Here is a 57,671-nt window from a genome sequence, read left to right on the forward strand (position 1 = left end):
AACACGCGTAATTCGTTGCTGGAATAACGGCCGACCAGATCGCCCCACGTCAGCATGCGCGTCACGTACGCCATCGGATTGTCTTCGCGGAATTCAAACAGCCGGATGCCACGGAACCGCGATTTCGGGCCGTAGCATTCAAAACCACAGGTCGGCGCGTACCCCAAATCGATGTCGTGCACATGCCCGACGAACGAATTCTTGTGGTCGTGCCCGCAGAACAGTGCGAAATAGCCGCCCGCCTCACGCAACGCGTCCACTTCGCCCACGTTCACGTCGGCGCAGCCAATCGCCTCGCCCAGCCGCGAACCGGGTCGGCACACATCGCGGTCGAGCACATAGCAATGTCCTGCGAATTCGCGCGCGCCCTCCACGGCGTTCGGCGTGTAGGCGGGCACTTCGCGCAGGCAATCGTAGAATTCCTGCGGCGGAATGTGCTGGAAGGCAATCGCCGGCACCGCCTGCCCGTCGCCATTGCGCCTGCCCAACTCGCGTTGTACGCGCTTCAGCCATTCGACGGCTTCCGGCGAGGGGGTGCCGTAGCCGTCGGAGTCGGCCAAATCCCAGCCGCGCGAATTCGCCGCGTATTTCGCGTATTCGGTGACCGACTGCCGTCCGTTGCCGTCACCCGCGTCTGCCGTGTCGGCGTAATCGCCCGAATTGACCATCATCACGCTCATTGTGATACGCCCCGAACCGTCGGACGCTTCGATCGGCAACGCGAACGTGCCCGGTTCGAGCGCCAACGGCGACGAGCCGGCGACGGGATTCATACAGCCGGCAAACTCGCGGTAAAGATCGTCCTGTTCGTCGGCGAGGATACCGCATTGGAAATCATGGTTGCCGTACGTCGCTGCGAAGGGGATATGCGATTCCAACGCCGGCCCCAAAAACGCGGCGAACGTGTCGCGCACTTTCTGCCGTGTCTCGTCGAGCAGCGACGCCGCGGTGACGCGATTGATGGCTTCCGCCCACGATTCCAGCTTGCTGGCAGAACCGTTGCGACCTGCGCTTTTCACCAGTTTCGGCGAATCGGTGCCGATGCCGTCGATCATCCACCGTTCGTCGGAGGGCTGCGATTTGGTCAGTGTTTTGGCGATCGGATGACGTTTGATGCCGCGGATTTTCGCTTCGATTTCGGTGACCGCGCGCACGTGCGTACCGGGCTGTTCGCCACGGCGGCGTAGAAACGTATCGATATATGCCGGATCGTAGCCGCGGATCTGATCGCCGGTGAGCACGATGAGGTCGGGATGTGCCTTCCTGATAGCGGCTTCGATCAGCCGAATCGTGTCTTCGCGCACGTCCGGACCATCCTGAATATCAGCCATTTGCAGCACCCGGAACGTACCGTCGCTGTTGAATCGCAAGCTCATGATGCCCACTGTACTGCGGCAAATCTGGATATGGGGTGAAATAAGGGCGCGAAAATCGCAAACCATGCCGTCATATCGCGGAATACCGGCAAAATATGGGATTGGTTGTCGCTAGTATGGGCGGCAGTGCAGGTAGGTAACATGCACGTAACAATGTGGATTGGCAGAAGGCCGATCCGACTTTACAGATAAGGAGGAGTGATGGGTCAGGATCAATCGTCAGTGTTTGATCTCGCGGCAGTCGCCGCGGCGTCCAACGGAGGGAACAACGACCCGCTGCTGCCTCCGGCGCGTTACATTGGAGCTCCGCAAAAGCCCAGCAAGATGCCGTACAACAAGTACGTCGCATACGATAAGCAGGTGCCGTTTGATTTCCCGGAGCGTACGTGGCCGGGCAAGCGACTGCAGCGTGCGCCGCGTTGGTGCTCCGTCGATCTGCGCGACGGCAACCAGGCTCTCGTCAACCCGATGGATTCCGAGCGCAAGCTGCGTTTCTGGAACCTGCTCGTGTCGATGGGCTTCAAGGAGATCGAGGTCGGCTTCCCGTCGGCTTCCGAAACCGATTACGACTTCATCCGCATGCTGATCGAGCGCGAGCTCATTCCGGATGACGTCACCATCGTCGTGCTCACCCAGGCCCGTGAGCACCTGATCCGCAAGACCTACGAGTGCCTGAAGGGCGCCAAGCGCGCCGTCGTGCACTTCTACAATTCCGTGTCCGTGCTGCAGCGCGAGGTCGTGTTCCGCAAGGACAAGGCCGGCATCAAGAAGCTCGCCACCGACGCGGCCACCCTGTGCAAGGAGCTCGAGGGCGAAGCCAAGGGCATCGACCTGTACTACGAGTATTCTCCGGAATCCTTCACCGGCACCGAGCCGGAGTACGCAGTCGAGGTGTGCAACGCGGTGATCGACGTCATCAAGCCGACGCCGGAACATCCGATGATCATCAACCTGCCGGCAACCGTGGAAATGACCACGCCGAACGTCTTCGCCGACGAGGTCGAGTATGTGTCCAACCACCTCGTGCCGCGTGACGCCGTGGTGCTCTCCCTGCATCCGCACAACGATGAGGGCATGGGCGTTGCCGCCACCGAGCTGGCGGTGCTGGCCGGTGCCGACCGCGTGGAAGGCTGCCTGCTGGGCAACGGCGAGCGTACCGGCAACGTCGACCTGGTCACCCTTGGTCTGAACTTCCTGACCCAGGGCATCGATCCGCAGATCGACTACTCCAACGTTCCGGAAATCCGCAAGACCGTCGAATACTGCAACCAGATCAAGATCTCCGAGCGCCATCCGTATGCGGGCAACTTCGTGTTCACCGCGTTCTCCGGCTCCCACCAGGACGCCATCAAGAAGGGTCTTGAGGCCCGTCAGGTGGCCGCCGACCGTGCTGGCGCCGATCTGGACAGCTTCGTGTGGCTCGTGCCGTACCTGCCGATCGACCCGAAGGACATCGGCCGTTCCTACGAGGCCATCATCCGCGTGAACTCCCAGTCTGGCAAGGGCGGCATGGCCTACCTGCTGAAGACCAACCACAACCTTGATCTGCCGAAGCGTCTGCAGGTCGAGTTCGAGAAGGTCGTGCAGAACTACGCCGATGAGACCAAGAAGGAAGTCAAGGACGAGGACATCTGGCGTCTGTTCAAGGACGAGTACCTGCCGGTCGAGGAATCCGGCGCCACCGCGGCCGGTGTCGTGGTCGGCGACAGCAAGGACGAGACCCTGAAGCAGTGGGGCCGTCTGAAACTGCTGAAGGTGTCCGTCTCCTCCGGCGAGGATGGTTCCGACACCGTGCTCAAGGCCAGGATTCTCGACCGCGGCGTGAACGTTGGTATCGACGAGCCGGTGGAGCGTGAGGTCTCCGGCATCGGCAACGGTCCGATCGCCGCCTTCCTCAACGCCGTGAGCAACTTTGGCATCGAGGCTTCGGTGATGGATTACGTGGAGCACACCATGTCCGTCGGCACCGATGCCATGGCCGCTTCCTATGTGGAATGCCAGATCGGCGAGGAAGACAACACGAGCATCGTGTGGGGCGTCGGCATCGATACCTCCATCGTCACCAGCTCGCTGAAGGCCATCATCTCGGCCATCAACCGTTCCGAGCGCTGATTGCGCTGATTGCACGGACGCGTTGAGCAAACGCGCCGGATATGATTCGAGGGGCTTTCTGGGTAACCGGGAAGCCCCTCGTCGTTGTCATGTGCCATGCGATGCGCCCGCTCACAAGTATGACGAGCGCGTTCCGTGACGCTTCCCCCTCCGCGGATGAAGGGTGTCACAAGGCCGCCACACCAAGTTGTACAACGATGTAAAACACGGTATAGTACATCGTTATAAAACCTGTATCTGCTTACTGAAGGATCTTCCATGTCGGCCAATTATTCCCTGCTGTGTTATACACGCGAAGCCACCGGACGCGAAGAGGCGAACAACGAGGACATCGCCTACAGCATGCATTTGGCGCTACGTTCCGGCGATGACGCCGAGTGGCAGCCGCTGAACGAAAACTATGGCATCTTCTTCGCGGCCGGTGTGCCGATCGCCGCCGCGACCGCGGAGTCCCGCCGTGCGTGCACGGCCGCGGCGCGCTTCGCCGCCGACCCGTTCGACGCGCCTCGCCCCGCCACCGACGCCGTCGCCCATGGCGTGGTCATGCCCGGTATGGATATCACGCTGAAATCGCTGAAGAATCCGTTCCTGTTCCGCCTTGCGGACGGACGATTCGCCATCGCCGCGACCCGTACCGCCCGCGGCGGTGAGCCGGATGGTTCCGAACGGTCGGCATTCCTGCTCGCCATCAGCGATGATCTGACGGCGTTCGACCAGCGGGGGCTGGTGCTGTTGCGCACCGCCGGTGGGGTCAATCGCCCGTCCGTCTCTTTCGACGCCGCGGACGCGTGCTACGTCGTCTCCTGGACCGGTGACGATGGCAAGGCACGCACCGCGCGGACGGCCGATATCGTAGCCGCCGCCGGTTCGGGCAGGCCGCTTGATGTCGTGGAATCGGCGTCGTCGCAGCCGTTGCGTCAGACCGGGGATTGCGGCATTCCGAACGCCGTCGTCGGCAACAGCATCGCCATCAGTGAGCCGGAGGCCGAGCGCCTGATCGAGCGCTTCGGCCGCATCCGCAATACCGGAACGTCCGTGCCCGCCCAGCGAATCGATGCGGGCCTGCATGGTGAGGATGCCCGGAATGCGGTTCTGGCCTTGGCCGCAACCCGTGCGGAGCTGGCCTACAGCGACGGCTCGCAGGCCGCACGCGCGGTGGATTGGAACATGGCCCAGCTTGAGGCCATCGCCCAGGAGACCTCCGAGGGAACGCTCAAGGCCGGCCAGACCCGTACCGTCGAAGGTGTGATCCGCCAGAGCGTCTATCCGGTGCCGTTCGCGGTGGAGCGTGCCGACCCGTCGGTGTTCGCGTGGGATTTCAATGGCAAGCCGATGTTCATGTTCATCGCCACCGATGACACCGACGGCAATTGCGTGGATCCGAACGACGGTAGAACCCATATGCCGCTGCGCATCGCCGACTCCATCGAAGCGCTTTCCGACGCCGCGGGTGGACGGGCCAAGGAGATCGATCTGCTCGCATGCGGCGATCTCAATAGCGAAGATCGTCCGATGACCGGCTGCTTCTGGGCGCCGGAACTGCATGTGATCGGCGGCAAGCTGTCGGTCCTGTTCATGCCTTGCTTCGACGGTCCGCGCGTCAATCCCGACGGCACCCCCAACGATCGTGCCGGCAAACCGGACATGTGGACCGGCAGCTGCCACATCATGCAGCTCAAGCAGCATTCCGACGGCACGGATTTTGATCCGCGCGAGCCGGAGAACTGGACGGTGCCCGAGCCTATCCTCGACCCGGATGGCGAGACGCTCAATCCGATCCAGCGCATTTCGCTTGACATGACCGTGTTGTGCGATTCGGGCCGCTGGTACTACGCATGGCAGCAGGTCGGCAGCATCTGGATCGCCAGCTTTGACCCGGCTCGTCCGGCGAGGCTCACCAGCAAGCCGAAGCAGATCGTCGTGCCGGAATTCGCATGGGACAACATGATCGCCGAAGGACCGAACGCCATCGTGCATGACGGAACGATTTTCCTGATCTACTCGGGCTCGCTGGTCGGCATCGACTACACGACCGGCCTGGTCACCGCCCCGGCCGGACAGGGGGCCGATCTCACCGACGCCAGCGTATGGACGAAGCTCGATTATCCGCTGCAGAAGTCCGGCATGTACAACGGGCGTTGGCAGCTCGGCACCGGCCACGGCATGTGGTCGCATGACGAGGACGGCAACCTCATCTACGTGTTCCACAACGCCGAATACGAGCACGGCCGCTATGGTGGCCGCGACGCCCAGGTGCGCCGCGTGCACTGGTCCAAGGAGGGCATGCCCATCCTGGATATGCAAACGGCGGAGGAACTCGACCCCGACTATGCTGGTGTAACGATGGAGGTTGGTTTCTTCGATGCCGACTGAGTCCGCTGAATGACAAAAGGGGTATATATGCCGAAGCGAACGGGGGGAAACGGCGAGCATGTCGTGACCATGCGTGAGGTGGCCAAGGCGGCCGGAGTGTCGATCAAAACCGTCTCCAACGTGGTCAACGACTACGAATTCGTCTCGCAGGCCACGCGCGACAAGGTCAACAAAGCCATCGTGGAACTGGGATACACGGTGAACGTATCGGCGCGCAACCTGCGCCGAGGGCAGACCGGCATCATCGGCTTGGCCATTCCCGATCTGCAGATGCCGTATTTCGCGCAGCTGTCATCGCTGGTCATCGAAGAAGCGAAGAAAGTCGGTCTGCGCGTGATCGTGGAGCCGACGCAATATTCGCGCGATGGCGAGTTGGAAGCGCTGCACGGGTCCCAGCAGACGATGATCGACGGCCTGATCTACAGCCCATTGGAGCTTGGACAGGATGACGTCGAGCGGCTGAAGGTCGATTATCCGCTTGTGCTGGTTGGCGAACGCATCTTCACCGACCAGGTGGATCACATCGCCACCGAGAACGTGGAAGGCGCGAAGCGGGCCACGCAGTATCTGCTGACGACCGGTTGCCGCCGCGTGGCCGTGGTCGGCGTTCATCCGGGGGAGAAAGTCGGTTCCGCCGCGCTGCGCTACCAAGGGTATCTTGAGGCACTGGAGGAGGCCGGCGTCGAATTCGACGATCGGCTGGTCGTCGAATCGGGCATGTGGCATCGTAGTGACGGCGTGAGGGCCATGAACGCGTTGTTGGATTCCGGCGTCAAAGTCGATGGCGTCGTCGCGCTGAACGACATGCTGGCTTCCGGCGTGATGCACGCGATTCAGATGCACGGCTTGCACATTCCCGACGACATCTCCGTGGTTGGTTTCGACAATTCCGACGATTCACAGTACCTGTCGCCGGCGCTGACGTCGATCGCGCCGGGACTTGAAGCGGTAGCCCGTCTGTCGGTGAAAGTGCTCAAGGAGCGTATCGACGGCCGTGACCCGAATGCCGACAAACCGGGGGAGAAGGTCTTCCGCAAGGTCACATCATCGCTGGTCGTGCGCCAATCCACCAAACTCCCCGCCGATTCCCTCGTTCTCTAAGCGTTCGTCTGCCTGCGGCAAATTTCCTGGCGTACCGGGATACTTTCCGTCCGGCCCTCGTTGCCGTACCCATCGGTTGGCTCTTCCCCAAAGGTGCCGCCGCCGGGCATGGGCGCTCGACCGTAAGCTTGGCCGAACGGCCTTGAGCGTGTCGAGCACCCATGACCGACGGCGGCACCGACATTGGCATGAATGGCGCAAACGATGGACGCCCATGCCCAGCGGCAGCACCGCATCCAAGCATCTTCCGACAATGACGCGCCCAAGTTGTTACAACGATGTAAGAATGATATATTCAACGTTGTAAATACTGGAACAACGGATTGAGAAGGACTAAACATGGTTGTTTACAACAATCCGATCGTGCTTCAGCGCGCAGACCCCTGGGTGCTCAAGGTTGACGGCGAGTATTATTTCACCGCCTCCGATCCGGAATACAACTGCATCGCCATCCGGCACGCGTCGAGCATCAACGATCTGCAGAAGGCTCCGGAGACGGTGGTGTGGCGCAAGCACGAATCCGGCCCGGCAAGCATCTACATCTGGGCCCCCGAACTACACCGCATCAATGGCGCATGGTATATCTACTTCGCAGGCGCCGCAACGGATTTCGAAGCATCCGGCCTGCCGACGCACCGCATGTTCGTGCTGGAGAACACCGACGACGATCCAACTTCCGACAACTGGGTGGAGAAGGGCCAGATCATCACCCCGATCGACTCCTTCGCACTTGACGCCACCACCGAGGTGATCGATGGCGTGCAGTACTTGGTATGGGCGCAGAAGGATCCCGCCATCGAAGGCAACTCCAATCTGTATATCGCCAAGATGGCCAATCCGTGGACGCTGGGCAGCGAGCCCGTCATGCTGACCAAGCCGGAATACGACTGGGAATGCATCGACTTCCTGGTCAACGAAGGACCGGCCTTCCTGTTCCATGAGAACAAGATCTACATCACGTATTCCGCCTCCGGCACCGGAGTTCCGTACGCCGTGGGGCTGTTGACCGCCGAGCGCGGCAGCGATCTGCTGGACAAGGCCTCCTGGACTAAGAGCCCGGTGCCGGTGTTCAAGACCTGCGCCGAGAACGGTCAGTATGGTCCGGGCCACAATTCATTCACCAAGTCCGAGGACGGCACCGAGGACCTGATGATCTACCACTGCCGCAACTACACGGAAATCAAGGGCGATCCGCTGTTCGACCCGAATCGCCACGCGCGCGTCGGTGTGGTCAAGTGGACCGCCGACGGTCCGGATTTCGGCGTGCCGGAACTTGATAATCTGTGGACCCCCACTACCACGGACGTGTTGCCCGCTGATGGTGGCCCGCTTGCGGGAACTCCGGCCGTAGGCCACTGAGGGGCGTGGCCGGAGGGGGCACCCCGTCTATAACCCCATCCATAAAGCTGGCTGTTGTCGTCGGCGTGTTACCGTTTGTACAACGATGAAAATAGCTGTATAATCAAAATTACAACGTTGCAAATGAGCAGGGAGGCTCAATCGAAAAGGATTCTTCCCATTCGGATTGCAACGAGGAGCGGTCCGGCGATGGTCCGTTGAGGAATAAGGAAGGAAACAATGTCTACATCCAGGCATCTTACCGGGTTGCGGCGCTTTGCCAAGGCTGCCGTAGCCGTGTGTGCGTCACTTGGACTTGTGCTTGCCGCCGGAGGCTGTGGTGCCTCTTCGGGTGAAAGCAAGACCATTTACTTCTGGAACAATCTGGTGGGCGATGACGGTCCTGCAATGCAGCGCATCGTCAAGGAATACAACGCCCAGAGCGATTACAAGGTCGTTTTCCAGCCGATGAACGGCGGCGATCTGACCACGAAGATCTATTCCGTGATGCAGACCGGCAAGAACATCCCCGACATCATCATCGGCGACCAGTTCCAGACCGCCGTTCTGCAGTCCCAAGGTCTGCTCGACACCATGGACGATTGGCAGAAGGTCGCCCCGGACCTCAAGGAAAGCAGCTTCCTGCCCGCCACTTGGAAGGGCGTCACCGTCAATGGCAAGGCCTACGGCATTCCGCTGTATCTGTACCAGATGGCCATCTACTACAACAAGGACCTGGTCAAGAAGTACAACCTGCAGTACATCCTCGACGACGGATTCGTCACCATCGACGAGATCAAGGACCTCAAGGGCAAGCTGCCCAAGGGCACCTACGCGCTGACTTACGGCAATCTGCCGTGGGCCTTCATGTCCCTGCTGTACGGCGCGGGCGGCACGCTTGAGAACGATATGGACGACCTGACCAAGGACGTGTGGCGCAAGCCCATGGAGAAGCTCAAGGAGGCGTACGACGCCGGTGTGATCGCCCCGATGGACGTCGACGGCGAGCAGGCGTTCGGTTCCGGCAAGGCCGTGTTCGCGCAGCTTGGCACGTGGGCGCAGGGCAATATGTCCAACACCTTGGGCGCCGACAAGATCGCGGAAGCTAACACCCTGCAGTACAGCGCCGACAATCCGGTGAACTTCTTCTACCAGTGCAACTGGATGCAGTTGAAGGATCCGCACCGCTCCGCGGCGAAATCCGCAGCCGCCGCCGACTTTGTCAAGTACGTGTACGAGCACTGGATGGATTGGTCTGAGGTCGGTTCCATCTCGCCGGCATACCGCGATCTGAACAACCCGAAGTACCAGAAGCTGATCCAGGCGTCCTTCACCAACAGCAAGAAGGAACGCGACTACATCAAGACCTCCAACTACCTCTACGGAGGCTATGCGACCGCTGGTTGGGGCACATACAACGACATCGTCTACGGCAATGTTGGTCTTGAAGAAGGTCTGAAGACCCTCGACCTCATGGCCCAGGGCCAAATCGAGATTCAGGAGGAATCGTGATGAGCAAGGCATCTACGATCGGATCCGCAAAATCATCCATGAAGCGCAAGAACTCCATCTGGCACGCGCTGCCGTACATCGCTCCGCACTTCATCATCTTCGCCGTCTTCGGCATCATCCCGATTATCTTCGGCATTGGACTGGCGTTCACCCGTTGGAACATGGTCGGTGCGCCGAAGTTCGTCGGCCTGCAGAACTTCGCGAAGATCTTCGACCCCAGCACCTATTTCTACTCGATCTTCTGGCGTGACCTCGGCCACACTCTGCTCTTCGTGCTGGTCAGCGTGCCGCTGACCATCATCGTGCCGCTGCTGCTCGCCGTGGCGCTCAGCAAGAAGGGACTCAAGGGCGCCGGTCTGTTCCAGGCGATCTTCTACATCCCCGGCCTGATCTCCATCGCCGCCGGCGCACTGGTCTGGCGCATGGTCTTCAACTCCCAGTTCGGCCTGTTGAACACCACCTTCCACACCGACATCAACTGGCTCGGCAAGAACCCGTACGCATGGATCACCATCTTCGTGCTCGTGCTGTGGGCCGGCATCGGCGGAAACCTCGTCATCTACCGTTCCGCGCTCTCCGGCGTGGACGAGAGCCTCTACGAAGCCGCGAAGGTCGACGGAGCCGGTCCGGTCAGGATCTTCTTCTCCATCACTCTGCCGGAAATCAAGCTGCCGCTGTTCTACACCACCATCATGACCACCACGGGCGCCTTCAACGTGTGGGGCCAGCCGGTCATGCTGACCAACGGCGGGCCGAACTACCAGACCCAGGTGCTGCTGATGGATATCAGGAACCTCGCGTTCCCCGCCGGCCCTGCGGCCGCCGGCATGGCTTCCGCAATGGCATTGCTGCTGGGCATCATCCTGATGGCCATCGCCGCGATCCAGCTGATCTTCATGAATAAGGAGGACTGAAGATGTCCGCTGCAACCACAGTCAATGTCGCAAGCGCGGCAATTCCTGAAAACAAAACCAAAAAGGTCTCTCCGTCGCTGATCGCCGTCTATGTGGTGCTCGTCGTGCTGGCAGTCGTCTGGCTGCTTCCGGTGATCTACACCGTGACGACTTCGTTCAAGTCGGTGGCCGAATTCACCTCCAACGCGTTCAACTTCCTGCCCGCGAAGTGGGTGCTTGACAACTACATGACGCTGATCGAGGCATCCGCCAGCTACCCGGTCCTGAACTGGCTGGGCAACTCGCTGATCATCTCGACCGTGTTCGCAGTGCTGTCCGTGTGCATCGTCGCGCTCGCAGGCTTCGGCTATTCCCGTCTGAACTTCAAGTACCGCGATACGCTGTTCTTCGTCCTGCTGCTCATCTCGATGTTCCCTGCCGTGGTCAACATGATTCCGCAGTACCGCATCATCGCCTCCCTCGGCTGGGTCAACACCTACTGGGCCTGCATCATCCCTGGCCTGGGCAACGTGGCGAACATCTTCCTGGTGCGCAACTTCATGAAGGGCATCCCGAAGGAACTGGACGAGGCGGCCGAAATCGACGGCGCCACTGATTTCCAGATCTTCACCCGCATCATGCTGCCGGCCATCCGCCCGATTCTGATCGTCATCTTCCTGTTCAGCTTCACCGGCGCTTGGAACGACTTCCTGTGGCCGACCTTGGTGTTCAACGACATCAACAAGATGCCGGTCACCGCTGGTCTGCAGCTGCTGAGCAACCAGATGGGCCAGTACAACCAGATGGGCTCCCTGATGGCGGCCACCTGCATGGCCATCATCCCGACCCTGCTGCTGTTCCTGTTCGCGCAGAAGTACTTCCTGCAGTCCCTGAACATCACCTCCGGCCTCAAGGGCTGATACCGGCCGAGTGAGATAATGCACAGGTCCGTCCCCAAACGGACGGGCCTGTGATTTTATCTTTCCCGAGCTGCGCATCGCACATCGGATGAGGCCACACCACGGAAAGGACCGATATGAATCCGCAAGGCAACACCATGCAGCCGCCGGCACCATTGGCTCGCAAGGCGGAACGAGTGCTGATGACCATCGCCGCCGCCTACAACGTGATCATGGCGTCCATCACACTGTTCATGTTCACCAGCTGGTTCAAAGGCCAAGCCTACGATCTGCTGGAACATAACGGTTTGCTGAAAACGGACTATTCCGCGGTGGACAACGCCTCGACGGTGGTGGGCATCTACGCGCTGCTGGTGCTGATTATCGGCATCGTCAGCTTCATCATGTCCATGCGGTGTCTCGCTCCCGGCACCACCAGCCGGTGGGTGATCATCTGGCTGGCAATCGTGGTGGTCTTCTCCCTGGGCACGATGGACCTCATCGGCCTTGCACTGTATTCCATCACCCTGGTCATCTATCTGGCCCGCAACAAGGCCATCGCGGCGCAGCAGGATGCGATCCGCACATGGGCCCGCACGCATCAGGGCTAATCCTCCTTCCCGAAGAAAGCTGTCGCTCTCGTGGCGGCGGCTTTTTTCGTATCCGCGCATGTTGACGCGGTACGTTATCGAACACGCAATTCACTTATCCAATTCATTCATTCACAACCACAAGGTGGGACCATGACCGACACAACCGACGACTACGGCTATCTGCTCGTCCACTTCATCGAGGATCCGGACGGCTACGCCGAGAAGATTTACATGGATATATCCGACGGTGACAATCCGCACCGTTGGGTGCCGCTCAACGATGGAAAGCCTGTGCTGGCTTCGCATCTCGGTACCACAGGCGTGCGCGATCCGCATATCATCCGCAATCCCGACACCGGCACGTGGTATATCATCGCCACCGATCTGCGTGTGTTCGGAGGCGACGGCGGCGGCTGGTACGAGTGGAGCCACCACGCCAGCACGAATCTCATCATCTGGGAATCCGACGATCTGCTCCATTGGAGCGAGCCGCGCATGCTCGACGTGTCCCGCAAGCCGGACGGCTCCCATCTGGAGCTCGGCATGGCCTGGGCCTGCGAATGCCTTTGGGTGCCGGACTACTATCCGCAAGGCCATCACGGTGGGCGCGGCGCATTCGTCATGTATTGGTCCAGCACCGTGTTCAATGATGCGGACAAGGCTCACGACGACAAGAACGTCTACTGCACCGTGCTGTGGGGCGCCACCACCGATTTCACGCAGGACACGTTCGAATATGGTGGCGTGTTCATCGACAACCACGGTGACGCCATCGACACCACGATGATCCAACGTCCGCTGCCTGATGGTGGTGTGCGCACGTACCGCATCACCAAAGACAATGCGCATGGCACCGGCATCTGGATGGACCGCACCGACGCGAAGCGCTGGTGGGAGCCGGGAACGACCTGGACCAAGGTGCAGGACCGGATTGGCGCAGGCTACGTGCCGGACGGCAACCCCGGCGGCGTGGAAGGTCCTGCGGTGTTCGCCAACCACCACAACAACGGTGGACCGGACGACGAATGGTACTTGTTCGTGGACGTGATTCCGTCGATCGGATACCGTCCGATGGTCAGCCGCGATCTCGATCAGGGCTGGATGCCGTTGCAGGCGGACGATTACTTCCTCACCGCGCATACGAAGCACGGTGGCGTCGCCTCGCTGACGCGCGCCGAATACGACCGTCTCGCCCGGTATGTGCATGCATTCTGACGAACGACGCTGACGACCGTGCGCCCGCGTGTGCACGCGGCAAAACCAAGGGGGCTTCCCGGAATAACCGGGAAGCCCCCTTTGCGTGTTCGCTGACCGCGACGGCAATCGCAGTCAGCGACTGCTATTGCTGCGATGTATCGCTATTGGCGCCGTTATTACCGGAATTATCGCCACTGGTTCCTCCGCCATTGCCACCGTTGGTGTCGTTACCGTCGCCGTTAGCGGGGATACCGCCACTATTACCGCCGTCGCCACCGCCCTGACCGGTATTCTGCGTTTCCTCGGTCTGATTCGGCGTGGTCTGTTGGGTGTTCTCCTCGGTGCGCGGAGTCACGGTGGTCTGCTGCTTTCTAGTCCAGGTCTTCTGCGCGCCGGTGCCCCACGTACCGTCCGGTCCGCCGACCTTGCCGTTATCGGTGGCGTCGGGGAACGTTTCGTTCGGCGTATCGGCCAGTGCCTGCTTCATGTATTCGGTGAAGAGATGCACGGGGTAATCGCTGCCGCCGGTCCAGCTGCCGAATGCGGGAATCTCCTGCGGGTTGCCGTTGTCGTCCGGATACCACATCGCCACAGAAGTCAGCATGGACGGCGTGTAGCCGATGAAGCTCGCTGCGTTGGAATCGTTTGCGGTGCCTGACTTGCCGGCAATGGTGTGCCCAGTGGCACGCGCCTCGGTGGCGGTGCCTCGCTGGACCACGCCGGTAAGCGCCTTCGTCACGAGATTCGCGTTGTTCGCTTCGAACGTCTGCTCCGCCGAGGTCGGCGCGTTGTACAGGTCGGTGCCGTTCGCCGTCTGCACTTGGGCAACGATATGCAGCGTCGGCTTGTTGCCTTGGTTGGCCAGTGTGGCGTATCCCTGCGTCATGTCCTTGAGGGTCAGGCCGTTGTTGCCGAGCACGGTGAACGGGTTGGAACCATCCAAAGACGAATCGTCAACGCCGGCCTGCCGTGCGGTTTCGGCGATTTTCTGCGCGCCGAGCTTGGTTTGCAGATCCATGTACACGGTGTTCGAGGATTGTTCCGTCGCCGTGTACAGGTTCACGTATCCCAGATTCTCGCCGCCGTAGTTGCTCACCGTTTCGGTGATGCCCGGGAACGTCCGGTACGAGTTGCCGTTGAAGTACGTGTTGAGGCTGACGCCTTCGTTGACGGCGGCCAGCAATGCGAACGGCTTCATGGTGGAGCCGACTTCGTACGTTGCCTGGGTGACGTTGTTGAGCTGCTTGGTCAGGTAGTCGTCTCCTGCGTACAGCGAGATGATGGAACCGTCCTTGGGGTTCACCGACAGCGCGCCGAACTGCATGCCGTCGGGCACGATGCCTTGCATGCCGTTTTGGGAGGGACTGATGGTGGAGAACATCAGGTCCTGCTTCGATTTGTCAATGGTGGTGACGATTTTGTAGCCGCCGGTTTCCAGGTCCTGCTTGCTGAACGCCTTGGTGTTGACGAGTTCGTTCTGCACCATCGTCAACAGGTATCCGTTCGGTCCGGACATCTGGTTGTTCTGTTGGATTTCGATGGTTTGCGGGAATTTCGCGGCTTTCTTCTCGTCCGGCGTGATGTAGCCGTCTTCGTCCATGATGTTCAGCACGCGCTTGTAACGTTTTTCAGCTTGCTTGGGATTCACGTCGGGGGTCCATACGCTCGGCGCGGGAATGATGCCGGCAAGCATGGCCGCTTCGGAGAGCGTCAGATCCTTCGCGTCCTTGCCGAAGTACGCTTTGGCCGCTGCCTGGATGCCGTATGCGCCACGGCCGAGATAGATGGTGTTCATGTAGTTGCACAACACCTGGCTCTTGTCCTGTGCTTGGGCGATTTTGACCGCCAGGAACGCCTCACGCAGTTTGCCCACGTACGAGGTGGTTTCGCCCAGATAATAGCGTTCCGCATACTGCTGGGTGATGGTGGAACCGCCCTGCCTGCTACCGGTGGTCAGGTTGTTGTAGAACGCGCGTGCGATGCCGATCGGATCGATGCCCTTATTGGTATAGAAGGAGCGGTCTTCCGAAGCCACAATCGCGTTGCCGACGTAGTCGGGCAGGTCTGCGCAGCTGATGATTTCGCGATTCTGCTCCGCATAGCTGCCGATCGGCGTGGTGCCGTCGTTGTAATACACGGTCGTCTTTTCAGCCAGCGCGAACTTTTCCGGCTGCGGGATTTCCGTGGTGATGTACATGTAGGCGAACAGGCCGATACCTGCCGCGATGAGCGCCGCGAAGATGCCGAGCACCCATTTGAGCACGAGATGCTTGTGTTTTCTGGTCTTTTTGGGTGCGCGATGCGAAGTGTGCTTCGGCCCCTGGGGCGGCTTGCTCAGCACTTCTCCATGGACCCCGTAGGTGGTGCCCACCCGTGGCGTCGTGGACGTTGCGCTGCCGCTGCGGGCGCTTTTTGAGCGTGAGCTGACACTTCGTGTTCGTGAAACCATGGTTTCCACCGTAGCCGAACGACCTGAAAAACAAGGGTGTAGATGGTGCTGTCCGACTGGAAAAACATGTTTTTGCGCAGCTTTTTTACAAATCGACAATCTGTTGACGACTGCCGTAATATGGCCGTTTTTCAGTGATTTTTCAGTTTACAATGCGGTTGTGGGTATGCTTGGGGATTGGTATACCTGCGAAATGCATAACAGAGGAGTCGTTTTCAGATGAGCATTCGAGTGGCTATCGCCGGCGTGGGCAATTGCGCCTCGTCGCTGGTGCAGGGCGTTGAGTATTACAAGGACACCAAGGACGAGGATAAGATTCCCGGCCTGATGCACAACAATTTCGGTGGCTACCGCGTGCGTGACATCGAATTCGTCACCGCGTTCGACGTCGATGCGCTGAAGGTGGGCAAGGACCTGTCCGAGGCGATCGGAGCCTCCCAGAACAACACCATCAAGTTCGCGGACGTGCCGAATCTGGGTGTGGAGGTGCTGCGTGGCCCGACCAACGACGGTTTGGGCGAGTACTACCGTCAGATGATTACGGAGTCGGACGCCGAGCCGGTGGATGTGGCGCAGGTGCTGCGTGACAAGAAGGTCGACGTGCTGGTTTCCTACCTGCCGGTTGGTTCCGAGAAGGCGGACAAGGCTTACGCTCAGGCCGCTATGGACGCTGGCTGTGCGTTCGTGAACTGCCTGCCGGTGTTCATCGCCTCCGATCCGGAGTGGGCGCAGAAGTTCCGTGACGCTGGTGTGCCGATCGTCGGCGACGATATCAAGTCGCAGGTCGGCGCCACCATCACGCACCGCGTGCTGGCCCGTCTGTTCGAGGATCGCGGCGTGCGTCTGGATCGTACGTACCAGCTTAACGTCGGCGGCAACATGGACTTCATGAACATGCTGCAGCGTTCCCGTCTGGAGTCCAAGAAGATCTCCAAGACCCGCGCCGTCACTTCCGTGGTGCCGCACGACATGGATCCGCACAACGTGCATATCGGCCCGTCCGATTACGTGGCTTGGCTTGACGACCGCAAGTTCGCGTTCGTGCGTTTGGAAGGCACCACGTTCGGCGATGTGCCGCTGAACCTCGAATACAAGCTCGAGGTGTGGGATTCCCCGAATTCCGCCGGTATTGTGATCGACGCCGTGCGCGCGGCCAAGATTGCGCTCGACCGCCACCTGGCCGGTCCGGTGCTGGCTCCGAGCTCCTACTTCATGAAGTCCCCGGCCGTGCAGCATGAGGATGGCGAGGCTCGCCGCTTGGTGGAGGAATTCATCAAGGGCGATGTCGAAGGCACCGAAGAGCAGCTTGACGCCGATGTGGCGGCCGCGAAGGCCGCCGGCAAGGATGTGTGGCGCGCATAGCGTGCGTTGCTGACGGCAGACTTGCGATGGCAATGACAACCCATCTCGTAGGCCTCGACCCACTCGCCTGATTCGTAGGCAGAATCAGCATATAATGAAAATCCCTATGGCCTGGGGTAATGCCATAGGGATTTTTGTTGTCCCGGAACGCTGCGGCGGTGGTGGCCAATGGTCGTACACCGCAGCAGCACGAACGGGGAATCATATGTTGCGCAATGTATATCGCGTCACTTTTTGAGGAGTGGTTCGACCTGCTGCTCGTACGCGGTCAACGCGGTGTCGATCACATTGTGCATGTCGTAGTACTTGTACGTGCCCAGACGGCCGCCGAACACCGTGAGCGGCTCGGCCTTCGCGAGCTCCTCGTACCTCGCGTACAACGCCTTGTCGGCCTCCGTGTTGATCGGATAATACGGCTCGTCGCCACGCTCGGCGAAACGGCTGTACTCCTCCCACACCACGGTCCTGTCCGGGTTCTGCGAAGCCCTGCGCTCCGGGTTGAAGTTCTTGAACTCGATCGCGCGCGTGTACGGCACGTCCGCGTCGGAGAAGTTCATCACCGGGCATCCGAAATGGTCGCCCTCGTCGTAACGCACCTCCCTGAAGTCCACCGTGCGCCACTTCAGCTCGCCGAGCGAGTAGTCGAAGTAGCGGTCCACCGGACCCGTGTACACCACCGGCACGCCCGCCGCGGCCAAGGCCTTCCTGTTGTACGGCTGGGACTCGTCGAAGAAGTCGGTCCTGAGGGTCACGTGGATGCGCGGATCGTCGATCATGCGCTCCATCCACGCGGTGTAGCCGTCCGTGGGCAGGCCCTCCCACGTGTCCCTGAAATACCGGTTGTCGTAGTTGAACCGCACCGGCAGACGGTTGATGATGCCCGCGGGCAGGTCCTTCGGATCGGTCTGCCACTGCTTGCCCGTGTAGTTCTTGATGAACGCCTCGTACAGCGGACGGCCGATCAGCGAAATGCCCTTGTCGTTGAGGTTCTTCGGGTCCGTGCCCGCCAATTCGCCGGCCTGCCCGTCGACCAGGGCCTTCGCCTCGGCCGGCGTGTAGTGCGCGTGGAAGAACTGGTTGATGGTGCCCAGGTTGATCGGCAGGGGATACACCTCGCCGTCGTGCGTGGCGTACACGCGGTGCACGTAGTCCGTGAAGCTTGTGAAACGGTTCACATAGTCCCAGACCCTCTTGTTGGACGTGTGGAACAGGTGCGCGCCGTACTTGTGGATCTCCGCGCCGGTCTCCTCGTCCATGTAGCTGTACGCGTTGCCGCCGATATGGTCGCGCACGTCGATGATCTCGACCCCCACGCCCAGATGCTCGACGGCCTGCTGGGCCACGGTCAGGCCGAACAGGCCCGCGCCCACGACCACCAGATCGGGATACTCCACCGCATCAGTCATAAGAAAACAACCTTCCAAACGTTATCGATGCTTATCGCAGCCACGCAAACGCACAGGGGTGGCGTGCGATTCCTTCTCAAGTGTACCCGTGCGTCTAGTCGGTGCGGCGAGGTCCGGGCATGGTGTAATATGGCAAGAGCCTCCGCGTGGCGGTATGTCACCCAACTCCCCCAGGGCAGGAATGCAGCAAGGGTAAGTGGCCTCTTCCGGGTGCGTGGAGGTTTTTCTATATCTTCTCCGATTCGTTCCCACAGTAGGGGCGATGCCGTATTCTCGGTGACTATGACCAACGAATTCAAGCCACTTGTCCGAGATCCACAGCAGCCTGTGAACATGCTTCAGCAGCCCACGGCAGCAACGCCTGCGGAACCGTTGGAATCGTTGTCGTTCCCTGATATGCGCGAAGTCGAGGCGGTGCTTTCTCCGCAGGATGTCAACAAAGGCTTGGCTCAGGCGGATCCGCTGACCCGCCATCCGCGCGTGTCCAGCATCGTGCTGTGCGTGGTGTTCGGTCTGCTGATGCTTGCCGCTTCCGCCGGCGTCTGGTGGCTTGGCGTGCGTACCATGGACGGCCAAAGCTATGAGGATATCGTCTGGTCGAAACTCGATACCGCGTTGCCGGGTTGGCTGGCGCCGGTCGTGCACGTCTTCGCCATTTCCGCAGTGGTCATCACCACCAGCGTCATCATGGGGGCAATCGCGTTTGCCGTGCTGATCGTGCGCAAACGGTGGCTGTCGATCGCGCAGCTCGCTGTATTCGGAGGCCTGTGTTTCGCCGCGGCCGAACTGTTGAAGCCGCTGCTGCCACGCCCGTATCTTATTAATTTGGAATCGAATCCTAATAATTCCGCGCCTTCCGGGCATGTCATCCTTGCCGCTGCGGCAAGCGTGATGCTGCTGTGCGCCGTGCCGCGCGTGCTGCGTGCGCTGGTGGCGGTGATTGGTTGGGCGTATACGGTGCTGGTCGGATTGTCGGTGATCGCGGCGCAATGGCATCGTCCGACCGACGTGATTATGGCGCTGCTGATCGTCGGCGGACTGGCGTTGCTGGCGCTTGCCACCACGTTCGCCAGCAGCATGGATGAGCCGGGCACGCGCGTCTCGTCGGCAAGCGTGCAGATCGTCGGCAGTGTGATGCTGACGATTGGCGTATTGGGCATCCTGTACGGCGCGTATATCATCTGGCAGATTCAGCCGGGACTCGCCATGAGCGCCGAATGGACGAATGCCGGCGCGTGCGCCTCCACGGCGCTGCTGACGGCCGCCGATTCCGCGCTGGTGCTTGGCATAACGCTCGCCATGCGTCAGCTGACCGCCTCGCCGTTGACGAAACTGGGTTTGGTGGGAGCGCCGCCCGCGCCGCCGAAGCGCTGAAAACAGCCGGTTCCGGGCATGCTGCCGTCCATGCGCCACACGGGCGGTTTGCCATTTCTCCGTATTCAGTGAGTATTATTGCGTTGCAAACACTAGTAATAAGGAGTGGCTATGGCTACCGGCAGCAAGCTCGTTATTGTGGAGTCTCCTACCAAGGCGAAGAAGATTGGCGGATACTTGGGCTCCGGATACACGGTCATGGCATCGGTCGGCCATATCCGCGACCTTGCTCAGCCCAGCCAGGTGCCGGCGGCCGAGAAAGCCAAGTACGGCAAGTTCGGCGTGGATATCGAAGACGGATTCAAGCCGTATTACATCGTGGACGGCAACAAGAAGAAAACCGTTGCCGACCTGAAAAGCGCGCTGAAGAAGGCAGACACCCTCTACCTCGCCACTGATGAGGATCGCGAAGGTGAGGCGATCGCATGGCATCTTGTGCAGACGCTGAAGCCGAAGGTGCCCGTCAAGCGCATGGTGTTCCACGAGATCACGCCGGAAGCGATCAAGGCGTCGCTGAACAACACGCGTGATGTGGACGCCGCCATGGTGGACGCCCAGGAAACCCGTCGTATTCTGGACCGTCTGTACGGCTATGAGCTGTCCCCGGTGCTGTGGCGCAAAGTCGGTCCGGGCCTGTCAGCGGGCCGCGTGCAGTCCGTGGCCACCCGTCTGATCGTGGAACGTGAGCGTGAGCGCATGGCGTTCGTGCGTGCCCCCTATTGGGATGTCACCGCCACGCTGGAAGCGCCCGACGCCGACGGTAACAATGTCGCATTCGATTCTCGCATGGTGTCGCTTGGCGGCCGTCGTTTGGCCGGTTCCAAGGATTTCGGCGATGATGGCCAGCTGACCGCCGCCGGCGTCAAAGACAACGTCGTGCAGCTGGACGAAACGCACGCGAATGCGATCGCGCGATCGCTGGAATATGCGACGTTCACCGTCTCGTCGATGGAAACCAAGCCGTACCGTCGCCGTCCGGTGCCGCCGTTCACCACGTCCACGCTGCAGCAGACGGCCGGCAATCGCCTCGGCATGAGCTCGCGCCAGACCATGCGTGCCGCGCAGGGCCTGTACGAAAACGGTTTCATCACGTACATGCGTACCGATTCGGTGACGCTGTCGCAGGAGGCGATCGCGGCCGCCCGTGAAGCGGTGTCGCGGCACTTCGGCGAAAAGTACTTGTCCGATGCGCCCAAGCAGTACGCCACGAAGACGGCGGGCGCGCAGGAAGCCCATGAATGTATCCGACCGGCGGGCGCGCATTTCCGCGATCCGGCTGAAATCGCCACCAAAGTGCCGGCCGACCAGCTCAAGCTGTACACCCTGATCTGGCAGCGCACGCTGGCCTGCCAGATGGCCGATGCGACCGGTTCCACCGCCACCGTGCGTCTGTCCGCGCCGACCGAATCCGACGGCGAGGCCATGTTCCAGGCGTCCGGCACCGTCATCGAATTCCCCGGCTTCATGAAGGCCACCGGCGAGGGCCGCCGTAGCGTTGTCGACGCGAAGAAGAGCGCCGAAGCGGCGGGCGTGAAGGTGGACTCGAAGACCACCGGCAGTGCGAAGGCTTCGAAGAAGATCGATGACAGCGTTTCCCTGCCGCCGATGCAGCCGGGCGACGAGCTTGCCGCCGTGGACGTTGCCGCGGACGGCCACGAGACCCAGCCGCCGGCGCGCTACACCGAAGCGTCGCTCGTCAAAACGTTGGAACAGAAGGAAATCGGCCGTCCGTCCACGTATGCGAGCATCATCTCCACAATCATCGACCGCGGGTACGTGTACGAGCGTGGCCGTGCGCTGATTCCGTCCTGGCTGGCGTTCTCCGTCACCAAACTGCTTGAAACGAAGTTCCCGAAGTATGTGGATTACGAGTTCACCGCCGATATGGAAACCGGCCTCGACCAGATTGCTGGTGGCCATGAGACCGGCAAGGCGTGGCTGACCCGCTTCTACTTCGGTTCCGGCGATGGTGCGGCCCAGTCCGCCGACGAGGCGCATGAGGGCCTGCAGCAGCAGGTGGCGCAGCTTGGCGAGATTGATGCGCGTGAGATCAACACCATCGATATCGGCGATGGCCTGCACGTGCGCGTCGGCCGTTATGGCCCGTATCTTGAGGACATGAAGCATCTGGATGCGGAAGGCAATCCGAAGCGCGCCTCGCTGCCGGATACGCTCGCTCCGGATGAGCTGACCGTCGAGGTCGGCCACGATCTGATTGAAAACCATTCCGGTGGGCCGCGTGAACTGGGCAAGGACCCGGCGTCCGGCGGCACCGTCGAGGTACGCAATGGCCGGTTCGGCCCGTACGTGGCGTTGGTCATGCCGAGCGCGGAAGATGCCGGCGATACCGCTGCCGAGTCCGCCGCAGGCAAGGCGGGCAAGACGAAGCGTTCCGGCGGTAAGAAGGCGGCTTCCGACCGTCCGAAGATGGCGTCGCTGTTCAAGACGATGAGTTCCGAATCGCTGACGTTGGAAGACGCGCTGAAACTGCTGAGCCTGCCGCGCGAAGTCGGCTCCTACGATGAGGCGAACGCCGAAACCGGCGAAATGCAAACGGTTACGGTCATGGCCAACAATGGCCGTTACGGCCCGTACCTGACCAAGACCGGTGCCGACGGCAAGTCCGACACGCGTTCGCTGGCTTCCGAAGACGAGATCTTCACCGTCGACTTGGAGAAGGCCAAGGAACTGTTCGCGCAGCCGAAGTACGGACGCGGTCGCGGACGTGGCGCGGCCAAGCCGCCGTTGCGCGACTTGGGCACCGATCCGGAAACCCAGAAGCACGTGACCATCAAGGACGGCTTCTACGGCGCGTACATCACCGACGGCGAGACAAACCGTACACTGCCGAAGCAGTATGCGCCCGAATCGATCGAACCGGCCGAGGCGTTCCGCCTGCTGGCGGAGAAGCGCGCGCAGGGGCCGTCGAAGCGTCGTGGCCGCAAGACGGCTGCGAAGGGAGCCAAGAAGGGCGCTGCCAAAGGAGCGAAATCCGCGAAGAAGGTGAGCGCGACCGAACAGGCGCGTGCCGACCGCCGTGCCAAGGTGCGTGAACTGGCCGACAAGGGTTGGGCGAATACGCGTATAGCGAAGGAGATCGGCTCCACCGCGTCCACCGTGAAGGCTGACGTCGACTGGCTGACCGCCAACGAAGGCTACGCGCGTCCTGAAGTCGTTCCCGCACGCTGACGTTATGCGGCGCGCGAAACGTCGCACGATCTGATGTTCCGCAAGACAATCGGCATCGTGCGACACCAAGCCGTGGGCCGAATGGCCGGGCACGGCAGGGGCGCACGGTACAGTGAAAGGCATGCAGGGCACTTTTATCTCGTTTGAAGGCGTTGACGGCGTGGGCAAGACCACGCAGGTCGAACGGTTGCGCGCATATGTTGAATCTCAGGGCCGCGAATGCGTGGTCACGCGCGAGCCGGGCGGCACCGCATTGGGCGTGGCGATTCGCAAAATGCTGTTGCACGGCGTGGATACGGGGGATGAGAACGATTGTGCCGACATCGCCCCGCGTACGGAGGCGCTGTTGTTCGCCGCCGACCGCGCGCAGCACGTCGCGGAAGTGATTCTGCCCGCTCTGCAACGCGGCGCGGTGGTCATCACCGACCGGTATCTCGATTCCTCTTTGGCGTACCAGGCGGGCGGCCGCGAGCTGACGGCCGCGGAAATCCGAAACCTGAGCATGTGGGCCACGAACGGTCTGCTGCCGGAACGCACGTATCTGCTGGATATGGATCCGGCGCAATCGCATGCGCGGCTGCAGCATGCCGAAGACCGCATGGAGGCGGCCGGCAATGACTTCCAGCGTCGCACACGCGTCGCGTTCCTCGACTTGGCTGAACGTGAGCCGGAACGGTTCCACGTCATTGACGCAAGCCAGTCCATCGAAGACGTGTGGGCGCGTATCAAAGCCGATTTCGACACCGTGAGCACCGCTGACGGGGGTATCGCATGAGCGTGTGGAACTCCATAGTAGGCCAAGCGCAGGTGGTCGAACAGCTGAAGGCCATCGCCAGCGGCGACCCGAAGGCCATCGCGCAGTCGTGGCTGATCTGCGGCCCTCCCGGATCGGGCCGTTCCAACGTTGCCCGCGCGTTCGCCGCCGCGCTCGAAAGCCCCGATCATGGCCTGAACGATGAGCCGACCAAAACCACCGAGCAGGTGCTTGCCGGCACCCACCCCGACGTGAGCGTGCTGGCCACCAACAAAGTGACCATCGGCATCGACGAGGTGCGTGACATCATCACCACATCCGAGCAGATGCCCGGCACCGCGCCGTGGCGCATCATCGTCATCGAAGACGTCGACCGCATGATGGAACGCACCACTAACGTGCTGTTGAAGGAAATCGAAGAGCCGAGCCCGCACACCATCTGGCTGCTGTGCGCGCCCAGCGCCCAAGACGTGCTGCCGACCATCCGCTCGCGCACGCGCATCGTCAACTTGGCCGTACCGTCCAACCAGGCGGTGGCGAAATTCTTGGAATCGCAAGGTTTCGAGCCGAATATCGCGGCGCGTGCGGCACGATTGTCGGAGGGGCACATCGGCATCGCGAGCCTGTATGCCAAGGACGAACGCATCATGACGGACCGCGACGAGCTCATCGTCGGCGTGCTCGGCTTGCATCGCGCGTCGGATGCCGTGCTATTGGCCGGCAACCTCATCGACAACGCGAAGGCGCAGGCCGAAGCGGAAGTCAACGTCAAAGCGTCCGAAGCGGAAGCCGATTTCCGCCGCATCAACGGGCTCGGACCCAAAGACCGCATACCCCCGAAACTGCGTGGCGCATACAATGCGATCGCCAAAAAAGACGAGCTCAAACGACGCGCCACCAGACTCACGCGTGACGTGCTCGACCGTGCGCTCAATTCGGTCGCCAGTATCTACCGTGACGTGGCGGTGCTGCAGAACAACGCCGAGGACGCGGTGGGGCTCATCAACCTCGAAAACCGTTCCGCCATCACGGAATTGTCGGTACGGCTCGACCGTACGGGGGCCGTGCGCCGGCTGGAGGACATCGCCACCGCGCGCCGCAGGCTCAATGGCAACGGCAATCCGGTTTTGGTGTTCGAAGCGCTGTTCTGCGCGCTGATTCCGTGATTTTCGTAATTTCCAGTAATTACCGGCGATTCGATTCGCGATTCACCGGCGGAACACCGAAGAATCCCGCACAATAAGCTGCGGGGCAAGCATGACACGGGGCGCGCGCACGCTGCCGCCTGGCGCAGCAGCCGTCTCCGCCGCGCCTCCGGCAGGACCGGAAGCCAGCAATCGCAAGCATTCCGACACAATACGCTCAAACGGCGCACGCACCGACGTCAGACGGGGCATGGTGGTACGCGCGATGGCGGAATCATGGTAGCCGACCACCAGCACGTCCTCCGGCACGCGGATTCCCAACGCGTCGAACGCCACCATCACGCCGAACGCGATCGCATCGTCGGCGCAGACCACGGCTTCCGGCTGTACGAGCGGCCCGTTGAACAGCCGCATGGCGCAATCGAAACCGCGCTGCACGGTACGTTCGCCGAACTGGTTCCAGTTTTCGCTGGTGGCAAGCCCGTAAGTGCGCATATGCGTGTGGAATGTGGCGAACAGTTCCGCCGATTCGAAAGACAGCTCGTTGCCGGCCATGTATGCGGCGGACGCGATGCCCTGCTCGGCCAGATGTTTGACGATCGCCTCCATCGCGGCGTTTTCGTCGATGCCTACCACGGACACGCGCGGCGCGGTCTGCCGTCCGCAGATTTGCACGATCGGCAGCGTGTTCGCGTACTGGTTCAGCGTTCCGGCAAGGTCAGCGCCGGCCGCGGGCACCACGATCAGCCCGTCCACATGGCGGTTGGCCAGCGATTCGATGCGTTCCGCCTGCGCTTCCTGCGTGGCTCCGATGCCCAGCAGCAGCTGTTGCGATTCGGTGTCGATGGTCGGCTCGATCTCGTCGAGCAGTTGCGCGGAGAACGGTTCCGTGGCGCTCGGAATGACCAGGCCGATGGTTTTCGTCACGTCGCTGCGCAGCGCGCTCGCCGCGTAGTTGACGGAATAGCCGAGCTGTTTGGCGGCTTCGCGCACGCGGCGGGCGATATCGTCGTCCTTGCCGCGTTTGCCGGACAGCACGCGTGAGACGGTGGCGATGGACACGCCGGCCGTCGCCGCGACGTTGGTGATTGAGCTGCCGCTGTCGGTTCTGCCTGCCATGCGCTGTCCTTTCCGTCGTGTCCGGCTTGCGTTTGCCGGCTCCCTAAGTGTTTTTCAAAATGCCCTAGAGGGTGCCCTGAACCCCTGTGTGCTTCTCGGTCAAAGGTCTGGTCTGATGAACCGGTTCGAGCCGCGAAGAACCTATTAAGAATAGAACGACCGCCCGTCGAATATGGCGGGCGGTCGAAACGTTCGTACGTCAGTGCGTCAGCGCGTTATGCGCGGTGCGTCACTCGGCGTTGACGAGGATGTTGGCCAGGTTGTCGGCCACGGCCTCGGCGTTGTCGCCTTCGACGTTGATGACCACGGTGTCGCCCTGCTTGATGCCCAGACCCATGATGGACAGGATGGAGCCGGCCGGAACGGCGTTGCCGCCTTCCTTGGCGATGGTCACGGTCTGGCCGGAAGCGGTGACGGCCTGCGCGAACATGGCGGCCGGACGGGCGTGAATGCCGACCGGATCGTTGATGACGAGATTGCGGGTTGCCATAATGGTCTCCTTTGTTGTGGTTGGTGGTTGGTTTGCTTACGTTGGGTCGTCTCGATATTTACACGTCGATGTATATCGATTTTTGCATATCGATTGCAATATGCGGCTTTTGCCGGCATCTGCATTTCTTGCGATTATCATAGCACAGTTTTTACGAAACACAGAAAACGTTTACCGGTTTTGTTTTGCGGGAATTTCGTGTATACTAATCGCAGGCTGAAAATGATTTACCGGCAAAGACGGTGGGGATCATTGCAGTAACTCACCTATGCAAGGCAGGCATAATCCTGCAATCGTTTGCGTATCCATATTTTTTCCAAGGAAACAGGAAAAGGAGTTCTCATGAACATTAAGGGTGTTGGTATCGGTCGTGGCGTCGCAGTCGGCCCGGTCATTCGCATGGCCGCTCCGCTGCCGGAACCGTCGGACGCTCCGCGCGCCGAAAACATCTCCGCGGAAACCGAAATCGCCCGCGTCGAAAAGTCGCTCGCCCTCGTCAACGCCGACCTGAACCGTCGCGCCGAAGAGGCCGCCAACGGCGACGAAGGCGCCAAGCAGGCCGCCCCGATCCTGCAGGCCATCGCCATGTTCGCCTCCGATCCGTCCCTTGCGCAGTCCATCAAGGACCTCATCAACCAGGGCAAGACCGCCGAGCGCGCCGTGCTGGAAGGCTTCGGCGCGGTCGAAGACATGTTCCGCGCCATCGGCGGCTACCAGGCCGAGCGCGCAGCCGACCTGCATGACGTCGGCCAGCGCGTGATCGCCGACCTCATGGGCGCTCCCGCTCCGGGACTGCCGGTCAGCGAAACCCCGTTCGTGCTCGTCGCCGAAGACCTGTCCCCGGCCGACACCGCCGCGCTCGACATGAGCAAGACCCTGGCCATCGTTACCTCCCAGGGCGGTCCGACCTCCCACACCGCCATTCTGGCGCGCGCCCGTGGCATCGTCGCGGTCGTCTCCGCCGCCGAAGCCGCCGAACTTGAGAACGGCACCAACGTCATCGTCAACGCAGCCAAGGGTGAGATCGTGGTGAACCCGAGCGAAGACGAGATCGCCGCCGCCGAAGCCGCCAAGTCCCGTGCCGCCGCAGCCAAGGAACTGCGTGGCAAGCCGGGCGCCACCAAGGACGGCCACCTGATTCCGCTGCTCGCCAACGTCGGCAAGCCGTCCGACGCCGCGAAGGCGCTGGAATACGGCGCCGAAGGCGTTGGCCTGTTCCGTACCGAATTCCTGTTCATCGGCAACTCCGAGCCGCCGAGCGTCGAAGAGCAGACCAAGGCCTACACCGAGCTGCTCAGCCAGTTCCCGGGCAAGAAGGTCGTGATCCGCATGCTCGACGCCGGCGCCGACAAGCCGCTGCCGTTCCTGACTCCGGAAGACGAGCCGAACCCGGCCCTCGGTCTGCGTGGCCTGCGTACCCTGCGCGCCCACATGGACGTGCTCGAAGGCCAGCTCAAGGCGCTCGCCGCCGCCGACGCCGCAACCGACGCGAACCTGTGGGTCATGGCCCCGATGGTCGCCGACCAGCATGAGGCCGACTACTTCGTCAAGCTCGGCAAGAGCTTCGGCCTAAAGTTTGTGGGCGCGATGGCCGAAGTGCCGTCGATCGCCCTGATGGCCGACAAGGTGGCTGACGTGGCCGACTTCGTGTCCATCGGCACCAACGACCTGACCCAGTACACCCTTGCCGCCGACCGTACCCTCGGCTCCGTGGCCAACTATCAGACCGCATGGCATCCGGCGGTGCTGCGCGCCATCAAGATGATCTGCGACGCGGGCAACGCCAAGGGCATGCCGGTGGGCGTGTGCGGCGAGGCCGCGGCCGATCCGGATCTGGCGGTCGTGCTGGCCGGTCTCGGCGTCAACTCGCTGTCCATGACCCCGGTGGCGCTGGACGATGTGCGCGCCTCCCTCGCCGAAGTCACCTTCGAAGAGGCCAAAGCCAAGGCGGCCGCAGCCCTCAACGGCGACTTCTACAAGCCGGCCGAGTGATTTTTCCCCCTTCTTTCTTTCGCTCGGCTATTCCGGACTTTGCGGCTGCGTTATCGCGGCCGCAGGGTTCCGCCACTGCAAATGTGCCTATGAGAGCGATTCGGTTCTGATAGGCCCTGTTTCCCGGAATGACCCCGTTTCGTGCGATCGCCGCGCGGACGGGGTCGTTTCGGTTGCGGGTTGCGTCGATTGCTGCGATTGCGTCGATTGCGCCACCGGCGTAGACGCGTCATACGGCCGCGTCGCGTCACGCGCATGCGCGATACTGGAAGCATGAAGATTTCCGCAGATTTCACCGTCATTCCCGACGCGTTCGCCAAGGCGGCGCCGCCTGAGAACTGCATCGACGGCACTCCGATCGTTTCCTTCCCCTTCTATATCGACGAGCTCGACCCGTCCGTGCAGTTTCTGCATTGGGAATTCGTCGATCCCGATTCCATTCCGGTGTGCGGTTTCCAGTGGAACCATTGGTCGCTCGCCAATCTGCCCGTGGACGCGCTGATGTACGATTTCAACGATTCACATGCATTGGCGATTCCGGCCGATTTTTCCCGCACGGTTTCCGCGATGATTCCCGAGACGGTGCAGGGACGCACGTCCGCCGCATCGCCGTTGTTGAAAGGCCGTAGCGGCGATCCCGCCGTCACCATGCGTTACAACGGTCCGTATCCGCCTGATTGGGATCACGAATACTACCTGCACGTATGGGGCACCACCGCGCCTCTTAATGGTCTCAATCAAGGCTTCTGGCTCAACGAGATGGAACGCGCGTTGCGTAATTCCGGTGCGATCGCGGACCAAGGCGCTATCTTCCTGACCGGCAAGGCGTGACCGGCGAAACCGGCGAGAACAGCCGGCAAGGCGCAAACCGCGTAATCGCAAGAAAATACCAAAGAATACCGCAAACGTAAACAAAACAAACGAAAGGAACCTACATATATGGCATGCACCACGATTCTGGTCGGCAAGGACGCAAGTTATGACGGATCGACCATCATCGCCCGCAATGAGGACAGCGCGAACGGCGAATTCTGCCCGAAGCGCTTCATCGTCGTCAAGCCGGACGAGCAGCCGCGCCACTATAAGAGCGTGCTGTCCCATGTGGAAGTGGATCTGCCGGACGAGCCGTTGCAGTACACGGCCGTGCCGAACGCGGATCTGAAGGAAGGTATCTGGGGCGAAGCCGGCGTCAATGAGGCGAATGTGGCCATGAGCGCCACCGAAACCCTCACCACCAACGAGCGCGTGCTCGGCGCCGACCCGTTCGTGGAACTCACCCCAGCCAAAGGCAAGAAAGGCGAAGCCGGCTACGAGCCGGAAGTGCCCGGCGGCATTGGCGAAGAGGACTTCCTCACCCTCGTACTGCCGTACGTCAAGACCGCCCGTGAAGGCGTGGCACGTCTCGGCGCTCTGCTCGAACAGTACGGCACGTACGAAATGAACGGCGTCGCCTTCTCCGACGTGGACGAGATCTGGTGGCTTGAAACCGTCGGAGGCCACCACTGGATCGCCAAGCGTGTGCCGGACGAGGCATACGTGACCATGCCGAACCAGCTCGGCATCGACGAATTCGACCTCGACGACGCGCTCGGCGACCAGGAGGAGCATATGTGCTCCGCGGACCTCGGTGAATTCATCGAACGCAACCACCTCGACCTGGCCGTGGAGAACGTCACCCCGTTCAACCCGCGTGACGCGTTCGGCTCCCACTCCGATTCCGACCACGTCTACAACACCCCGCGCGCTTGGTACATGCAGCGCTTCCTCAACCCGTACGACGAGCAGTGGGACGGTCAGGACGCCGACCACCAGCCGACTTCGGACGACATTCCATGGGCTCGCCAGCCTGATCGCAAGATCACCATCGAAGACGTGAAGTACGTGTTGAGCTCCCACTATCAGGGCACCCCGTACGATCCGTATGGAAAGCTCGGCGACCAGCATTCGCGCCACATGTTCCGTCCGATCGGCATCAACCGTCAGAGCCAGCTGTCCGTCATGCAGATCCGCCCGTACCGCCCGCAGGTCAACCGTGCCGTGCAGTGGATCGCCTACGGTTCCAACCCGTTCAACACGCTCGTGCCGTTCTTCCCGAACGTCGACTCCACGCCGAAGTACCTTGAGGACACTACCACGCGCGTCACCTCCGAAAACTTCTACTGGGAGAACCGCATCATCGCGGCCCTGTGCGACGCCAGCTTCGCCGACACCGCCAACGCGGTGGAGCGCTACCAGGAGAAGACCGGCGGCATGGGCCACCGCATGGTAGCCGCCACCGACGAGCAGATCGACCGACTGGTGGAAGGCGTGGTCGACGAATTCGACGCCGAAGACGAGATCGGCGACGTGCAGCCGATGGAACCGGACGAAATCATCGAAGCCGTGCGCAACGGCGAAGCCCGCGAAGTGCTCGCCGCCGCCAACGAGACCATGGCCGCGCAGCTCAAGGAGGAAACCGACAAGCTGCTCGACTCCGTGCTCTACACCACCAGCATGAACATGAAGAACGGCTTCCACATGTCCGACTTCTGATATTTTCTGCGATTGCGCAATCGCAAGAAATTCTACGAAAACCCGCGTAGCAACCGGCTTCCGCACAGCGTTCGCCACAAACAGTTCCGTATGACGGTCGGCGCGCGTCCGCTGTGCGGGAGCCGGTTTTCTTTGGTGGCGCGTGCTTATTAGAATGGCGATCGTCTTTGCTTTTCCGCTCGTGCCGGCGCGCGTTGCATAGGCGATGTCTGTCGCGTACGTTGTGCGCCATACAGCGGAATGCTTTCCCAAGAAAGGAACCCAGTGACCAGCATTGAGGATTTCACCAGCCAATACGGTCTGGTGCAGAAGATTGATGCGTTCGGCTATCTCGATTACCTGAAGAAGAATCCTGATGCGCCGCGCAAGCATGGCAAGGTCGTCCTCGTCACCGCCGACACCCCGCTGAAGGCGTCCCGCGGCGAAGGCAAGACCACCACTACGATTGCGCTGATCGATGCGCTTCGTGAGCGTGGCATCGACGCGGCAGCCGTGCTGCGCCAGCCGAGCATGGGCATCACCGCAGCCGGTTCCAAGGGTGGCGCGTCGGGCGGCGGCAAGGCCTCCCTGACCCACCCGGAGCTGATCGACTGGGGTCTGTGCGGTGAAATGGGAGCCATCGAGGCCGCCCAGAACCTGTTGGTCTCCTTTGCGGAGAAGGCTGTTGACGACGGCAAGCTGGACACCATCCTCGTACCGCGCGTCTCCGAAGTGCCGTCCCGTTCCCTGCGCCAGATCGCAGTGGACCGTGGAAAGGGCGACGTGGCTGAGCGTGTGGTGCTCACCCCGACCTGCGAGCTCATGCAGATCGTTGTGCTGTCGCGTTCCATGGATGAGATCTCCGAGCGCGTTGCCAAGATGGTCGCCGGCACGAAGGATGGCAAGGCCGTGACCTTCGGCGAATTCGTTGACCTGTGGCGTATCACCGGCATCCTCGGCGACGCCGTGAAGCCAGCCAAGACGGAGACCGTGAACGGCTCTCCGGTGTACGTGCACGGCGGCCCGTTCGCCAACGTGTCCATCGGCATTCCGACGCTGGTTTCCGTGGAGATGGCGTGCGCGCTGCATGACGTGGTCATCGTCGAAGCCGGCTATGGTACCGACGCTGGCGCGCAGAAGTGGCTTGACATAGCCTGCCGCGAATACGACGCGCAGTGGCCGTCCGCAGCCATCGTCGTGACCCGCGCTTCCACGTGGCGTGACGATCCGGATCTGGCATGGCGCTACCCGTTCCATGTGCAGCGCCTCGAAGGTCTTGATATTCCTACGTTCCCGCTTATCAACCTGTGGGATGGCGAGGATGATCAGATTCCAGCGCTCAAGGACACCGCCAAGGAACTGGAATTCCGCGACCCGATTATCGGCAACCTGTACCGCGACGGTGGCGACGCGCTCGCCCCGCAGCTCGATGCGTTCGTCGATGCCGTGACGAACGGTTCTATGCCGGCCGAACCGCACAGCCACAAGGGCATGGCTTTGGTGGAGAACGTGCGTTGGGTGGCCGAGCATGCGTATGGCGTTCCGGCCGACCGTGTGATTCTGAAGGACGGTTTCGCCGAGTCGTTGCAGGCCGCCGAGGGTCTGTGCGCCAGCGCGGGCATCGATTTCGGCTCGCTTGCTCTGGTCGCGGTGAAGTCTCCGGCCACCATGACCGACAACGACCGCGCTCCGGAAGCCGAGCGCACCGTCACGCTGAAGAAGGTCGAAGTGCATTCCGGCGCGGGCCTGGTGCACGTGAACCTCACCACGTCGCTGACCACCCCGATGCCGAAGATCGTCTGATTTTCTTGCGATTGCGCCGCGTGGCGGTACGTCCCGTACCGTCGAGGGCGCTCGCTAATCGTTGATTCGGCGTAAATACAAAGCCGCTGGTCCCGTTCGGGCCGGCGGCTTTTTTCGTGGGTGATACCTTTACGTTGTCCGTTTGTGGGTGCGGGCGTGCTTGCATGTGCGCACCCTTTTGCTCACGAGTTGCGGAATGGGGCGATTTTCTCTCTTATGAGCAAAAGGGGGTATGATTACTGACGATTTTGCCGGTTTTCATACCCCTTTTCGCTCACGTCCCGTAGAAAAGGCCCGTTTCTCGCTTTTGTGAGCGGTCGGGGGTGCTGATATTGCGATTTCCCTGCCGTAGTCAGGCGAGCTTCCTAGACGTGCTTCCCGTAGGTGAGGTGAGAGGTTTGCAATATGGGCAAACCTCGAAGGAACGGTGGAACTTCGTCAGAAGTTTCCACCGTTCCAGCCCCAGTCAGTCGTGGCGGTGTAGCGGATGTATGTGCGGTCGGCCGGAATGCCCAGTTCCTTGCCCAGCGCGGCCATGATCTGCTCGGTCAGCTTCTCCCAGGCGGAACCCGGCACGGAACGGCCGAACACATTCACTTCCACGTATGCGGCCGGCTTGGAATCGTCACCGCCGAAATAAATCGGCATATTGTCTTCGAACGGGCACATCAGCCAGCCTTCAGACTTGCCGGGAACTGCGGTGATGGCCTTGCCGTAGGCGGCCTTCAGCGCCTCGCGCTGCTCAGGGGTGGTGGAAACGGAAACATGCGTGTGAATGACTGGCATTGCTGCTCCTTGCAATCGTTGGAAAATAATGTCCTTCGTCACCCAAGTCTAGGTGGTCTGCGTGCGCGTGTTTAATATTCTGTGTGAAAAAACTGATTGAACAGCTGATGAAATTCGGCATTGTGGGCGTGATCGCCTTCATCATCGACTGGGGCATCCTGAATCTTCTGGTCGGCCTGTTCCACATGCATAATGTGCTCGCCGCCACCATCTCCTTTATCATCTCCCTGATCTTCAACTACGTGGCCAGCATGAAGGTCGTGTTCAAGCATCGCGACGATATGGCGCGTTGGATGGAGATCGTCATCTTCGTGGTCGGCGCGGTGATCGGCCTGTTTATGAACGACGCCATCATCTGGATCTCCACGTACGGCATGAACCACGATGCCTACGTGTCGCAGAGCACCGAATACCTGATCCGCACCAACGTGGGCAAGCTCATCGCCACCGCCGTGGTGATGGTGTGGAACTTCCTGACCCGCAAGTGGCTGCTGGACGATACGCACACCAATGCGATGAACCGCTTGAAGAAGCAGGAGAACCGCCTGACTCCCGAAGAGCTGGAGGCCAAGTGGGAGAACAGCTTCTCGCACAAGCTGGGCGTCTGGTCGCTGGAGCACACGCCGAAGGGCTGGCCGAAGTAGCTGGCGGCGTTTCGTATACGGCATACGAAAAGGCGCGTCCGAATCGGATTTTTATTGCGATTCGGACGCGCCTTTCTGCGGTTGGCGTACGTTTCCTGGGATTGCCGGCTCGTTTATACGGTTCACACACTCACGTTGGTAAGCGTCGGCTGTTCGGTGGATTCTTTGATCTGCTTGAAACCAAGCATCGCGATCGCCAGCGACGTCAACGCCAACGCCGTCACCACAATGAAACCGCCCCGCGAGCCCATGCGGTCGATGAACTGTCCGGCGATCGCGGAACCGACCGAACCGCCGATCGAATTCATTGCGCCCATCCAAGCCATACCCTCCGTGAAACGTGTGGGCGGAACCAGGTGCAGCATCAGCTGGTTGCCGTTCACCCACGTCGGAGCCTGGCAGACGCCGATGCACAGGTAGATGATCATGATCACCCATAAATGCTTGGCGAACATGAACGAACCGATTCCAAGATTCACCACCGCAAGACAGAAGTAGAAACGCTTCCACAGTGGAATCGTCCAATTTTTCGCACCATACACGAGCGCGCCGATCAGAGAGCTGAACGAGAAGCAGGCGAACACGAATCCCGTGAACTGCTTCATATGCGCCTCGGTGGCAAACGCGACGATCGAAATGCCTGCGGCCGACTGGAACGCTCCCAGGCCGAACCACGTCACGCACACCGCGATCAGGCCCGGACCCCAGATCGACTCCTTGCGTCCGGCCTTCACCTCCGCCTCGGCCTTCTCCATCGCAGCCTGCACCTCGGCCGCCGTCTTGCCTTCCGCACGCGCCTTGTTGCGCGCGTACTCTACCGCGGCCTCGGCCTGCAGCGCCTTGGACCGGGCGGCCTCGCGCTCGCGGTACTCCTTGCGGGTCATGCCCGCCTCGCGGGCCAGCTGGGTCTGCGACTTCGGCTCGGTCGTAAGCTCCGTCAGGAACATCAGCGCGCCGATCACCACGCACATGCCGGTGAACGAGAACGCCAGCAGTCCGGAGATCACGGCCAATGTGGACGCCAGCGGATTGCCGATAACCCACATGCACTCGTCGAATACGCCGGACAGCGACAGCGCACGGTTCGTCTTCTCCGCATCGCCCTTGAGCAGCGTCGTCCAACGTTGACGGCTCATCGCGCCCCACGGCGGAATCGCGGCCATGAACGGCACTATGCAGAACAGGATCCACGACGGCACGCGTGCGGTGATGCAGGAGACCAGCGCGATCGCCGCCACCATCCACACGATGATTGTGGGAATCGACACCTGCCGTTGACCGAATTTGTCGACCAGCTTGCCGAGCACCGGGCTCGCCACGGCCAGCGCGATCGCCTGCACGGCCGTCAGCGCGCCCGCCAGCGAATAGTTGCCGTAGTAATGCTGCACGGAAATCGTGATCGTCATGCCGACCATTGGGAACGGCATGCAGGCGATTACCGATCCGACGGAGAATCGCGCGGTGTGCGGTATGCGAAGCAGCTCCGCATACCCTCCGAAAAGACGTTGGCCGATGTCTTTGACGCCGACGAGGACATTGTTGGTCATGCTTGCCGCTCCTTTCCGCTCACGGTTTCGCTCGTGACGTCCGCAGCTTTGCGTCGCGTGCGGACTGATGGTGGTGGTTCCCCTGAATTATTGGTTAACCGCTTCCGATACCAGCTCGCTGCCCCAGTCGTCCGAACACGTCAATCGATTGACATGTTTGACATGCCGCACACGGGGAGAAAGGTGGGATGGTGCGTGTTGTTTGTGTGTCTTTGTTGACCAAGGCAACTTTATGCGCAGGTACCGTCGTGACACGCGGTACATTAGGGCAGGAACCAATATTCGAATCGACGAATTTTTTCACAGGGCCGGCGACCGGCGAAACGTGCTGAGCCAGCACGTGGCCGGCAGGTCCGAAACGCAAGAAAGGCGGCCAATATGCCGGCGACAACCATCCATTTCGTGCGCCACGGCAAAGTGGAGAACCCCGGGCACCTGCTGTACGAGCGGCTGCCCGGTTTCCACCTGTCCGACGTGGGCGTGCGCATGGCGCAGGCCACCGCGCATTACATCGCGGTCAGCCCGCAGCTGAACACCGTATCCGCCGTCTACTCGTCGCCGCTGGAACGCACGCGCGAAACGGCGGGGGAGATCCTCGAATCGCTGAATTCGGTACGTGGATTGCGCGGCGAGGAACCGCTGGAGCTGCAGACGGACGAACGCCTCATCGAAGCGCGCAACGAATTTCGCGGCAAGCGTATCGGCTTCGGCGAAGGCGCGCTGTGGAAGAACGGCAACTGGAAGCTGGTACGCAACCTGTGGAAGCCGAGCTGGGGCGAAAGCTACCAGTCGATCGCGCATCGCATGCAGGACTTCGCCCTGGAGAAAGTGGCGGAATATCCCGGCAAACAGATCGTGGTGGTCAGCCACGAATCGCCGATTTGGAGCTACCGGCACATGCTGGAAACGGGGCACCCCGAACACAACATGCTGTTGCGCCACACCGCGCTCGCTTCTATCACCTCCATCACTTACGATTGCAATACCGGGAAAATAATGTCCATTACGTACGCCGATCCGGCGGCGGACGTCGAATAATGTGAACCAAAACATGCGGTGGCTCAATCGCGGTCGGGGATGACTGCGGTTCGGGCCGGCCGCACGATATACAAGGAGAAAGTATGTCTTTTGTATACGACCAGAAGGTCGTCGACTCGATGTACGGCTCGCACGTGGTCTCCATGGCAGTTGACTACGGTGTCGATCTGGTCAAGATGTGGCCGTTGCAAACGAACCAGGAACTGGAAAACGATGTCAAATATGCGGAGAACCTGCAGGTGATGTTCTCCGGCATGATGACGCAGGTGCTGCTGAAACGCTCCGAAGAAGTCGACCAGTCGGTTGCGGAAGCCGTATACGAAGGCATGGATGTGCTTCCCGGCGTCGATCCGGAAATCATCCGCACGCTGATGGATGCCAACCGCGCCTATGACGTGATGGCCTCCTACCACGGGGTCGACGGCATCGAACTGTTCATGGAAACCGCCAGAATACTCGGCATCGACGTGGAGACCCGAATCGAAAAGGAAATCCAAGACCTCATGGAGAACCTCTCACGCACTATGCGCAGCGCCTCCGGATTCGAAGTCGACGATGACGTGGCGGAAAACGTCGGCATCTGCCAGTCGGCCACGGTGGACCGCAACGAATTCGCAAGACGCTACCTCGCCTCGATGACGGTTCTCGACGCGCTGATAAACCTCATGTGCTATGGCACCGACGATTCGCAGGAGCAGGCCATCCGCGTGCTGCCGGTGCTGCTGTTCGTCAACTCCATGCGCAACCAGCTGTCGATTCCGCCCACTTTCATCAACGCCGAACAGCTCATCAACCTGTTTGGTCTGCGTGACACCGCCCGCCAGTTCGGACGGCCCCAGTCGGTGTTCGACAGCTCGTTCAACCCGCTGACGTTCTCCACCACCGTCAAGTACCTCGCTTTCTTCGCGGGGCAGGAATGGCTGCGGCATATGAGGTTCCTGGAGTGGGACCCGAAGCAGGCCGAACAGGACGCCAAAGACGAGGACGAGCGCAAAAGCAGGGAAGCGCTCGCAAAGAAATACAATTTGACGAGCGATGGCGATAACGCGGCTTCCGACGCGGATTTGGATTCGTCTGCAGACTCGAATTTGTCTGAGGATTCGGACTCGTCGGAAGAGGCCGGTTCGGAGCCGACCGAGGAATAAGTGTTGTGGGCGGTCGTGTGACGTCTGACGGTGAAGGCTTTGCGTGTACTTGCGTTGCGTGCGCTTGTGCTTGCGCTCGAATTGCGCGTGGCCGTCGCCTATCCCACGCGTTACATCCGCAACGACGTCACTACCCGTAACGAATGATCTGAAACGAATAATCCCGGTATCCTGCGATTGCACAGGATACCGGGATTATTCGTTATTCGTTATGGTGTGCCACGTTTTGTGTGGCGATAAGGCGGGGATCAGAGCGAAATCAGAGCTGCTGATCGGTGCCGTTCGCCGAATCATTCGGTACTGCCGAAGCGTCCGAATCCGCCGGAGCGTCGGTATTCGGCTGCTCGTGCGGATGCTGGAACTGGGCCGGCACTTCCGGCATCGGCGGAATGGACGGTGTCGGAGGCATGGTCGGAACAGCCGGCATCGGAGGCATAGATGGTACGGACGAAGCCTCCGCCAGCGGATTCTGCTGAGGTGCGGCGTATTGCGGCGCGGCGTGCTGCTGCGCGGCGTCATACTGCGGTGCCGGAGCTGTGTACGAATCGGCCGGAGTCGCTGGTGCCGTGTACGGCGCGGCCGGTGCCGCAGCCGCCGGATTGGTCGGCAGCGGGACGTTGCCGTACGAGGTGGCCTGCGCCGCATACGGGTCTGCCGGAGCCTCGCCCGTGGCGGGAGCCCATGCGTTGGAAGCCGTAGGAGCGTCGAAACGCGTGCCTTCCGGATTGGAATCGCGGGCCATCAGCACAAAGTAGAACACACCGCTGGCAATGAAGGCCAGCACGCCGAGGATCAGCAGGACAACGCCGCCGATGCTGACGCTGTTGCCTGCCTCCAACGACCTGAACGAAAGACTGCTGCCGATGATGAGGATCAGACCGATGGCGAAGAAGATTCCGGCGGCCGCCTGTACCGCGTAGATGATGGCCAGCACGGTGCCACGCATGTTGATGTCATGCAGACGACGTACGCCAAGCGCGATGGTCGGCACAAGCACGACGAGTCCCCAAATGGAGGAGAACGAGTCTCCGACGGTGGCGATCACGCCGGAATCGGTGAGGTCCCTCAACGTGCGGAACACGAGTCTCAACACGAAAGTGACGACGGTATAGGTGAGGAACCACCACCAGAACTCGCTACGCGAGGCGCGGCCCTTGAACACCGCGTACTTCTTGAAGAAACGGACGATCGCCTCGCCCAGGTTGCAGCCATATGCGGGCATGTCAAGCGGCGCGGTCAATGCGAAGAAGCTATTGCCCGACTGCGGTTGCGGTGCCGGCTGCCCGTAATTCGCGGCTGGAGCCTGGCCGTACTGAGGGGCCTGTCCATATTGAGGGGCCTGAGCGTACTGCGGAGCCTGGTTGTATTGCGGTTGCGGTGCTTGGCCGTACTGCGGAGCCTGACCATACTGAGGTGCCTGGTTGTAGTTCGGGGCGGCGTACTGGGGCGCCTGCGCCTGCCCGTAATCCGGCGTGCCGTACTGCGGTGCCGGCTGCCCGTAGTCGGGGGCAGGAGTCTGGCCGTACTGCGCTGCCGGCTGCGGCACCTGCGGATTGTATTGGTTGGGGTCCGTCATTAGAGTGCCCTTTCACAAAACGGTGACTAAAGAATAAAGAAAGTCGCTTCATACATTACTCCTTTGCCGATGTGAAGATAGGGAAAAATATTGCAGTATGGAACGCTGCGGAAGAAAAACGGCGATTGGGTCGTGGCACGTCCGGTTTGCGCGGCACAATGGAGCCTATGACTGAAGTTGAAAATACCAAACCGGAACTTCCTGAAAACGTTCGTGTGCGTTTCTGCCCGTCCCCGACCGGCATTCCGCACGTCGGCATGGTCCGCACCGCACTGTTCAACTGGGCTGAGGCCCGCCACACCAAGGGCACGTTCGTGTTCCGTATCGAGGATACGGACGCCCAGCGCGACTCCGAGGAAAGCTACAACCAGATCATCGAGGCCCTGAATTGGCTGGGCATCGACTGGGATGAAGGCATCAACGTGGGTGGCCCGGACGGCCCGTACCGCCAGTCCGAGCGTGGCGACATCTATAAGGACGTCGCAGCCAAGCTGCTCGAAGCCGGCTACGCCTACGAATCCTTCTCCACTCCTGAGGAGATCGAGGCCCGCAACGTGGCCGCCGGCCGTCCGAAGGCTTTCGGCTATGACGGCTACGATCGCAACCTCACCGAAGAGCAGAAGGCCGCGTTCCGCGCGGAAGGCCGCAAGCCGGCCCTGCGTATCCGCATGCCCGACGAGGACGTCGCTTTCGACGACCTTATCCGCGGTCGCATCGAATTCAAGGCCGGTTCCGTGCCGGATTACGTGATCGTGCGTCCGAACGGCGACCCGCTGTACACGCTGACCAACCCGGTCGACGACGCCATGATGCGCATCAACGTGGTGCTGCGCGGCGAGGATCTGCTGAGCTCCACCCCGCGTCAGATCGTGCTGTACCGTTACCTGATCGAGCTGGGCGTGGCCAAGGAAATGCCGCTGTTCGGCCACATGCCGTACGTCATGGGCCAGGGCAACAAGAAGCTGTCCAAGCGCGATCCGGAATCCAACCTGTTCCTGCACCGTGACAACGGCTTCATCCGTGAGGGCCTGCTGAACTACCTGGCGCTGCTGGGCTGGTCCATCGCCCCCGACCGCGACGTGTTCTCCATGGACGAGATGATCGAGAAGTTCGACGTGCGTGACGTCAAGGCCAACCCGGCCCGCTTCGACATCGACAAGGCCATCTCCATCAACGCCGAGCACATCCGCATGCTCGAACCGCAGGACTTCCTGAACCGTTCCGTGCCGTACCTCAAGCGTGACGGCGTGGTCTCCGCCGATTCCTGGGACGCGCTGACCGACCGTGAGCGCGAGGTCCTCACCGCCGCTGCTCCGCTCGTGCAGCCGCGCGTGCGCCTGCTGGGCGAAGTGGCCGGCATGGTCGGCTCCCTGCTGTCCACCGAAGGCTACATCGAGCCGGACGCCGACGCCAAGAAGCAGCTGAAGGATTCCGCTCCGGCCGTGCTCGACGCTGCGATCGCGGCGCTGGACGCCGTTGCTGAGGGTGATTGGAAGACCGACTTCCTGCACGAGACGCTGAACAAGGCGCTGGTCGAAGACGGCGGCTACAAGCCGCGTCTGGCTTTCGGCCCGGTGCGCGTGGCCATGAGCGGCCGCCGCGTGTCCCCGCCGCTGTTCGAATCCATGGAAATCGTCGGCAAGGACGTTGCCATGGCTCGACTCAAGGGCCTGCGCGAGCACCTGTGAGCCGTTGAGCTGCTGACTGTTAGCTGAATGATGGAAACCCGCCGGAGTGATTCGGCGGGTTTTCGTTTATGCGGAAGGCTGGTGCGGAATGGCGGAAAATAGCGCGACACGCCGTAAGTTGCGCGACTGTGCTGTTTCGCGTATATTTATCACTCGTTGCGGTTCACAGCCTAGCTGAGAATCACAGCGATAACTCAAGCCCCCGTCGTCTAGCGGTCTAGGACTACGCCCTCTCACGGCGCCAACACCGGTTCAAATCCGGTCGGGGGTACGACGGACAACTTTTCGAAGTTGCCACGCCTGCCAAATTGGGATGTGGTGTAATTGGCAACACAGCTGATTCTGGTTCAGCCATTCTTGGTTCGAGTCCAGGCATCCCAGCCAATGAGCCCTCGCAGATGCGAGGGTTTTTTGTTTTTCGCACCTGTCTGTTCACGTCGCTTTGGGCGGTGGGTTGATGGATTTTGCCGGATGCGATGTGGCAGCGCAATCTGCTGACGCCCTGCGTGAATCGCACATGTAATCGCCCAATGTTGCATTACCCTAGAAGTATGACCGAATTGCAGCATGCCGCCAAAGCCACGCGCCCGCGCATCCAACCAGCGGAAGAGGGGGACCGTCGACCGCTTTCCGTATCCGCACGGCTTGGCCGCCTGCAATTCCACCAGTCCGGCAAATTCCGCGTATTGCAATTCGCCGACATCCAAGACGGGCCGAAAGTCAGCAAAGACACCATCAGCCTCATCGAGGCCTCGCTTGACGCCACACGCCCCGATCTTGTTATTTTCAACGGCAACCAGATCGCCGGATATGATTCCGCATACGCGCTGACCTCCCGCAAGCGTCGCTGGGACGCGCGTCCGGCATCCGCATCGTCCGAAGCGTCCGGGGAACGCTATGCGGCCGCATTGGAACACACCCGCGAATTGGTGCGAGCCACCATCGAACAACTGGTCCACCCGCTTGCCGACCGCGGCGTGCCGTGGGCTGTGACGTTCGGCAACCATGACTTCCAGTGCGGGCTCGACAATGACGAAATCGAAAGCATCTGCCGCGAATTCCCAGGGTGTATCAATCCGGAACGCGCTGCCGACGGCACGACGGGCATCGCCGTGAAACATGGTGTGAAACATGATGTTGGCGATATGGAACAGGACTTCGGATTGCCGGAACAGCCCGTGATCGCGTGCGCGCCCGGCACATTCGCGTTGTCGGTGACGGACGTCGATCGCACGTATGACGTGTTGGGCTTGGTCCTGCTGGATTCGGGCGATTACGCGCGTTCCGGCGGCTACGGAAGCCCGTCGGAAGCCGCGCTGCGCTTCCTGGCGGATGCGCCGGGGCTGATGGCGGCGCAATCGCAGCAGCTGCAACAAGACCGGCAAGATGAACAGGACTCGCCGCGCGAACCGCGCAAGACGCCGTCCACGCTGCCATGCATGGTGTTCCAGCATTTCCCGATCGAACAGTATTATCGCCTGCTCAAGCCGGTCGCGGCCACCGCTGCGCGCGCGATTGAAGGATACCGCAACTTCGCGGGGCGGCATTTCGTGCTCAACGAAGACAAAACGCAACCCGGAAGCTATCTGGGGGAGGGCGTCAGCTGCCCGGATGCCGACAGCGGCGAATTCGCAATCCTTGACAAGGCGGGATATTTTGCGATTTCCGCCGGGCACGACCACCGCAACGCCTTCGTCGGTTCCGTGCCGGTCGGAACCGACGGTGACCGGCAGATGATGATGGTCGCCTCGCCGACCAGCGGTTTTGGCTCATACGGCCCGGTGCCGGCCAAGCGTGCCGCTCGACTGTTCGAATTCGACATCCGCCACCCGTACGAGCCGCGCACGCAGCTGTTGGAATACGACGAGCTGGTGGGCAAACCCAGCGCGGGCAAGGCCTACGCCTACGGCATGACCAGCGAATCGAAGCCCGATTCGGAAGGCATGGACCTGCTCCACAGGCCGACGTGGTGGAGCAAGACGTGGAACAAGCTGGTCTCACTGTTCCGAAAGTAGCTGTTCCGCCGGTGACTGTCCCGGTGACGGCTTTTTGGCCTTCCAACTTGAAATGAATACGAAAAGAAAAAGCTGGCGACGGGGCTTCCCATCGTCAGCTTTTTACGTTACGTATGCGACTGGTCGCGGACCTGTCAGCGGCCGGAAGACGCCTTGATCAGCGCGTCGGTCAGATACTTGCCGGCGGCCATGACCAGCGGCGCGTAACGGCGGCCGGGGTTGGCGCCCATACGGCCATTCGGGCCGGAAATCGAAATGGCGGCGATCACCTGGCCGGACGCGTTGCGAATCGGCGCGGAAATCGAACACACGCCCTCATCGCGTTCATTGATTGACTCGGCCCAGCCGCGCTTGCGGACGGCGGTGAGCTTGGCCGCAGTGAACTTGGCGTGGCGAAGACCCTGATGCAGACGTTCGGAATCCTCCCAAGCCAGCAGAATCTGGGCCGCGGAACCGGCTTCCATGGACAGCATCGCACCAACCGGAATGGAATCTCGCAGGCCGGACGCGCGCTCGACGGCTGCGATGCAGACGCGCTGATCGCCCTGACGGCGGTAGATCTGCGCGGATTCGCCGGTACGGTCGAGCAGGGTCTGCAGAATCGGCGCGGCGGCGGTCAACAGACGGTCCTCGCCGGCTGCGGCCGCAAGTTCCGCGAAACGCGATCCGAGCACGAAGCGTCCATGCTGGTCGCGCAAAACGAAACGGTGACGTTCCAGCGCGATCGCAAGACGATGCGCGGTCGGACGAGCCAGACCGGTCGCGGAAACCAGCTGTCCGAGCGTGGCCGGACCGGATTCAAGAGCGTCGAGAATCTTGACTGTCTTGTCGAGCACGCCGACCCCGGAATGAATTTCGTTGCTTTGCGGGGTGGCTGCGTAATTGCCGTTTGCCTCGTTCGTGGCGTTCATGGCCTGCGTTTTGGGCATGGCGTTGCTCGTATTCGAAGAAGAAGTCATACGCTGAATTATGCCATCTCACATATTGAAATGCAAAATGTATGTGGTTCGCGACTGGGGTAAAGCAGATTATTTACCTTGCTTCCACCGGCTGGCGAAGCTGGGAAAATGCTGAAATTTCAACGATTGCGCATATGCCGTAAGAAGACGGGAAGTAACTTTTCCGCGTTTGCCGCGCTCGTCCCTCGTTCATATCTCATATACCGGCATGAAGGACCTCGAACCCGTTTCAAGCCCATAGGCTTATAGCACGAAGAATGCGGCAAGGCAATAGCCGCGAGGAAATTAGTGAGGAAAAATCTGAGGAGGTCCCACAATGGGAACTACATTGTCCGAGAAGGTCTGGGCCGATCATTTGGTACGCAAGGGTAGCGATGGGGCTCCCGACCTGCTGTACATCGACCTGATGCTCATGCACGAAGTGACCAGCCCGCAGGCGTTCGAAGGTCTGCGTCTGGCAGGACGCAAGCCGCGTCACGTCGACCAGCTGATTGCCACGGAAGACCACAACACGCCGACCGTCGACATCGACCGTCCGAATCCGGACGAGACTTCGGCGCTGCAGCTGAGCACGCTGGAAAAGAACTGCAAGGATTTCGGCGTGCGTCTGTGCCCGCTCGGCGACGCTGACCAGGGCGTGGTCCACGCGTTCGCTCCGGTGCTGGGTCTGACCCAGCCGGGCATGACCATCGTGTGCGGCGACTCGCACACCTCCACCCACGGCGCGTTCGGTGCTATGGCCATCGGCATCGGCACCTCCGAAGTGGAGCACGTCATGGCCACGCAGACCCTGAGCCTGAAGCCGTTCAAGACCATGGCCGTGAACATCGAAGGCGACCTGCCGAAGGGCGTCACCGCCAAGGATATTATTCTGGCCATCATCGCGAAGATCGGCACCGGCGGCGGCCAGGGCCACGTTATCGAATACCGTGGCGAAGCCATCAAGAAGCTGTCGATGGACGCCCGCATGACCATCTGCAACATGTCCATCGAAGCCGGCGCCCGCGCAGGCATGATCGCCCCGGACGAGGTGACTTTCGAATACCTGAAGGGCCGTCCGCACGCGCCGGAAGGTGAGATGTGGGACAAGGCCGTCGAATATTGGAAGACGCTGAAGACCGATGACGATGCCGTGTTCGACAAGGAAGTGACCATCAACGCCGAAGACCTCGAGCCGTACGTCACGTGGGGCACCAACCCGGGCCAGGGCGTGAAGATCTCCGGCGTGGTGCCGGATCCAGCCTCCTTCAACGACGAGACCGAGCGTTCCGCCGCCGAGCGTGCCATCGCCTACATGGGCCTGAAGCCGGGCATGGCCATCAAGGACATCGCCGTGGACACCGTGTTCATCGGCTCCTGCACCAACGGCCGTCTTGAGGATCTGCGCGTGGCCGCCTCCATTATGAAGGGCCACCACAAGGCCGACAACATCCACCGCGTGCTCGTGGTGCCGGCATCCTCCCGCGTGCGCCTGCAGGCGGAAAAGGAAGGCCTCGACAAGATTTTCAAGGACTTCGGCGCCGAATGGCGTAACGCCGGCTGCTCCATGTGCCTGGGCATGAACCCGGACAAGATGGTGGCCCGCGAACGTTCCATCTCCACGTCGAACCGCAACTTCGAAGGCCGTCAGGGCAAGGGTTCGCGCACGCATCTGGCGTCGCCGGCCGTTGCCGCCGCGACCGCCATCCGCGGCACCATCTGCTCGCCGGCCGACCTGTGAGCCTGCTGCGAGCGGAAGCTGCGAACGCAATCGTAAGTAATCGAAATATCGAAATCGAATATCGATAGGCAATCGAAGGATTTGTTGACATGGAAAAACTGACTACCCTTACCGGCGTGGCCGTGCCGCTTCGCCGTTCCAACGTTGATACCGACCAGATCATTCCGGCCGTGTTCCTGAAGCGCGTGAAGAAAAGCGGCTTCGACGACGCCCTGTTCTACGCGTGGCGCCGCGACCCGGAATTCGTGCTGAACAAGCCGGAATACAAGCAGGGCAAGATTCTGGTGGCCGGCCCGGATTTCGGCATTGGTTCCTCCCGTGAGCACGCCGTGTGGGCGCTGCACGATTACGGTTTCCGCGTGGTGATTTCCTCCCGTTTCGCCGACATTTTCTACGGCAACACCGCCAAGAACGGCGTGCTGGCCGCAATTATGCCGCAGGAATCCATTGAGCTGCTGTGGAAGCTGCTGGACGAGGAGCCGGGCCGCGAAATGACCGTCAGCCTGGAAGACCGTACCGTCACCTGCGGCGATGTGACGTTGCCGTTCGAAGTGAACGACTACACCCGCTGGCGTCTGATGAACGGCTACGACGACATCGACCTGACGCTGCAGCACGAAGACGACATCATCGCATACGAGAAGATGCGCGCCGAAAAGTTCCCGTTCAAGCCGAAGACCCTGCCGGTCAAGCGCGAGCCGGAACAGCCGATCGAATCTGCCCGAGAGGGTGAATACCCTGATTGGCAAGGGCCGTTGGCCGATCGCGGCATCATCTGACGCGATGGCTGGTCGGCAGTGCAGTGCACTGCCGACAGGGCCTTGCCCGAGTCCGAAACGAGGGCAGCAATGAGCCTGCGCGCAGTGCAGTCCATAATTGCAGGACAGGGCCGTTGGCCGATCGCGACGGTAGCCCATTTCATCATTGGCTGACCGCAACCACATCTAACTTTTCCCAAGCCCGGCACCCAAGCCGGGCTTTTTGTTTACCTTCCATCACCTTTCCGCCAACAACAAATTCCACAAAGCGGTGGCAAAGCGCGCGCAAAGCGGTGGTAAAATCATAATACGACGGCAAAGCGGCGGCAAAGCGAGCGTAGAACGCGTGGTAGGTAAGGCGGTGATGGCCAATGGACGGTAGCGAGCACGATGATGCCTGGTGGTCCCGGGAGGTTCCTCGGATGCGTGAAGGCAACCGTTTGGAAGCGAAACGTGCCAAGGGCGGCCTGCCCCACAGTTTATGGGAGACGTACAGCTCCTTCGCCAATACCGAAGGTGGGCTGATTCTGCTGGGCGTGTCCGAGCATGAAGATCATTCTTTGTATATCACCGGAGTAGATGATGCGCGGAACATGGCGCAGGATTTTTGGAACATGGTGCATGATCCATCGAAGGTCAGTGCCGTTGTGCTGAGCGACAACGACGTGGTGATTCGCCATACCTCGCAGGGAGATGTTATTTCCATCGACATTCCTCGTGCGGCGAGGGACTGTATTCCCGTGTACGTGGGCCAGAATCCGATGACGGGCTCATACCGGCGTAATGGCGATGGCGATTATCTGTGCGATGAGGAAACGGTTCGTGCCATGCTTCGGGACAGTGACCTGCTTCCCTTGGACAGAACGATTGTTGAAGGCATGGGTGCTGACGCGCTCAACGCGGATAGCGTCGCATCATATCGGCGGCAGTTCAAGAACAGACGGCCCGGTCATCCATGGGTCGGATTGTCTGATGAGGATTTCCTGCTTCGCATCGAAGCGTTGCGGCTTGATGGTTCTCAGGTGCGTCCCACACGAGCCGGATTGCTGATGTTCGGTGAGGCGTGGCGAATCACGTCCGAATTCCCCTACTATTTCCTGGACTATCGCGAGGTCATGGACGACCAGGAGCGGTGGAACGACCGATTCACTTCGGACGATGACACGTGGTCGGGCAACTTGTACGATTTTTGGGGCAAGGTGGTCAATCGTCTGCGGTCGGCTGTTGCCCATCCGTTCCAGCTTGATGCCGATTTGCATAGGATTGATGACAATCCGATGGATAAGGCCGTTCGTGAGGCTGTCACCAACACGCTCGTTCATGCCGATTACTTCATTCGCCGGGGCACGGTGATCATCCAGTATTACGACAGAATCGTATTGTCGAATCCCGGCAGCCTGCGTCTTTCCTCCGAAGAGGTGATGCAAGGCGGCATTTCGGATACGCGGAATCCCACGTTGATGAAAATGTTCAATCTGATTGGCATCGGAGAAAAGGCGGGCAGTGGTTTTGACGTGATGCGTGAAGGCTGCCTGTTCGCAGGAACCGCCGCGCCGGAATTGGAAGTGTTCGACGATCCGGGGCGTGTGCAGCTTACGTTGTATCCGCGCAAGATCGCCGGAGATTCCATGATCGCCGGAGCTTCTGCTGTTCCCGGAGTCTCTGCAGATGGCGGGGGCCCTGTTGGTGCGGAGTCGCCGACAATGCGGAATTCGGAGCATGGCACTGGTACGGTCCATAGGATTGGCGCTCGCGGGGCTGACCGTTTGAACGACATGGTCGGCACATTCGGCAAGAACGTGGCCCTACCTGCCGATTTCGGCAATGCGATCAGGCCGCAAAGCCAGTTGGAGAAAATCACCTATGCGTTGACGGTCGGCGGACCGCAACCCACCTCGTATCTGGCTGTGGTGCTGGGGCTTGGCCTCACCCGTACCCGGGAGATATTGGCCTCACTGGTGAAAGACGGTGTTATTGAACCAATAGGCGTCGGACGCGGACGCAAGTACCGTCTTGCCGAGCATACCGGCTCATGACGGCGTTCCGGTTCTCTGGACTTGACCTGGATCGAGAGCCCAAACTCGTCTGGGGAAGTCCTAGCCAAGGAGGTTTCCAAGGTGAGACGGGGCGTGCAGGCGGGACGTGTGTCGCGTTACAGTGGACATGACATTTCGTGTGTTCGCATCGCATATCCAAAACATGACACGAGAACAATTTCGGGGAGCAGTATGAGCCAGAGTTTCGCGCCGTTTTACGACGTCAATCGCACGTATGAAGACAACTATCTGCAGGGGCCGTTCGGTGCGTTCGCCGAAGTGATGAAGGGCGATTCCGCTGCCGGCGCCTCCGCGCAGTCTGCACAGACCACCCAGTCGCAGTCGTCCGACCAGGCCGAGGAATTCCTCGGCTTCCGCGTGAACCTGCCGTTTGGCATTCCCGCCGGTCCGCTGCTGAACGAGCGGTTCACCACCGCCGCCTTCCGCATGGGTTTCGATTTGGCGGTGTACAAGACGGTCCGCTCCCGCGCGTGGGGTTGCAACGCCTTCCCGAACGTGCTCGCCGTGCATCCGAAGAACGTAGACGGGTCGCTGGTTCCCGGCAGCGCCGAACTGGATGAAGGCGTGCTTGCCGACACCCGATATGAGCTTCCGATTTCGATCTCCAACAGTTTCGGCGTGCCGTCGCGTGACCCCGACGAATGGCAGCCGGACATGAAGAAGGCGATCGCCGCCGCCGGCGACGGGCAGCTGCTCGTGCCCAGCTTCCAAGGTTCCCGCGTGGACGGCATGGACCGCAAGGCGTACATCGCCGACCATGTCACCACCGCGCATCTGGTTATGGAAACCGGAGCCGGACTGATGGAAATGAACACCAGCTGCCCCAACGAAGGTCACAATCGCCTGCTGTGCCACGACCCGCATCTGGTGGGGGAAATCACGGAAGCCGTGAAAAACGAAATCGGCGATCGCCCGCTCATCGTGAAACTCGCCTACATTCCCAACGACACCGACCTGGAAACCATGGTCAGGGAAACCGTCGGACATGGCACCGTGCAAGGCTTCTCCACCATCAACACGATTTCCGCGCGCCTGGTGGACGCGAACGGCAACCAGGCGCTGCCGGGAGTCGGACGTGACCGTTCCGGCGTGTGCGGCAACGCCATTCGTGGCGCCGGTCTCGACATGGTCGGCAGGCTCGCCGCCATCCGTGAAAAACTCGGCTTCGACTTCGCCATCGTGGGCGTGGGCGGCGTGATCCGTCCTGACGACTACAAGGCGTACCGTGAGGCTGGCGCGAACGCCGTGATGAGCGCCACCGGAGCCATGTGGGATGCGAATCTCGCGCGCGAAATTAAGGAGACACTGCGCTGAATTCCGTTTTTCGCGAACATGCTACATGCCTTATGGCAAACTAAGCAGCAGTGTTTTTTGAGCTTGATCCAAAAGGGAATCGAAAGAGGTTGAGCGTGTCTGACAATAAGAACGACATTCTGCACGTCGAAGGCGGCAAGCCGTTGAACGGCACCATCAAGGTGCGTGGCGCGAAGAACTTCGTAAGCAAGGCCATGGTCGCCGCATTGCTGGCCCCGGGCACATCCGTGCTGAAGAACGTTCCGGAAATCCGCGACGTGCACGTGGTGTCCGACCTGCTGCGCCTGCACGGCGTGGACGTGACCGTGGACGGCGCGAACGGCGTGGTGGCGATCGACGCCACCAACGTGCAACTCGCCGACGTGGCCGACGTGGACACGCTGTCCGGCTCGTCCCGCATTCCGATTCTGTTCTCCGGCCCGCTGCTGCACCGTCTGGGCGAAGCGTTCATTCCGGCGCTCGGCGGCTGCAACATCGGCGGTCGTCCGATTGACTTCCATCTGGAAACCTTGCGCAAACTCGGCGCGAACGTCGACAAGGAACACAAGGACGGCATCCACATCACCGCTCCGAACGGTCTGCATGGCGCGAAGATTCACCTGCCGTACCCGTCCGTGGGCGCCACCGAGCAGACGCTGCTCGCCGCTGTGCTCGCCGAAGGCAAGACCGAGCTTTCCGGCGCCGCCATCGAACCTGAGATCATGGATCTGGTGAGCGTGCTGCAGAAGATGGGCGCCATCATCTCCGTGGACGTGGACCGCACGTTCCGCATCGAAGGCGTCAAGGAGCTCAAGGGCTACACGCACACGTCTCTGACCGACCGCATCGAGGCCGCCTCCTGGGCGTCCGCCGCGCTCGCCACCCATGGCGACATCTTCGTCAAGGGCGCCACCCAGCCGGAAATGATGACCTTCCTGAACGTGTTCCGCAAGATCGGCGGCGAATTCGACATCACCGACAAGGGCATCCGATTCTGGCATCCGGGCGGAGATCTGAAGCCGGTAGCCATCGAGACCGACGTGCACCCGGGCTTCATGACCGACTGGCAGCAGCCGCTCGTCGTGGCGCTGACCCAGGCCAACGGCCTTTCCATCGTGCATGAGACCGTGTATGAGAACCGTTTCGGCTTCACCAAGCCGCTGGTGCAGATGGGCGCCACCATTCAGCTGTACCGCGAATGCCTCGGTTCCCTGCCATGCCGCTTCCAACAGCGCAACTACAAGCATTCCGCGGTCATCTTCGGACCGACCCCGCTGACCGGACGTGACATCGACGTGCCGGATCTGCGCGGCGGCTTCAGCCACCTGATTGCGGCGCTCGCAGCCAAGGGCCCGTCCAACGTGCAGGGCATCTCCCTGATCGACCGTGGCTACGCCGACTTCCGCGGCAAGTTGGAAGCCCTCGGAGCCGACTTCGACTGATTCGCTGCGATTGGTTCGATGAATCGGCTGCGGCTGATTTATTGCGATTGACCAGTTGCGACTGGCTAGTCGCGATTGACCAGTCGCGCTGAACGCATACCACCTTTCACCGACACTCGCCTTACGCGGGTGCCGGTTTTGTTTTATCCGCGATTGCCGCTGCCGCAATCGCAAACCTGCTTTCCATACCTTCCACATCTTCCGCATATTCCTTTTACTGCCTCATCGCCCGTCTTTTCTGCATCATTTGACGGCCAAATGATGCAGAAAACGATGGTATGAGGTAGTAAAAGCAAAATGTCGTGGAAAGCGGCGCCGTCGAACGTATCGGCGGGCGGTGGCACAATGGGAGCCATGGCATCCAAAGGAAAACCGTCGCCGCGTTCCGCGGTGAAGCCGCTGAGCGACGAGCAAGTCGCAAAACTCGCGCGGAAGCATCATCTTGTAGACCCGACCCACGATTTCCCGACCGGTCCACGCAAGGCCAACACCGCGGAAATCGAAGCGCAGAACCCCAAAGCCACGCATCGCCTGCTGGCCGGCTGCGACGTGGTGCTGCGCAATCACAGCAAAGTGAAGGCTTGGGGCTTGGAACACGTGCCGGAAACCGGCCCGTTCATCACCGCTGCGACGCATGTGACCATGTATGACGTGTTTGTGCCGATGGTCTCGCTGTTCCATCAGGGCCGCCGCCCTCGCTACATGGCCAAGGCGGAAATGGCCAAATGGCCGCTGATCGGCAAATGGTTCCAACTGGTCGGCATGCAGCCGGTGCAGCGCCGCGCGGGCAAGGCCAAAGCCATCGAGGAAACGTCCGTGGAAATCCTCACTTCCGGCCGTCCGCTGACCGTATGGCCGGAAGGCACCGTGACGCGCGATCCGCAGAAATGGCCGATGAGCATGAAAAACGGCGTGGGCGTGATCGCCCTCGAATCCTCACGCCGACTCGGCTACCAGGTGCCGCTGTACTGTGCCGTGACCTGGGGCGCGGCCAGCATCAACCACTGGTGGCCGTGGCCGCGCAAGAACGTGGTGATGTGCTACGACGAAGCGCTCGACTACGCGGACCTGCTTGACGGCTGCGATTCCTGGGGAGACGAAGTGCCGACGGACCGCGCCGACGAACTGACCCGCCGCATCCGCGTGCGCATGACCGAAATCATGGCCGAAATCCGCGGCGAACAGGCACCCGACGGCTACTGGGACTACCGCACCATGAGTCGCGTGAAAGACTGATTTTCCCCCACACACCCGTTCCGGCGGCGAACAAAATACGCGTGCGACCGGAACACGCGGCCGGTGTGCGTAGCCGGCGGTAGCATAAGACAACGTCGATTGAAAGCGGCGGCCGATGTGGCATACGCTCGGCCGCAAAAAGCAACCCAAATAATCCAAGGAGCAAAATTCATGGCGAATGTGACGGTACTGGGCGCTGGCGCTTGGGGAACGGCCTTCGGTCAAGTGCTTGCCGACGCGGGCAACAACGTGACCATGTGGGCCATCGAACCGGAAATCGTGGAAGGTATTCGTGACCATCACCACAACGGTGTGCGCCTGCCCAGCGTGGAAACGCTGCCCAGCAACATGACCGCCACCGGAGACCGCGCCGAAGCCGTGGCCAACGCCGACATCGTCATCGTGGCCATCGCCGCGCAGTTCGCACGCGTGGCACTGACCGAATTCAAGGGACTCATCCCCGAGACCGCGCTCGTGGCATCCCTGATGAAAGGCATCGAACGCACCACCGGCAAACGCATGGACGAAGTCGTCATGGAAACGCTCGACCTTCCGGCGGAACGCTTCGCCGCCATTTCCGGACCGAACCTGAGCAAGCAGATCGCCGACCGCGAGCCGGCCGCGACCGTGGTCGCCTGCGCGGACATCGACAACGCGCGTACCATCGCCACCGCCTGCACCACCGACTACTTCCGTGCGTTCGTGACGCGCGACGTGATCGGCTTGGAAATGTGCGGATCGCTGAAGAACGTGGTGGCGCTCGCCGTGGGCATGGCCCGTGGCGCAGGCTACGGCGAGAACACCGCGGCCATGATCGAAACCCGTGGCCTTGCCGAACTGACCGCGCTGGGCGAGGCGGCCGGAGCCGATCCGAAGACCTTCGCCGGACTTGCCGGCGTGGGCGACCTCATCGCCACCTGCGGTTCCCCGCTGAGCCGCAACTACACGTTCGGCTCCAACCTTGGCAAGGGCCTGAGCGTGGAAGAGGCCACCAAGGTGAGCAACGGCGTGGCCGAAGGCGTGCCGACCACCGACGCGGTGGTGGCGTTGGGCAAGCAGTACGGTGTGCCGACCCCGCTCGCCACGGCCATGAGCCACGTGCTGGACGACGGCATCTCCTGCGCGCAGATGCTGTCCGAACTGTTCGGCGAAGGCATCACCGAGGAGTAGCAGCCGGCTTGTATGCTGGATGCTTGGCAAAAATCCTGAAAAGTCATAAAAGTTAAGGAATAAAGGCTATAGATATGGCAAAAAAGCGCATTGTGGTGATGTACGGCGGCAAGGCCGACGAGCATTCGATCTCCTGCATCTCCGCTGCGAGTGCGCTGCGCGCGCTGGACACGGACAAGTTCGAAGCCATTCCGGTGGGCATCACCAAGGACGGCAAGTGGATCGTCAACGGTGAGAATCCGCTCGGATGGAGCCTGGACGAAGGCCTGCCGACCGTGGAGAAAACCCCAGGCGCCAAGGACGTGGTGCTTGAAGTGGCTCTCGGACAGGACGGCTTCTTCGCCCGCGAGGATGACGGTACGCTGACCCCGTTCGGCCATGTGGACGCGGTGTTCCCCGTGCTGCACGGGCCGTACGGCGAGGACGGCACCATCCAGGGTCTGTTCGAAATGATGGGCGTGCCGTACGTGGGGTGCGGCGTGCTCGCCTCCGCGGCCTGCATGGACAAGCATTACACGAAGGTGCTGCTTGCGGCCGCCGGCATTCCCGTCGCGCCCGGCATCACGCTCGACGCGCGTTCCTTCGACAAGGCTTCCGAATTCAAGGCCAACGCCGATGCGATCATGGCGCAGGTTAGCGAAGCCGGCTTGCAGTATCCGCTGTTCGTCAAGCCGTCCCGCGCCGGCTCCAGCTTCGGTGTGACCAAGGTGGAGCATGAGGGCGATGCGGCCGAACTCGCGGCCGCCGTGTACGAGGCGTCCCGCCACGATTGGCGCATCCTCGTGGAACAGGGCATCGTCGCGCGCGAAATCGAATGCGCGGTATTGTGCCCGAAGGCCGGCGAAGCGCCGCAGGCCAGCTGGCCGGGCGAAATCGTGCTCGACAAGCGCGCCGAAGGCGACGACCAGTTCTACGACTTCGACAGCAAGTACATGGACGCCGCCGCAAGCCACGTGGAAGTGCCCGCCAACCTGCCGGAAGAGACGCTGAACCTTGTACGCGAAACCGCCAAGAAGGCGTTCGTCGCCGTGGACGGTGCCGGTCTGAGCCGCGTGGACACCTTCGTGACCAAGGACGGCAAGGTGATGGTCAACGAAATCAACACCATGCCGGGCTTCACGTCCATCTCCATGTACCCCAAGGCATGGGAGGCCACCGGCGTGCGCTACACCGACCTGATCACCATGCTCATCGAAGGCGTGCTGCGCTGAATCCTGAATCTCAGCCGAACTGAGCCGAAGCCGTGCCGTATTCCAAGCTGAAAAGCGCAAAGAAAGCAACACGAAGCAACACGAAAAAGGCCAGTTCATCGTAAGTTTGCCGAAGCGAAACGGGAATATTCCTAAAAATCGCTTCGGCTTTACTTATTCTTTGACACTACGTTAGGTAACGCCATTACGTTTCCATGTTGTCGATTCCAAGAACAACAACACAACAAGGGAAACGAAAACGATGAACGCTTTGCGCAAGATCGCCGTCGGCTCGCTCGCCGCCGTGCTCGCATGCTCCATGGCCGCCTGCGGATCAGGCAACGCCAATTCCACCGATAGCGCCTCCAACACCGGTAAAACCGTGAAAGTGGACGAAAAGTCCGCAAAGGCCACTTCGATCTCCGATTTCGGCGGCATGGACGGCCTCGTGGCCGCTGCCGAAAAGGAAGGCGCGCTCAACGTGATCGCGCTGCCGCACGACTGGTCCAACTACGGTGACGTGATCAGCGGCTTCAAGAAGAAGTATCCGAAGATCAAGATCAACGAGCAGAACCCGAACGCCTCCTCCAAGGAGGAAGTGGACGCCGGCAAGACCAACAAGGGCACCGACGCCGCTCCGGACGTGTACGACCTCGGCCTGGCCGTGGCCTCCACCAGCACCGACAACTTCGCCTCGTACAAGGTGCAGGCCTGGGACAAGATCCCGGATTCCGTCAAGGATAAGGACGGCAAGTACTACGCCGACTACACCGGCATCATGTCCATCGGCTGGAACGCCGACAAGTACGGCGACATCAAGTCCATCAACGACCTGACCGACCCGAAGTTCGCCGGAACCGTGGCACTCAACGGCAAGCCGGCCGAAGCCGGTGCCGCGTTCAACGGCTACCTGATGATCAACCAGCTGGCCGGCGGCGACATCAAGAACCTGCAGCCGGGCCTCGACTTCTTCAAGAAACTCAAGGACTGCGGCAACCTCACCACCGTCGACGTGACCGACGGCACCATCGACTCCGGCCAGACCGGCGTGGTGATGGACTGGACCTACAACCAGGCCTCCTACCAGAAGAGCCTCAAGGCCAAGGGCGTGAACTGGAAGTTCAAGACCTTCAAGAACGCCCAGGTGGTCAGCTACTACAACCAGGCCATCAACGTGGACGCCCCGCACCCGGCCGCAGCCCGCCTGTGGGAGGAATACCTGTACAGCGCCGACGCCCAGAACGACTGGTTCAAGGGCGGCGCGAACCCGGTACTGCTCGACTCCATGAAGAAGGACGGCACCGTCGACCAGACCACCCTCAAGAACGCCATCACCATCGACGGCGATCCGGTGAGCTACACCAACGAGGATTCCACCCGCATCACCACATGGCTCCAGGACAACTGGGACAAGACCATCGGCAACTGACATGACCGCAGTGCTTACCTCAGGAGCTCACGCCAAGCGCGCGGGCTCCTCCGCCATCTCGTTTGCCGCGCATAGGCGTGAACTCGGCACCATCGCCGTGTCCATCCCGTTCTTCGCCTACACCGCGTGCTTCCTGCTCGCCCCGACGGTCATCGTCATCGTGGGCGCCTTCCAATCCGCCGACGGCAGCTTCACCGTGGCGAACTTCAACAAACTTTTCGAAGCGAACACCATCGCCGCATTCGGCACATCGATACTCGTATCGGTCGCATCCGCGGTCATCGGCGCCATCGTGGGCGCGCTCGCCAGCTACGCCCTCGTCATCGGCTCCAAGCCGAACGGCCTGCTGCGCCGCATGATTTCGGCCATCTCGTCGGTACTCGCCCAATTCGGCGGCGTGATGCTGGCGTTCGCGTTCATCGCCACCATCGGCATCAACGGCGTGGGCACCATGCTCATCAAACAGCTGACCGGCTACGTGGTGAATCCGAACTGGCTCAGCTCGCTGCCGGGCCTGATCACCATCTACTGCTACTTCCAGATTCCGCTGATGATCATCATCTTCCTGCCCGCGGTCGATTCCATCCGCCCGCAGTGGCGCGAAGCCACGGAAAGCCTCGGCGGCAACACCTTCCAATACTGGACGCGCGTGGCCGGCCCGATTCTGGCGCCGCGATTCATCTCCGCGTTCCTGCTGCTGTTCGCGTCCGCGTTCTCCGCATACGCCACGGCCGCCGCGCTGTTCTCCCAGCGTTCGATCCTCGTGCCGCTGATGATCCAAGGCGCGATGCGCAACGAAATGGACCCGAACCAGCAAGGCTTCGCGCAGGTGCTCGCCTTCGCCATGATCGTCGTCGTGGCGGTGGTCATGATGATCAGCCACGCCGTGGAAAAGAGGGCCGGACGATGGCAGTGAACGCAAATACGCAAACCGTAAGCGCGCAATCGGAGGAAAAGCAGAACATGCAGGAATCGCAAACCATGCCGCCG

General features: G+C 61.1%; 43 protein-coding genes, 2 tRNA genes and 1 other RNA gene (2 of these 46 only partly in view). 37 read left to right on the plus strand and 9 right to left on the minus strand.

Going from position 1 to position 57,671, the window contains the following annotated elements:
• Nucleotides 1-1,376 carry the 5' portion of a metallophosphatase gene (locus tag KSX58_RS03685; RefSeq protein ID WP_227561377.1) on the minus strand. Its footprint begins 154 nt before the window's first position, so 1,376 of the gene's 1,530 nt are visible here — the first part of the coding sequence; the start codon lies at nucleotides 1,374-1,376; its stop codon lies off the left edge, out of view.
• A gap of 201 nt (nucleotides 1,377-1,577) precedes the next feature.
• Here KSX58_RS03685 and leuA point away from each other — a divergent pair, with 201 nt between their 5' ends.
• The 9 genes from leuA to KSX58_RS03730 all read left to right on the plus strand — a co-directional run bounded on the left by leuA (nucleotide 1,578) and on the right by KSX58_RS03730 (nucleotide 13,412).
• Entirely contained in the window at nucleotides 1,578-3,488 is a 1,911-nt protein-coding gene (leuA, locus tag KSX58_RS03690; RefSeq protein ID WP_217735800.1) for a 2-isopropylmalate synthase, read from the plus strand.
• Nucleotides 3,489-3,746: 258 nt separating this feature from the next.
• Nucleotides 3,747-5,861 (plus strand): family 43 glycosylhydrolase, encoded by a 2,115-nt coding sequence (locus KSX58_RS03695; protein WP_217735801.1) that lies wholly within the window; start codon nucleotides 3,747-3,749, stop codon nucleotides 5,859-5,861.
• Nucleotides 5,862-5,888: 27 nt separating this feature from the next.
• The gene (locus KSX58_RS03700; protein WP_217735802.1) at nucleotides 5,889-6,962 is read left to right on the plus strand and encodes a LacI family DNA-binding transcriptional regulator; all 1,074 of its coding nucleotides are present in this window, start codon (nucleotides 5,889-5,891) and stop codon (nucleotides 6,960-6,962) included.
• Between the two features lie 339 nt (nucleotides 6,963-7,301).
• Nucleotides 7,302-8,321 (plus strand): family 43 glycosylhydrolase, encoded by a 1,020-nt coding sequence (locus KSX58_RS03705; RefSeq protein ID WP_151908289.1) that lies wholly within the window; start codon nucleotides 7,302-7,304, stop codon nucleotides 8,319-8,321.
• 219 nt (nucleotides 8,322-8,540) lie between these two features.
• Nucleotides 8,541-9,812: an ABC transporter substrate-binding protein gene (locus KSX58_RS03710; protein ID WP_029577006.1), complete on the plus strand. Its 1,272-nt coding sequence runs from the start codon at nucleotides 8,541-8,543 to the stop codon at nucleotides 9,810-9,812.
• Nucleotides 9,812-10,726, plus strand: coding sequence for a carbohydrate ABC transporter permease (locus tag KSX58_RS03715; RefSeq protein WP_236836779.1), 915 nt, complete (start codon nucleotides 9,812-9,814; stop codon nucleotides 10,724-10,726). The genes KSX58_RS03710 and KSX58_RS03715 overlap by 1 nt, the downstream gene beginning before the upstream one ends.
• Before the next feature lie 2 nt (nucleotides 10,727-10,728).
• The gene (locus KSX58_RS03720; protein ID WP_003807524.1) at nucleotides 10,729-11,625 is read left to right on the plus strand and encodes a carbohydrate ABC transporter permease; all 897 of its coding nucleotides are present in this window, start codon (nucleotides 10,729-10,731) and stop codon (nucleotides 11,623-11,625) included.
• A gap of 116 nt (nucleotides 11,626-11,741) precedes the next feature.
• On the plus strand, nucleotides 11,742-12,215 hold the full coding sequence (locus KSX58_RS03725; protein WP_029577009.1) for a hypothetical protein: 474 nt from the start codon (nucleotides 11,742-11,744) through the stop codon (nucleotides 12,213-12,215).
• A gap of 132 nt (nucleotides 12,216-12,347) precedes the next feature.
• On the plus strand, nucleotides 12,348-13,412 hold the full coding sequence (locus KSX58_RS03730) for a glycoside hydrolase family 43 protein (RefSeq protein WP_217735803.1): 1,065 nt from the start codon (nucleotides 12,348-12,350) through the stop codon (nucleotides 13,410-13,412).
• A 124-nt stretch (nucleotides 13,413-13,536) separates the two neighbouring features.
• On the opposite strand, the gene KSX58_RS03735 is transcribed toward KSX58_RS03730, so the two are convergent.
• Nucleotides 13,537-15,843, minus strand: coding sequence for a transglycosylase domain-containing protein (locus tag KSX58_RS03735; RefSeq protein WP_217735804.1), 2,307 nt, complete (start codon nucleotides 15,841-15,843; stop codon nucleotides 13,537-13,539).
• A 219-nt stretch (nucleotides 15,844-16,062) separates the two neighbouring features.
• Between KSX58_RS03735 and KSX58_RS03740 the strand changes: the two genes are divergently transcribed.
• Complete coding sequence (locus KSX58_RS03740) at nucleotides 16,063-17,205, plus strand: inositol-3-phosphate synthase (protein ID WP_080863390.1); 1,143 nt, start codon at nucleotides 16,063-16,065, stop codon at nucleotides 17,203-17,205.
• Between the two features lie 227 nt (nucleotides 17,206-17,432).
• Here the strand turns inward: KSX58_RS03740 and glf are convergent, their stop codons facing one another.
• On the minus strand, nucleotides 17,433-18,611 hold the full coding sequence (gene glf / locus KSX58_RS03745; protein WP_217735805.1) for a UDP-galactopyranose mutase: 1,179 nt from the start codon (nucleotides 18,609-18,611) through the stop codon (nucleotides 17,433-17,435).
• A gap of 133 nt (nucleotides 18,612-18,744) precedes the next feature.
• Between glf and ffs the strand changes: the two genes are divergently transcribed.
• From ffs to KSX58_RS03770, 5 genes are all read left to right on the plus strand, one after another.
• Nucleotides 18,745-18,841: signal recognition particle sRNA small type (ffs, locus tag KSX58_RS03750), an RNA gene on the plus strand.
• 52 nt (nucleotides 18,842-18,893) lie between these two features.
• A complete protein-coding gene (locus KSX58_RS03755) occupies nucleotides 18,894-19,985 on the plus strand; it encodes a phosphatase PAP2 family protein (protein WP_055680135.1) in 1,092 nt (363 codons plus the stop codon).
• Nucleotides 19,986-20,096: 111 nt separating this feature from the next.
• Nucleotides 20,097-23,174: a type I DNA topoisomerase gene (gene topA / locus KSX58_RS03760; RefSeq protein ID WP_217735806.1), complete on the plus strand. Its 3,078-nt coding sequence runs from the start codon at nucleotides 20,097-20,099 to the stop codon at nucleotides 23,172-23,174.
• A gap of 121 nt (nucleotides 23,175-23,295) precedes the next feature.
• Nucleotides 23,296-23,949, plus strand: coding sequence for a dTMP kinase (gene tmk / locus KSX58_RS03765; protein WP_003807542.1), 654 nt, complete (start codon nucleotides 23,296-23,298; stop codon nucleotides 23,947-23,949).
• The gene (locus KSX58_RS03770) at nucleotides 23,946-25,094 is read left to right on the plus strand and encodes a DNA polymerase III subunit delta' (protein WP_151910521.1); all 1,149 of its coding nucleotides are present in this window, start codon (nucleotides 23,946-23,948) and stop codon (nucleotides 25,092-25,094) included. Before tmk ends, KSX58_RS03770 begins: the two co-directional genes overlap by 4 nt.
• A gap of 42 nt (nucleotides 25,095-25,136) precedes the next feature.
• On the opposite strand, the gene KSX58_RS03775 is transcribed toward KSX58_RS03770, so the two are convergent.
• Together KSX58_RS03775 and KSX58_RS03780 are read right to left on the minus strand one after the other, a co-directional pair.
• Nucleotides 25,137-26,192 carry a LacI family DNA-binding transcriptional regulator gene (locus KSX58_RS03775; protein ID WP_085407497.1) on the minus strand — a complete coding sequence of 352 codons (1,056 nt, stop codon included), beginning with the start codon at nucleotides 26,190-26,192 and terminating at the stop codon, nucleotides 25,137-25,139.
• 229 nt (nucleotides 26,193-26,421) lie between these two features.
• A complete protein-coding gene (locus tag KSX58_RS03780) occupies nucleotides 26,422-26,682 on the minus strand; it encodes an HPr family phosphocarrier protein (protein WP_003807548.1) in 261 nt (86 codons plus the stop codon).
• 342 nt (nucleotides 26,683-27,024) lie between these two features.
• Between KSX58_RS03780 and ptsP the strand changes: the two genes are divergently transcribed.
• The 4 genes from ptsP (at nucleotide 27,025) to KSX58_RS03800 (ending at nucleotide 32,988) form a co-directional block, all read left to right on the plus strand.
• On the plus strand, nucleotides 27,025-28,674 hold the full coding sequence (ptsP, locus tag KSX58_RS03785; protein ID WP_041777217.1) for a phosphoenolpyruvate--protein phosphotransferase: 1,650 nt from the start codon (nucleotides 27,025-27,027) through the stop codon (nucleotides 28,672-28,674).
• Nucleotides 28,675-28,947: 273 nt separating this feature from the next.
• Entirely contained in the window at nucleotides 28,948-29,505 is a 558-nt protein-coding gene (locus KSX58_RS03790; protein ID WP_217735807.1) for a YbhB/YbcL family Raf kinase inhibitor-like protein, read from the plus strand.
• Nucleotides 29,506-29,613: 108 nt separating this feature from the next.
• Nucleotides 29,614-31,206, plus strand: coding sequence for a C69 family dipeptidase (locus KSX58_RS03795; protein ID WP_217735808.1), 1,593 nt, complete (start codon nucleotides 29,614-29,616; stop codon nucleotides 31,204-31,206).
• Between the two features lie 264 nt (nucleotides 31,207-31,470).
• Nucleotides 31,471-32,988, plus strand: a complete 1,518-nt coding sequence (locus KSX58_RS03800) for a formate--tetrahydrofolate ligase (RefSeq protein ID WP_034984144.1) — start codon at nucleotides 31,471-31,473, stop codon at nucleotides 32,986-32,988.
• Between the two features lie 438 nt (nucleotides 32,989-33,426).
• Here KSX58_RS03800 and KSX58_RS03805 read toward each other — a convergent pair whose 3' ends face one another.
• Entirely contained in the window at nucleotides 33,427-33,774 is a 348-nt protein-coding gene (locus tag KSX58_RS03805) for a phenylpyruvate tautomerase MIF-related protein (protein ID WP_151918841.1), read from the minus strand.
• 107 nt (nucleotides 33,775-33,881) lie between these two features.
• Between KSX58_RS03805 and KSX58_RS03810 the strand changes: the two genes are divergently transcribed.
• Complete coding sequence (locus KSX58_RS03810; protein WP_026646565.1) at nucleotides 33,882-34,418, plus strand: GtrA family protein; 537 nt, start codon at nucleotides 33,882-33,884, stop codon at nucleotides 34,416-34,418.
• 122 nt (nucleotides 34,419-34,540) lie between these two features.
• Here the strand turns inward: KSX58_RS03810 and KSX58_RS03815 are convergent, their stop codons facing one another.
• Nucleotides 34,541-35,965, minus strand: a complete 1,425-nt coding sequence (locus KSX58_RS03815) for an MFS transporter (protein ID WP_035010266.1) — start codon at nucleotides 35,963-35,965, stop codon at nucleotides 34,541-34,543.
• 378 nt (nucleotides 35,966-36,343) lie between these two features.
• On the opposite strand from KSX58_RS03815, the gene KSX58_RS03820 reads away from it, so the two are divergent.
• Both KSX58_RS03820 and KSX58_RS03825 read left to right on the plus strand, forming a co-directional pair.
• Nucleotides 36,344-37,003 (plus strand): histidine phosphatase family protein, encoded by a 660-nt coding sequence (locus KSX58_RS03820; protein ID WP_003807570.1) that lies wholly within the window; start codon nucleotides 36,344-36,346, stop codon nucleotides 37,001-37,003.
• An 83-nt stretch (nucleotides 37,004-37,086) separates the two neighbouring features.
• On the plus strand, nucleotides 37,087-38,148 hold the full coding sequence (locus KSX58_RS03825) for a hypothetical protein (RefSeq protein ID WP_117762366.1): 1,062 nt from the start codon (nucleotides 37,087-37,089) through the stop codon (nucleotides 38,146-38,148).
• A gap of 259 nt (nucleotides 38,149-38,407) precedes the next feature.
• On the opposite strand, the gene KSX58_RS03830 is transcribed toward KSX58_RS03825, so the two are convergent.
• Entirely contained in the window at nucleotides 38,408-39,724 is a 1,317-nt protein-coding gene (locus KSX58_RS03830) for a DUF805 domain-containing protein (RefSeq protein ID WP_217735809.1), read from the minus strand.
• Between the two features lie 167 nt (nucleotides 39,725-39,891).
• Here KSX58_RS03830 and gltX point away from each other — a divergent pair, with 167 nt between their 5' ends.
• The 4 genes from gltX to KSX58_RS03850 all read left to right on the plus strand — a co-directional run bounded on the left by gltX (nucleotide 39,892) and on the right by KSX58_RS03850 (nucleotide 43,427).
• A complete protein-coding gene (gltX, locus tag KSX58_RS03835; protein ID WP_035010257.1) occupies nucleotides 39,892-41,412 on the plus strand; it encodes a glutamate--tRNA ligase in 1,521 nt (506 codons plus the stop codon).
• 198 nt (nucleotides 41,413-41,610) lie between these two features.
• Nucleotides 41,611-41,683 (plus strand) — tRNA-Glu (locus KSX58_RS03840).
• A 38-nt stretch (nucleotides 41,684-41,721) separates the two neighbouring features.
• A tRNA-Gln gene (locus KSX58_RS03845) sits at nucleotides 41,722-41,796 on the plus strand.
• Nucleotides 41,797-41,963: 167 nt separating this feature from the next.
• The gene (locus KSX58_RS03850) at nucleotides 41,964-43,427 is read left to right on the plus strand and encodes a metallophosphoesterase (protein ID WP_217735810.1); all 1,464 of its coding nucleotides are present in this window, start codon (nucleotides 41,964-41,966) and stop codon (nucleotides 43,425-43,427) included.
• A gap of 134 nt (nucleotides 43,428-43,561) precedes the next feature.
• Here the strand turns inward: KSX58_RS03850 and KSX58_RS03855 are convergent, their stop codons facing one another.
• A complete protein-coding gene (locus tag KSX58_RS03855) occupies nucleotides 43,562-44,338 on the minus strand; it encodes an IclR family transcriptional regulator (protein WP_223895346.1) in 777 nt (258 codons plus the stop codon).
• A gap of 364 nt (nucleotides 44,339-44,702) precedes the next feature.
• Between KSX58_RS03855 and leuC the strand changes: the two genes are divergently transcribed.
• The 11 genes from leuC to KSX58_RS03910 all read left to right on the plus strand — a co-directional run.
• Nucleotides 44,703-46,106 (plus strand): 3-isopropylmalate dehydratase large subunit, encoded by a 1,404-nt coding sequence (gene leuC / locus KSX58_RS03860; protein ID WP_217735811.1) that lies wholly within the window; start codon nucleotides 44,703-44,705, stop codon nucleotides 46,104-46,106.
• 89 nt (nucleotides 46,107-46,195) lie between these two features.
• The gene (gene leuD, locus KSX58_RS03865) at nucleotides 46,196-46,885 is read left to right on the plus strand and encodes a 3-isopropylmalate dehydratase small subunit (protein WP_011742714.1); all 690 of its coding nucleotides are present in this window, start codon (nucleotides 46,196-46,198) and stop codon (nucleotides 46,883-46,885) included.
• 401 nt (nucleotides 46,886-47,286) lie between these two features.
• The gene (locus KSX58_RS03870) at nucleotides 47,287-48,900 is read left to right on the plus strand and encodes an ATP-binding protein (RefSeq protein ID WP_021913786.1); all 1,614 of its coding nucleotides are present in this window, start codon (nucleotides 47,287-47,289) and stop codon (nucleotides 48,898-48,900) included.
• A 192-nt stretch (nucleotides 48,901-49,092) separates the two neighbouring features.
• The gene (locus tag KSX58_RS03875) at nucleotides 49,093-50,235 is read left to right on the plus strand and encodes a diguanylate cyclase (RefSeq protein WP_217735812.1); all 1,143 of its coding nucleotides are present in this window, start codon (nucleotides 49,093-49,095) and stop codon (nucleotides 50,233-50,235) included.
• Between the two features lie 95 nt (nucleotides 50,236-50,330).
• Nucleotides 50,331-51,656: a UDP-N-acetylglucosamine 1-carboxyvinyltransferase gene (murA, locus tag KSX58_RS03880; protein ID WP_217735813.1), complete on the plus strand. Its 1,326-nt coding sequence runs from the start codon at nucleotides 50,331-50,333 to the stop codon at nucleotides 51,654-51,656.
• Between the two features lie 354 nt (nucleotides 51,657-52,010).
• Nucleotides 52,011-52,892, plus strand: coding sequence for a 1-acyl-sn-glycerol-3-phosphate acyltransferase (locus tag KSX58_RS03885; protein WP_085381626.1), 882 nt, complete (start codon nucleotides 52,011-52,013; stop codon nucleotides 52,890-52,892).
• Nucleotides 52,893-53,063: 171 nt separating this feature from the next.
• Nucleotides 53,064-54,062, plus strand: a complete 999-nt coding sequence (locus tag KSX58_RS03890; protein ID WP_033499362.1) for an NAD(P)H-dependent glycerol-3-phosphate dehydrogenase — start codon at nucleotides 53,064-53,066, stop codon at nucleotides 54,060-54,062.
• A 74-nt stretch (nucleotides 54,063-54,136) separates the two neighbouring features.
• The gene (locus KSX58_RS03895; RefSeq protein WP_217735814.1) at nucleotides 54,137-55,273 is read left to right on the plus strand and encodes a D-alanine--D-alanine ligase family protein; all 1,137 of its coding nucleotides are present in this window, start codon (nucleotides 54,137-54,139) and stop codon (nucleotides 55,271-55,273) included.
• Between the two features lie 241 nt (nucleotides 55,274-55,514).
• Nucleotides 55,515-56,681 carry an ABC transporter substrate-binding protein gene (locus tag KSX58_RS03900; RefSeq protein ID WP_011742721.1) on the plus strand — a complete coding sequence of 389 codons (1,167 nt, stop codon included), beginning with the start codon at nucleotides 55,515-55,517 and terminating at the stop codon, nucleotides 56,679-56,681.
• A gap of 1 nt (nucleotide 56,682) precedes the next feature.
• On the plus strand, nucleotides 56,683-57,597 hold the full coding sequence (locus KSX58_RS03905; protein WP_003807614.1) for an ABC transporter permease subunit: 915 nt from the start codon (nucleotides 56,683-56,685) through the stop codon (nucleotides 57,595-57,597).
• 47 nt (nucleotides 57,598-57,644) lie between these two features.
• Nucleotides 57,645-57,671: the 5' portion of an ABC transporter permease gene (locus KSX58_RS03910; RefSeq protein WP_011742722.1), read on the plus strand. Its footprint extends 831 nt past the window's final position; only the first 27 of its 858 coding nucleotides appear in the window; its start codon is at nucleotides 57,645-57,647; the stop codon falls past the right edge of the window.

The sequence above is a fragment of the Bifidobacterium sp. MSK.17.10 genome (assembly GCF_019129655.1).
GTDB classification, from domain to species: domain Bacteria; phylum Actinomycetota; class Actinomycetes; order Actinomycetales; family Bifidobacteriaceae; genus Bifidobacterium; species Bifidobacterium adolescentis.

What these genes read in the sequence shown, in the direction of transcription:
- KSX58_RS03705 (WP_151908289.1), top strand. Translation starts at nt 7,302, where the DNA reads ATGGTTGTTTACAACAATCCGATCGTGCTTCAGCGCGCAGACCCCTGG.
- KSX58_RS03870 (WP_021913786.1), top strand. Translation starts at nt 47,287, where the DNA reads ATGCGTGAAGGCAACCGTTTGGAAGCGAAACGTGCCAAGGGCGGCCTG.
- KSX58_RS03810 (WP_026646565.1), top strand. Translation starts at nt 33,882, where the DNA reads ATGAAATTCGGCATTGTGGGCGTGATCGCCTTCATCATCGACTGGGGC.
- ptsP (WP_041777217.1), top strand. Translation starts at nt 27,025, where the DNA reads ATGAACATTAAGGGTGTTGGTATCGGTCGTGGCGTCGCAGTCGGCCCG.
- topA (WP_217735806.1), top strand. Translation starts at nt 20,097, where the DNA reads ATGGCTACCGGCAGCAAGCTCGTTATTGTGGAGTCTCCTACCAAGGCG.
- KSX58_RS03740 (WP_080863390.1), top strand. Translation starts at nt 16,063, where the DNA reads ATGAGCATTCGAGTGGCTATCGCCGGCGTGGGCAATTGCGCCTCGTCG.
- KSX58_RS03830 (WP_217735809.1), bottom strand. Translation starts at nt 39,724, where the DNA reads ATGACGGACCCCAACCAATACAATCCGCAGGTGCCGCAGCCGGCAGCG.
- KSX58_RS03905 (WP_003807614.1), top strand. Translation starts at nt 56,683, where the DNA reads ATGACCGCAGTGCTTACCTCAGGAGCTCACGCCAAGCGCGCGGGCTCC.
- KSX58_RS03890 (WP_033499362.1), top strand. Translation starts at nt 53,064, where the DNA reads ATGGCGAATGTGACGGTACTGGGCGCTGGCGCTTGGGGAACGGCCTTC.
- KSX58_RS03780 (WP_003807548.1), bottom strand. Translation starts at nt 26,682, where the DNA reads ATGGCAACCCGCAATCTCGTCATCAACGATCCGGTCGGCATTCACGCC.
- KSX58_RS03885 (WP_085381626.1), top strand. Translation starts at nt 52,011, where the DNA reads ATGGCATCCAAAGGAAAACCGTCGCCGCGTTCCGCGGTGAAGCCGCTG.
- KSX58_RS03735 (WP_217735804.1), bottom strand. Translation starts at nt 15,843, where the DNA reads ATGGTTTCACGAACACGAAGTGTCAGCTCACGCTCAAAAAGCGCCCGC.
- tmk (WP_003807542.1), top strand. Translation starts at nt 23,296, where the DNA reads ATGCAGGGCACTTTTATCTCGTTTGAAGGCGTTGACGGCGTGGGCAAG.
- KSX58_RS03805 (WP_151918841.1), bottom strand. Translation starts at nt 33,774, where the DNA reads ATGCCAGTCATTCACACGCATGTTTCCGTTTCCACCACCCCTGAGCAG.
- KSX58_RS03825 (WP_117762366.1), top strand. Translation starts at nt 37,087, where the DNA reads ATGTCTTTTGTATACGACCAGAAGGTCGTCGACTCGATGTACGGCTCG.
- KSX58_RS03875 (WP_217735812.1), top strand. Translation starts at nt 49,093, where the DNA reads ATGAGCCAGAGTTTCGCGCCGTTTTACGACGTCAATCGCACGTATGAA.
- KSX58_RS03855 (WP_223895346.1), bottom strand. Translation starts at nt 44,338, where the DNA reads ATGAACGCCACGAACGAGGCAAACGGCAATTACGCAGCCACCCCGCAA.
- glf (WP_217735805.1), bottom strand. Translation starts at nt 18,611, where the DNA reads ATGACTGATGCGGTGGAGTATCCCGATCTGGTGGTCGTGGGCGCGGGC.
- leuA (WP_217735800.1), top strand. Translation starts at nt 1,578, where the DNA reads ATGGGTCAGGATCAATCGTCAGTGTTTGATCTCGCGGCAGTCGCCGCG.
- KSX58_RS03720 (WP_003807524.1), top strand. Translation starts at nt 10,729, where the DNA reads ATGTCCGCTGCAACCACAGTCAATGTCGCAAGCGCGGCAATTCCTGAA.
- KSX58_RS03900 (WP_011742721.1), top strand. Translation starts at nt 55,515, where the DNA reads ATGAACGCTTTGCGCAAGATCGCCGTCGGCTCGCTCGCCGCCGTGCTC.
- KSX58_RS03850 (WP_217735810.1), top strand. Translation starts at nt 41,964, where the DNA reads ATGACCGAATTGCAGCATGCCGCCAAAGCCACGCGCCCGCGCATCCAA.
- KSX58_RS03700 (WP_217735802.1), top strand. Translation starts at nt 5,889, where the DNA reads ATGCCGAAGCGAACGGGGGGAAACGGCGAGCATGTCGTGACCATGCGT.
- KSX58_RS03795 (WP_217735808.1), top strand. Translation starts at nt 29,614, where the DNA reads ATGGCATGCACCACGATTCTGGTCGGCAAGGACGCAAGTTATGACGGA.
- KSX58_RS03730 (WP_217735803.1), top strand. Translation starts at nt 12,348, where the DNA reads ATGACCGACACAACCGACGACTACGGCTATCTGCTCGTCCACTTCATC.
- KSX58_RS03715 (WP_236836779.1), top strand. Translation starts at nt 9,812, where the DNA reads ATGAGCAAGGCATCTACGATCGGATCCGCAAAATCATCCATGAAGCGC.
- KSX58_RS03775 (WP_085407497.1), bottom strand. Translation starts at nt 26,192, where the DNA reads ATGGCAGGCAGAACCGACAGCGGCAGCTCAATCACCAACGTCGCGGCG.
- KSX58_RS03710 (WP_029577006.1), top strand. Translation starts at nt 8,541, where the DNA reads ATGTCTACATCCAGGCATCTTACCGGGTTGCGGCGCTTTGCCAAGGCT.
- leuD (WP_011742714.1), top strand. Translation starts at nt 46,196, where the DNA reads ATGGAAAAACTGACTACCCTTACCGGCGTGGCCGTGCCGCTTCGCCGT.
- KSX58_RS03755 (WP_055680135.1), top strand. Translation starts at nt 18,894, where the DNA reads ATGACCAACGAATTCAAGCCACTTGTCCGAGATCCACAGCAGCCTGTG.
- KSX58_RS03725 (WP_029577009.1), top strand. Translation starts at nt 11,742, where the DNA reads ATGAATCCGCAAGGCAACACCATGCAGCCGCCGGCACCATTGGCTCGC.
- KSX58_RS03790 (WP_217735807.1), top strand. Translation starts at nt 28,948, where the DNA reads ATGAAGATTTCCGCAGATTTCACCGTCATTCCCGACGCGTTCGCCAAG.
- KSX58_RS03820 (WP_003807570.1), top strand. Translation starts at nt 36,344, where the DNA reads ATGCCGGCGACAACCATCCATTTCGTGCGCCACGGCAAAGTGGAGAAC.
- KSX58_RS03815 (WP_035010266.1), bottom strand. Translation starts at nt 35,965, where the DNA reads ATGACCAACAATGTCCTCGTCGGCGTCAAAGACATCGGCCAACGTCTT.
- KSX58_RS03895 (WP_217735814.1), top strand. Translation starts at nt 54,137, where the DNA reads ATGGCAAAAAAGCGCATTGTGGTGATGTACGGCGGCAAGGCCGACGAG.
- KSX58_RS03695 (WP_217735801.1), top strand. Translation starts at nt 3,747, where the DNA reads ATGTCGGCCAATTATTCCCTGCTGTGTTATACACGCGAAGCCACCGGA.
- KSX58_RS03770 (WP_151910521.1), top strand. Translation starts at nt 23,946, where the DNA reads ATGAGCGTGTGGAACTCCATAGTAGGCCAAGCGCAGGTGGTCGAACAG.
- leuC (WP_217735811.1), top strand. Translation starts at nt 44,703, where the DNA reads ATGGGAACTACATTGTCCGAGAAGGTCTGGGCCGATCATTTGGTACGC.
- gltX (WP_035010257.1), top strand. Translation starts at nt 39,892, where the DNA reads ATGACTGAAGTTGAAAATACCAAACCGGAACTTCCTGAAAACGTTCGT.